The 56931-nt window shown below is 65.2% G+C and carries 54 protein-coding genes and 1 riboswitch (2 of these 55 only partly in view); of the genes, 21 read left to right on the top strand and 33 right to left on the bottom strand.

What is annotated here, in order from left to right:
- The 4 genes from metF to C8K18_RS23630 form a co-directional block, all read right to left on the bottom strand.
- Nucleotides 1-97, bottom strand: partial view of a methylenetetrahydrofolate reductase [NAD(P)H] gene (metF, locus tag C8K18_RS23645; protein ID WP_053858857.1) — the start only. Its footprint begins 734 nt before the window's first position; the window shows 97 of its 831 coding nt (coding positions 1-97); its start codon is at nt 95-97; its stop codon lies beyond the left edge, outside the window.
- 10 nt (nt 98-107) lie between these two features.
- Nucleotides 108-461, bottom strand: a complete 354-nt coding sequence (locus C8K18_RS23640) for a phage holin family protein (RefSeq protein WP_054040830.1) — start codon at nt 459-461, stop codon at nt 108-110.
- A gap of 133 nt (nt 462-594) precedes the next feature.
- Nucleotides 595-2016 carry an adenosylhomocysteinase gene (gene ahcY / locus C8K18_RS23635; RefSeq protein WP_006052548.1) on the bottom strand — a complete coding sequence of 474 codons (1422 nt, stop codon included), beginning with the start codon at nt 2014-2016 and terminating at the stop codon, nt 595-597.
- Nucleotides 2017-2048: 32 nt separating this feature from the next.
- Nucleotides 2049-2188: riboswitch (S-adenosyl-L-homocysteine riboswitch) on the bottom strand.
- Nucleotides 2189-2401: 213 nt separating this feature from the next.
- The gene (locus C8K18_RS23630; RefSeq protein WP_107709943.1) at nt 2402-3229 is read right to left on the bottom strand and encodes a glycosyltransferase family 2 protein; all 828 of its coding nucleotides are present in this window, start codon (nt 3227-3229) and stop codon (nt 2402-2404) included.
- Between the two features lie 157 nt (nt 3230-3386).
- Between C8K18_RS23630 and C8K18_RS23625 the strand changes: the two genes are divergently transcribed.
- Nucleotides 3387-4337, top strand: coding sequence for a LysR family transcriptional regulator (locus C8K18_RS23625; RefSeq protein ID WP_006052546.1), 951 nt, complete (start codon nt 3387-3389; stop codon nt 4335-4337).
- Between the two features lie 263 nt (nt 4338-4600).
- On the opposite strand, the gene C8K18_RS23620 is transcribed toward C8K18_RS23625, so the two are convergent.
- Nucleotides 4601-6541, bottom strand: a complete 1941-nt coding sequence (locus C8K18_RS23620; RefSeq protein ID WP_107709945.1) for an OmpA family protein — start codon at nt 6539-6541, stop codon at nt 4601-4603.
- 184 nt (nt 6542-6725) lie between these two features.
- Nucleotides 6726-8384 (bottom strand): GMC family oxidoreductase, encoded by a 1659-nt coding sequence (locus C8K18_RS23615; RefSeq protein WP_107709947.1) that lies wholly within the window; start codon nt 8382-8384, stop codon nt 6726-6728.
- 429 nt (nt 8385-8813) lie between these two features.
- On the opposite strand from C8K18_RS23615, the gene C8K18_RS23605 reads away from it, so the two are divergent.
- Nucleotides 8814-10523: an isovaleryl-CoA dehydrogenase gene (locus tag C8K18_RS23605; RefSeq protein ID WP_107709951.1), complete on the top strand. Its 1710-nt coding sequence runs from the start codon at nt 8814-8816 to the stop codon at nt 10521-10523.
- A gap of 79 nt (nt 10524-10602) precedes the next feature.
- Nucleotides 10603-12021: a coniferyl aldehyde dehydrogenase gene (locus C8K18_RS23600; protein ID WP_107709953.1), complete on the top strand. Its 1419-nt coding sequence runs from the start codon at nt 10603-10605 to the stop codon at nt 12019-12021.
- 46 nt (nt 12022-12067) lie between these two features.
- Here C8K18_RS23600 and C8K18_RS23595 read toward each other — a convergent pair whose 3' ends face one another.
- From C8K18_RS23595 to fliE, 5 genes are all read right to left on the bottom strand, one after another.
- Complete coding sequence (locus tag C8K18_RS23595) at nt 12068-12439, bottom strand: EscU/YscU/HrcU family type III secretion system export apparatus switch protein (RefSeq protein ID WP_006052541.1); 372 nt, start codon at nt 12437-12439, stop codon at nt 12068-12070.
- Nucleotides 12439-13905, bottom strand: coding sequence for a flagellar hook-length control protein FliK (locus C8K18_RS23590; protein ID WP_107709955.1), 1467 nt, complete (start codon nt 13903-13905; stop codon nt 12439-12441). The genes C8K18_RS23595 and C8K18_RS23590 overlap by 1 nt, the downstream gene beginning before the upstream one ends.
- Before the next feature lie 90 nt (nt 13906-13995).
- A complete protein-coding gene (locus C8K18_RS23585) occupies nt 13996-14322 on the bottom strand; it encodes a flagellar protein FliT (protein WP_006053248.1) in 327 nt (108 codons plus the stop codon).
- Complete coding sequence (gene fliS / locus C8K18_RS23580) at nt 14319-14753, bottom strand: flagellar export chaperone FliS (RefSeq protein WP_029970932.1); 435 nt, start codon at nt 14751-14753, stop codon at nt 14319-14321. Before fliS ends, C8K18_RS23585 begins: the two co-directional genes overlap by 4 nt.
- A gap of 243 nt (nt 14754-14996) precedes the next feature.
- Nucleotides 14997-15347 carry a flagellar hook-basal body complex protein FliE gene (fliE, locus tag C8K18_RS23575; RefSeq protein ID WP_053858865.1) on the bottom strand — a complete coding sequence of 117 codons (351 nt, stop codon included), beginning with the start codon at nt 15345-15347 and terminating at the stop codon, nt 14997-14999.
- 235 nt (nt 15348-15582) lie between these two features.
- On the opposite strand from fliE, the gene fliF reads away from it, so the two are divergent.
- From fliF to fliR, 13 genes are all read left to right on the top strand, one after another.
- Nucleotides 15583-17385: a flagellar basal-body MS-ring/collar protein FliF gene (gene fliF, locus C8K18_RS23570; protein WP_107709957.1), complete on the top strand. Its 1803-nt coding sequence runs from the start codon at nt 15583-15585 to the stop codon at nt 17383-17385.
- The gene (gene fliG, locus C8K18_RS23565) at nt 17375-18370 is read left to right on the top strand and encodes a flagellar motor switch protein FliG (RefSeq protein ID WP_006053244.1); all 996 of its coding nucleotides are present in this window, start codon (nt 17375-17377) and stop codon (nt 18368-18370) included. Before fliF ends, fliG begins: the two co-directional genes overlap by 11 nt.
- A complete protein-coding gene (gene fliH, locus C8K18_RS23560; protein WP_181324941.1) occupies nt 18357-19040 on the top strand; it encodes a flagellar assembly protein FliH in 684 nt (227 codons plus the stop codon). The genes fliG and fliH overlap by 14 nt, the downstream gene beginning before the upstream one ends.
- Nucleotides 19034-20701 carry a flagellar protein export ATPase FliI gene (fliI, locus tag C8K18_RS23555; RefSeq protein ID WP_006053242.1) on the top strand — a complete coding sequence of 556 codons (1668 nt, stop codon included), beginning with the start codon at nt 19034-19036 and terminating at the stop codon, nt 20699-20701. Before fliH ends, fliI begins: the two co-directional genes overlap by 7 nt.
- 2 nt (nt 20702-20703) lie before the next feature.
- Entirely contained in the window at nt 20704-21153 is a 450-nt protein-coding gene (gene fliJ / locus C8K18_RS23550; protein ID WP_006053241.1) for a flagellar export protein FliJ, read from the top strand.
- Between the two features lie 63 nt (nt 21154-21216).
- Nucleotides 21217-22728, top strand: a complete 1512-nt coding sequence (locus C8K18_RS23545; protein ID WP_006053240.1) for a flagellar hook-length control protein FliK — start codon at nt 21217-21219, stop codon at nt 22726-22728.
- 1203 nt (nt 22729-23931) lie between these two features.
- Nucleotides 23932-24429 carry a flagellar basal body-associated protein FliL gene (fliL, locus tag C8K18_RS23535; RefSeq protein WP_006050938.1) on the top strand — a complete coding sequence of 166 codons (498 nt, stop codon included), beginning with the start codon at nt 23932-23934 and terminating at the stop codon, nt 24427-24429.
- 53 nt (nt 24430-24482) lie between these two features.
- Entirely contained in the window at nt 24483-25481 is a 999-nt protein-coding gene (gene fliM, locus C8K18_RS23530; protein ID WP_006050937.1) for a flagellar motor switch protein FliM, read from the top strand.
- Nucleotides 25474-25941, top strand: coding sequence for a flagellar motor switch protein FliN (gene fliN, locus C8K18_RS23525; protein ID WP_006050936.1), 468 nt, complete (start codon nt 25474-25476; stop codon nt 25939-25941). Before fliM ends, fliN begins: the two co-directional genes overlap by 8 nt.
- Nucleotides 25938-26564, top strand: coding sequence for a flagellar biosynthetic protein FliO (gene fliO / locus C8K18_RS23520; protein WP_181324942.1), 627 nt, complete (start codon nt 25938-25940; stop codon nt 26562-26564). Before fliN ends, fliO begins: the two co-directional genes overlap by 4 nt.
- Before the next feature lie 59 nt (nt 26565-26623).
- Nucleotides 26624-27418: a flagellar type III secretion system pore protein FliP gene (gene fliP, locus C8K18_RS23515; RefSeq protein ID WP_374709670.1), complete on the top strand. Its 795-nt coding sequence runs from the start codon at nt 26624-26626 to the stop codon at nt 27416-27418.
- A gap of 79 nt (nt 27419-27497) precedes the next feature.
- Nucleotides 27498-27767 (top strand): flagellar biosynthesis protein FliQ, encoded by a 270-nt coding sequence (gene fliQ / locus C8K18_RS23510; protein ID WP_013340831.1) that lies wholly within the window; start codon nt 27498-27500, stop codon nt 27765-27767.
- A gap of 40 nt (nt 27768-27807) precedes the next feature.
- On the top strand, nt 27808-28590 hold the full coding sequence (fliR, locus tag C8K18_RS23505) for a flagellar biosynthetic protein FliR (protein WP_006050932.1): 783 nt from the start codon (nt 27808-27810) through the stop codon (nt 28588-28590).
- 127 nt (nt 28591-28717) lie between these two features.
- Here fliR and flgL read toward each other — a convergent pair whose 3' ends face one another.
- From flgL to flgB, 12 genes are all read right to left on the bottom strand, one after another.
- Nucleotides 28718-29941, bottom strand: a complete 1224-nt coding sequence (gene flgL, locus C8K18_RS23500) for a flagellar hook-associated protein FlgL (RefSeq protein WP_029970939.1) — start codon at nt 29939-29941, stop codon at nt 28718-28720.
- 10 nt (nt 29942-29951) lie between these two features.
- On the bottom strand, nt 29952-31925 hold the full coding sequence (flgK, locus tag C8K18_RS23495) for a flagellar hook-associated protein FlgK (protein WP_006050930.1): 1974 nt from the start codon (nt 31923-31925) through the stop codon (nt 29952-29954).
- Nucleotides 31926-32135: 210 nt separating this feature from the next.
- Nucleotides 32136-32909, bottom strand: a complete 774-nt coding sequence (locus C8K18_RS23490; RefSeq protein WP_029970940.1) for a flagellar brake protein — start codon at nt 32907-32909, stop codon at nt 32136-32138.
- A gap of 372 nt (nt 32910-33281) precedes the next feature.
- Entirely contained in the window at nt 33282-34286 is a 1005-nt protein-coding gene (flgJ, locus tag C8K18_RS23485) for a flagellar assembly peptidoglycan hydrolase FlgJ (RefSeq protein ID WP_107709963.1), read from the bottom strand.
- A 12-nt stretch (nt 34287-34298) separates the two neighbouring features.
- Entirely contained in the window at nt 34299-35480 is a 1182-nt protein-coding gene (locus C8K18_RS23480) for a flagellar basal body P-ring protein FlgI (RefSeq protein WP_029970942.1), read from the bottom strand.
- 2 nt (nt 35481-35482) lie between these two features.
- On the bottom strand, nt 35483-36181 hold the full coding sequence (gene flgH, locus C8K18_RS23475) for a flagellar basal body L-ring protein FlgH (protein WP_006050925.1): 699 nt from the start codon (nt 36179-36181) through the stop codon (nt 35483-35485).
- 37 nt (nt 36182-36218) lie between these two features.
- Complete coding sequence (flgG, locus tag C8K18_RS23470) at nt 36219-37007, bottom strand: flagellar basal-body rod protein FlgG (RefSeq protein ID WP_006050924.1); 789 nt, start codon at nt 37005-37007, stop codon at nt 36219-36221.
- 35 nt (nt 37008-37042) lie between these two features.
- Nucleotides 37043-37801, bottom strand: coding sequence for a flagellar basal-body rod protein FlgF (gene flgF / locus C8K18_RS23465; protein WP_006050923.1), 759 nt, complete (start codon nt 37799-37801; stop codon nt 37043-37045).
- Nucleotides 37802-37821: 20 nt separating this feature from the next.
- On the bottom strand, nt 37822-39330 hold the full coding sequence (locus C8K18_RS23460) for a flagellar hook protein FlgE (RefSeq protein ID WP_006050922.1): 1509 nt from the start codon (nt 39328-39330) through the stop codon (nt 37822-37824).
- Between the two features lie 49 nt (nt 39331-39379).
- On the bottom strand, nt 39380-40111 hold the full coding sequence (flgD, locus tag C8K18_RS23455) for a flagellar hook assembly protein FlgD (RefSeq protein WP_029970944.1): 732 nt from the start codon (nt 40109-40111) through the stop codon (nt 39380-39382).
- 10 nt (nt 40112-40121) lie between these two features.
- Entirely contained in the window at nt 40122-40547 is a 426-nt protein-coding gene (gene flgC, locus C8K18_RS23450) for a flagellar basal body rod protein FlgC (RefSeq protein ID WP_029970946.1), read from the bottom strand.
- Between the two features lie 139 nt (nt 40548-40686).
- On the bottom strand, nt 40687-41178 hold the full coding sequence (flgB, locus tag C8K18_RS23445) for a flagellar basal body rod protein FlgB (RefSeq protein ID WP_006050919.1): 492 nt from the start codon (nt 41176-41178) through the stop codon (nt 40687-40689).
- A gap of 216 nt (nt 41179-41394) precedes the next feature.
- On the opposite strand from flgB, the gene flgA reads away from it, so the two are divergent.
- From flgA to C8K18_RS23420, 5 genes are all read left to right on the top strand, one after another.
- Nucleotides 41395-42999, top strand: a complete 1605-nt coding sequence (flgA, locus tag C8K18_RS23440; protein WP_107709965.1) for a flagellar basal body P-ring formation chaperone FlgA — start codon at nt 41395-41397, stop codon at nt 42997-42999.
- A 153-nt stretch (nt 43000-43152) separates the two neighbouring features.
- Nucleotides 43153-43506 (top strand): flagellar biosynthesis anti-sigma factor FlgM, encoded by a 354-nt coding sequence (gene flgM, locus C8K18_RS23435; protein ID WP_107709967.1) that lies wholly within the window; start codon nt 43153-43155, stop codon nt 43504-43506.
- Between the two features lie 94 nt (nt 43507-43600).
- Entirely contained in the window at nt 43601-44050 is a 450-nt protein-coding gene (locus C8K18_RS23430; RefSeq protein ID WP_006050916.1) for a flagella synthesis protein FlgN, read from the top strand.
- 415 nt (nt 44051-44465) lie between these two features.
- Complete coding sequence (locus C8K18_RS23425) at nt 44466-44648, top strand: type II toxin-antitoxin system HicA family toxin (protein WP_006050915.1); 183 nt, start codon at nt 44466-44468, stop codon at nt 44646-44648.
- A complete protein-coding gene (locus C8K18_RS23420) occupies nt 44645-45055 on the top strand; it encodes a type II toxin-antitoxin system HicB family antitoxin (RefSeq protein ID WP_006050914.1) in 411 nt (136 codons plus the stop codon). The genes C8K18_RS23425 and C8K18_RS23420 overlap by 4 nt, the downstream gene beginning before the upstream one ends.
- Nucleotides 45056-45192: 137 nt before the next feature.
- Here C8K18_RS23420 and C8K18_RS23415 read toward each other — a convergent pair whose 3' ends face one another.
- From C8K18_RS23415 to C8K18_RS23370, 10 genes are all read right to left on the bottom strand, one after another.
- Nucleotides 45193-45927 carry an RNA polymerase sigma factor FliA gene (locus C8K18_RS23415; RefSeq protein WP_006050913.1) on the bottom strand — a complete coding sequence of 245 codons (735 nt, stop codon included), beginning with the start codon at nt 45925-45927 and terminating at the stop codon, nt 45193-45195.
- A 28-nt stretch (nt 45928-45955) separates the two neighbouring features.
- Nucleotides 45956-46825 (bottom strand): AAA family ATPase, encoded by an 870-nt coding sequence (locus C8K18_RS23410; RefSeq protein ID WP_107709969.1) that lies wholly within the window; start codon nt 46823-46825, stop codon nt 45956-45958.
- Nucleotides 46818-48836 carry a flagellar biosynthesis protein FlhF gene (gene flhF, locus C8K18_RS23405; RefSeq protein ID WP_107709971.1) on the bottom strand — a complete coding sequence of 673 codons (2019 nt, stop codon included), beginning with the start codon at nt 48834-48836 and terminating at the stop codon, nt 46818-46820. The genes C8K18_RS23410 and flhF overlap by 8 nt, the downstream gene beginning before the upstream one ends.
- A 316-nt stretch (nt 48837-49152) precedes the next feature.
- Nucleotides 49153-51255 carry a flagellar biosynthesis protein FlhA gene (flhA, locus tag C8K18_RS23400; RefSeq protein WP_006050910.1) on the bottom strand — a complete coding sequence of 701 codons (2103 nt, stop codon included), beginning with the start codon at nt 51253-51255 and terminating at the stop codon, nt 49153-49155.
- Nucleotides 51252-52457 carry a flagellar biosynthesis protein FlhB gene (gene flhB, locus C8K18_RS23395; protein ID WP_107709973.1) on the bottom strand — a complete coding sequence of 402 codons (1206 nt, stop codon included), beginning with the start codon at nt 52455-52457 and terminating at the stop codon, nt 51252-51254. Before flhB ends, flhA begins: the two co-directional genes overlap by 4 nt.
- A 216-nt stretch (nt 52458-52673) precedes the next feature.
- On the bottom strand, nt 52674-54017 hold the full coding sequence (locus C8K18_RS23390) for a DUF3443 domain-containing protein (protein WP_107709975.1): 1344 nt from the start codon (nt 54015-54017) through the stop codon (nt 52674-52676).
- Nucleotides 54018-54029: 12 nt separating this feature from the next.
- A complete protein-coding gene (locus C8K18_RS23385) occupies nt 54030-54554 on the bottom strand; it encodes a DUF2844 domain-containing protein (protein WP_006050907.1) in 525 nt (174 codons plus the stop codon).
- A 263-nt stretch (nt 54555-54817) separates the two neighbouring features.
- Nucleotides 54818-55528 carry a protein phosphatase CheZ gene (cheZ, locus tag C8K18_RS23380; protein WP_006050906.1) on the bottom strand — a complete coding sequence of 237 codons (711 nt, stop codon included), beginning with the start codon at nt 55526-55528 and terminating at the stop codon, nt 54818-54820.
- A 1-nt stretch (nt 55529) separates the two neighbouring features.
- Complete coding sequence (gene cheY, locus C8K18_RS23375) at nt 55530-55925, bottom strand: chemotaxis response regulator CheY (protein WP_006050905.1); 396 nt, start codon at nt 55923-55925, stop codon at nt 55530-55532.
- 59 nt (nt 55926-55984) lie between these two features.
- On the bottom strand, nt 55985-56931 hold the 3' portion of the coding sequence (locus C8K18_RS23370) for a chemotaxis response regulator protein-glutamate methylesterase (RefSeq protein WP_006050904.1). Its footprint extends 142 nt past the window's final position; only the last 947 of its 1089 coding nucleotides appear in the window; its start codon lies beyond the right edge, outside the window — the gene reads right to left on this strand; the stop codon is at nt 55985-55987.

Below are 56931 nucleotides of genomic sequence, written 5' to 3'. Positions count from 1 at the left end.
TGAGCGTCGCAAGCTGCGCACGCGTGGCGCGCAGCTTGTCGACGCCTTCCTGCGTCTTCGGGGGGAAGAATTCGAATGAAAGTTCGATCGGGTTCATGATCAGTATGTCAACCGAGACTGCGGTTGCCGAAAATAAGCGCGGACAGCAGCCATGAAACGATGCTGTACAGAATCGAGCCGAAGAACGCCGACCAGAATCCCGAGACCTCGAAACCCTTCAGCAGCGACGCGCACAGCCAGAAGCACAGCGCATTGACCACCAGAATGAAGAGCCCCAGCGTCACGATCGTGACGGGCAGCGTCAACAGGATCAGCACCGGGCGCAGGATCGTGTTGATCAGCCCAAGCACGACCGCGACGATCAGCGCGGTGCCGAAGCTGCGGATATGAATCGACGGAACGAGATAGGTGATGATCAGGAGCGCCAGCGCATTGATCAGCCAGGTCAGCAGCACGGTCATGTCAAGCTCCTTGCAGGCAGAATGTCCGTTAATCGATGGGAAGCGGGCATGGTGAACAAAGCGGCGCATGCGCGCCGCTCCGTCGTCATACCGTCATGTTTTGCAGCGCGAAGGCGCACCGCAACGCACGTGCTTAGTAGCGGTAGTGATTCGGCTTGAACGGACCGTTCTTGTCGACGCCGATGTAGCCAGCCTGATCGTCGGACAGCACGGTCAGCGTTGCGCCGATGCGCGCCAGATGCAGGCGTGCGACCTTCTCGTCCAGATGCTTCGGCAGCACGTACACGCGGTTCTCGTACTTGTCGCCTTGCGTGAACAGTTCGATCTGCGCGAGCGTCTGGTTCGTGAACGAGTTCGACATCACGAACGACGGGTGGCCCGTCGCGCAGCCCAGGTTCACGAGACGCCCTTCGGCCAGCAGGATCACGCGCTTGCCGTCCGGGAAAATGATGTGGTCGACTTGCGGCTTGATGTTGTCCCACTGGTACTGACGCGTCGATGCCACATCGATTTCCGAATCGAAGTGACCGATGTTGCAGACAATCGCGTTGTGGCGCATCGCCTTCATATGATCGTGGTTGATCACGTGATAGTTGCCGGTTGCCGTCACGAAGATGTCGGCCTTGTCGGCTGCGTATTCCATCGTCACGACGCGGTAGCCTTCCATCGCCGCTTGCAACGCGCAGATCGGATCGATTTCCGTGACCCACACGGTCGCGCCGAGACCGCGCAGCGATTGCGCACAGCCCTTGCCCACGTCGCCGTAACCGGCCACGACCGCGATCTTGCCCGCGATCATCACGTCGGTCGCGCGCTTGATGCCGTCGACCAGCGACTCACGGCAGCCATACAGATTGTCGAACTTCGACTTGGTGACCGAGTCGTTGACGTTGATCGCCGGGAACGGCAGGCGGCCTTCCTTTTCCATCTGATACAGACGATGCACGCCCGTCGTGGTTTCTTCCGTCACGCCCTTGATGTGCGCGAGGCGCGTGGAGTACCACGTCGGATCGGCGTCCAGATGACGTTCGATCGACTTGTACAGCGCGACTTCTTCCTCGTTGGTCGGCTTGGCGATCACCGAGCGGTCTTTCTCTGCCTTCGAGCCGAGGATCAGCAGCAACGTCGCGTCGCCGCCGTCGTCGAGAATCATGTTGGCGAACTCGCCGTTCGGCCATTCGAAGATGCGGTGCGAGAACTCCCAGTATTCGTCGAGCGACTCGCCCTTGAACGCGAACACCGGCGTGCCGGCCTTGGCGATGGCGGCGGCGGCGTGATCCTGCGTCGAGAAGATATTGCACGAGGCCCAGCGCACGTCCGCGCCGAGCGCCGTCAGCGTTTCGATGAGCACGCCGGTCTGGATGGTCATGTGCAGCGAACCGGCAATGCGCGCGCCCTTCAGCGGCTGCTGCGCCTTGTACTCGTCGCGCGTTTGCATGAGTCCGGGCATTTCCGTCTCTGCAATGGTGAGTTCCTTGCGGCCCCAGTCGGCGAGCGACAGGTCGGCAACGATGTAATCCTGGGAAGCCTGGGAATCGATAACTGCGGCGTTCATCACGCCCTCCTTTCTAAATAGTGACTAGAAATTTGACGTGAGCGCGGTTCGATGCGGTGGATAGGACAACGCAATTGCGCATCCGGGCCCTCCGATTGAAGCCTTCGAGCCTGGCGGGCGGCCGGCGAATATATGCTGATTCGCGGTACCCGTCGCAACGCTCCTCGAAGACGAACGGCGATTGTAGCAAATTGGGATGGGTGTGGGGCGTGGGGCGGAGGCGCTTGTGGGTCCGTGGATGAAGGCGGCGAAGCCGCGGCGGCTTGTGAATTGGGGCTCGGTGTTCGCCTTGGTTGCGGCGCCTTTGGGCCGCTGCTCAGGCTCCGGCCACACTTAGTTGCCGGCGCAGTTACAGACAGACGCCGCCCCACCTAACAGCGCAACTTCAGGACGGTTTTCCGTCCGCCGTGGCAGCCGCCTCGCCCGCCGCCGGCGTCGTGGCCTCGGCGGCAAGATCCGCGCCGCGCAACTGCGCGATGCCCGCTTGCGCCCTCTCGAGAAACCGAAGCGAAAAAGAGAACGCGTCGGTCACGTCGGCGGGCGACGGCGTCAACCAGCCAAACGCAATGCGGAAATACCGCTCGGCGTGGATGCCCGCGTGGTAATGCATGCGCACGCGCTTCGCGTCCGGCAGCCGCGGATTGCCGAACATCTCCCGCAGCGCCCACGAGAACGCGCCATCCTCGCCGCCGATACGGCGAAACGCGTCATCCATCGGAAAGCCGCCGAGCGCCGCGTACACCGCACGGCGCACCACGAGACTGCTCGGCACCGTGTTGCTGAGCGTCGCCGCGTGCTGCGCAAAATCGGGGTGGCCGGTGATGTCGGCGGGGAAATCGACGTACTCGACGTCGAGCCGCACCGACACCTGCTTCGGATAGTGCGCGAGAAACCCGCTTGCCGCAGTCAGCGCGCCGGGCAGATATTCGTCGTCGGCATCGAGAAAGGCGAGCAGATCGTGCGACGCGTGCAGCGCGCCCCAGTTGCGCGCCCGCGCCGCGCCGCCGTTGCCCGGCATGCGCAGCAGTTGCACGCGCGGGTCGATGTTTGCGTATTGCTCGACCAAGTCCGCGGACGCATCGGTCGAACCATCGTCCACCACGATGATCTGCGCGGTCTCCGGCTGAATGCGGCAGCTATCGAGCGCGCGGGCGAGCGTGGACGCGCCGTTGTAGCAGGGAATAACGATGCAGATAGCAGAAGCGGGCGTCATGGGGAAGCGGCGGCAGCCGGTCGCGTCAAAGGTGGCAATCGTAGCTCGCGGTTTGCACCGCACGTCTCAATATTAGGCGCGCGGATTGCCTCGCCGTCATAAATGCCATGACTTACAATCGCCCGATTCATTCCAATATGGAATCGGGAGCCCGATCGTGGAACTGCGTGCGCTGCGCTATTTCGTCGAAGTCGTTCGTCAGCAGAGCTTCACCGTCGCCGCCGAGCAGATGTTCGTCACCCAGCCCACCATCAGCAAGATGGTGAAGTCGCTCGAAGACGAGATCGGCTCGCCGCTGCTGCTGCGCGACGGCCGGCAGATGGTGCTCACCGACGCCGGCCGCATCGTCTATCAGCGCGGTCAGGAGGTGCTCGCCGCGCACGCGCAGTTGCAGGCCGAACTGAACGATCTCGGCACGCTCGGGCGCGGCGAACTCACCATCGGTATTCCGCCGATGGGCGGCTCGCTCTTCACGCCCGCGATTGCCACGTTCCGCCAGCGCTATCCGAAGATCGAGCTGAAGCTGTTTGAGCAGGGCTCGCGCGCCATCGAGACGGCGCTCATCAACGGCGAGCTGGAACTCGGCGGCGTGCTGCAGCCGGTCGACCCCGCCAATATCGACGTGCTGCCGATCACTCGTCAATTGCTCTGGCTCGTCGCGCGCACCGGCTCGCCCTGGGACGAATTGCGCGAAGTGCCGCTCGCACAGCTCGCGAACGAGCCGTTCGTGTTCTACGGCGAGAGCCTGGCGCTCAACGACGTCGTGCTAAACGCGTGCCGCGTCGCCGGATTCGCGCCGACTATCGTCGGACGCAGCGGACACTGGGATTTCATGGCGGCGCTGGTGCTTGCCGGCGTCGGCATCGCGTTGCTGCCCGCGCCTTATTGCCGGCGGCTCGATCCCGCGCAGTTCACCTGCCTGCCGGTGGTCGAGCCGGAGATTCCATGGGAAATGGCGATGGGCTGGCGCCGCGACGGCTATCTGTCGCACGCGGCGCGCGCCTGGCTGGAGGTGGCCCGCGAAACGCTGCCCGGCCGCGCCGGCGACGACCTGATGCTCGGCCTGACGGGCATCGCCGCGCCGCTTCAGGCGCCGCGCGCGGAATGACAAATGCCGCCCGGCGGGAGCCGGGCGGGCATGGTGGTTGGGATTGAGCGTCGCCCGCCTTGCTGCAACCGGTGACGCGCCACCGGCATTACTGCTCCGCGTGAAGCGCGACCGGCCTTCTTGCTGCGCATGAGGCGCCCTCCGGGCATGCTGCTGCGCGCCGAGCGCCAGCGGCCTTTACTGCTGCCCGTGATTCAGCGCCGCCATCGCTGCTGTGCGCCGGACGCCACCGCCTTACGGCTGCGGCTCAGGCGCCCTCGCCCTCACTGCTGCGCGCTGAACTCAATGCGGCGATTGGCGAAGCGTCCGCTAGCCGTGTTGTTGCCGGCGATCGGGTGCGCCTGGCCATAACCTTGGGCGCGAAGCGAGTCGCCCGGTACGCCGGCTTTGACCAGATACGAGCGAACCGCTTCCGCACGTTCCTTCGACAGTTGCAGATTGGCCTGCTCGCCGCCGACGTTGTCCGAATAGCCCGCCACTTCGAGCTTCGCGACGCGCCCGTTGCGCGCGCAGGCGTTCAGCACGCGCGCCGACTGGCCCAGGTCGTCGTTAGCTGTCGCCGGCACACGCGCACTCGAGCTTCCGAAGTTGATCACCTGCAGGTTGAGCACTTTGGCGATATCGGCCGCGACGCACGTCGGGTTGCCCGTCAACAGAGCCTTGACCGCGCTGCGAAAATTCGCCGTTGCCTGTTCGACGGCGTGTTCGGGGTCGAATGCGCCGACGTCGTACGAGGCGCCGAATAGCGACTTCAACGCGTTCTGCCAACCCAGTTTGGCGTTGGCAGCCGCGCCGCTCAGTTCGATTCGCGTGCCGTCCAGTTTCAGTTCCGCGCCGGGCACGCTCATCAGCGGCACGAGGCCGTCGAGGCGCGCGAGCCAGTCGGCCGGCTTGGTGGCCGGGTCGACTGTGATGTTCGCGCTGTAGTTGTTTTGGCCGAGGCGCTTGGTCAACTCGTCGATGAGCTGCGTCTTTTCGGCCTCGCTGCCGACCGTCGCGGTGAACGTCGGCTTGCCCGCTTCGTTCACGCTGAACGCGAACTGGCTGTTTTTGGCCGGCGCCGCGGCGACGCCCGGCTGATGCGCGTCGCTCGTGGCAATTGCGCGGGCCGCGCCGTTGGCGGCATTTGCGGCGCTCGGCCCGCTTGCGCCGTTCCCGGCGCTCGCGCCACTTGCCGCGCTCGCCCCTCCAGCAACACCCGCCCCGCTCGCCGCAACGACCGACGCCGACGCCGACGCAGCGGCAGACGCCGCATCCACAGCCGCCGACGCCGCGGCGTCCTGCACGGTGCCCGTCACCATCGACGCGTTTCCGTCGCTAGCCGCGACTGCCGCTGCAAGCTCACCGGACGCCCCGACCGCCGCCGAAGCCGGCTGCGCCGCTACAGGTTGCGCGCTCTCACCGACCGCATCGCCAGCACGGTGTTGCAGTTGCGCGAAGCTGTCCGGAAACAGATAAGCCAGCAACGCGGCGCCGAGCCCGAGCGCCAACAGCAGCCACCACAGCCACGCGTGCGAGCGGCGCTTTTCGCCGACCACCGCGTCCGCCGGCACATGAACCGCCGCGGTCACTTCGGGCGTGGGTTTCGCTGCCGGCATCGGATGCTCGATATGCGCCGACACCGCCTTCAACTGCCCGAGCACGCCGCCGGTAAAAGCGCCAACCGTGCCGAGCCCGAGCGCGCCGAGCAGCCGGTCGTTCAGATACGGCGCGATGAGCGGCATCTGATGGCTCAACAGCGCCGGCAGTTGACCGACGCTGCCCTGGCTTTTCAGCAGATGCTGTTTGAGCATGCCCAGCATGGTCGCGCCGACGATGCCCGTGATCGCATGCGTGGCGTGCGCCGGCACGCCGGTTTGCACGGCCACCTCGTCGCTGAGCGACTCCGCGCGGCGGTCGAGCGAACGTTCGAGCAACGCGCGCCCCGCGCCTTCGAGTTCGCTCACGCCGCGCGTACTGTCCGTCAGATGCGGCAACTGTTCGGCGATTCGCGCGTCGACATCGGGCGAGACGGCGGTGGCGAACAGCGAGCGCGCGCCCTCGAGCGTCGCGGCCTTGTGCATCAGCCCGGCCAGCAGCGCGGGCGCGGCGGTGGTCACCACGGCGCGCGTCGCTTGCGGCGGCAAGCCGATGCGCTCGCCCAGTTGCGCGACCACTTCGTCCGTCAACGCGGACTGGATCGCGTGAATCAAATTGATGCTCATGCCTTCGCTTCCTGGAGTTCCCGGACCCGCCACCTGACGCGCCCCTAATTGCGCGGCGATTATAGGTATCCGGAAGTCTCATAAAAGGAACGGCACAATTTATGACGATTTAGACGACGTTCGCACTGGTTCTCTCATAATTGGCGTCGGAAATGCGGCGGTTCGAGCGGGCGTACCGACACGTTCACGCCGCGCTGGCCGTCGGCGCGGCGCTTGCCACTGCGCCGGCCTGCTCCACCGTCTGCGGCCGGCGACGGCTCGCCGTCATCAGCTCGGCCGCGCGTTCGCCGATCATCACCGTGGGCGAGTTGGTGTTGCCGCCGATCAGCGTCGGCATCACCGATGCATCGACGATCCGCAGTCCCTCGACGCCTCGCACGCGCAATTGCGGATCGAGCACCGAGCGCGCGTCGCCGCCCATCCGGCAAGTGGCGACCGGGTGATAGATCGTGTCCGCGTGCTCGGCGATGATCTGGCGCAACTGTTCGTCGGATTGTCCGGGCCGCGTGTACAGTTCGCGGCCGCCGTGCAGCGCAAGCGACGGCGCGTCGAGAATGCGCCGCGCCATCTGCACGCCTTCGACCAGCAGATCGAGATCGCGCGAATCGCTGAAAAAACGCGGGTCGATCACGGGCGCCACGCGGGCATCGGCGCTCGCGAGCGTCACCGAGCCGCGGCTAAACGGCCGCAGCACGCACACATGCAGCGAATAGCCGTGGCCCCAATGCATGTGCCGGTTATGGTCGTCGACGAGCGCCGCGCAAAAATGCAGTTGCAGGTCGGGCCGCTCGAGCGTCGGCCTGCTCTTCAAAAAGCCGCCCGCCTCGGCGACGTTGCTCGACAGCATGCCGCGGCCGTGGCGCATGAAGGTGACGAACTGCGGCACCATCCGCGCGATGCCGCGCACCGAGAAACCGGTCGGCTCGATCGACGACACGCGCTTGTTGATCGTGAAATCGACGTGGTCGATCAGGTTCTGGCCGACTTCGGGCGCATCGTGCAAGACCTTGATGCCATGCGCTCGCAGATGCCCGGCCGGCCCGATGCCGGAGCACATCAGCAATTGCGGCGAATTGAACGCGCCCGCCGCGAGCACGACTTCGGCGCGCGCGGCGAGCGTCTCGCGACGGCCGCCGCGCACCACGTCCACGCCGCTCGCGCGCTTGCCGTCGAACACCACGCGCAGCACCGTGGCATCGGCGATCGTATGGAGATTGGCGCGCTCGCGATCGTAGATATAAGCGCGCGCGACGCTGCAACGCCGGCCATCGCGCTGCGTGACCTGATAGAAGCCGATGCCTTCCTGATCGGCGCCGTTGAAGTCGTCGTTCGGCTTGTAGCCGGCTTCCATCGCGGCCTGCACGAAGCGCTTCGAAAACGGATTCCGGTAGCGCAGGTCGGACACGGAGAGCGGGCCGCTGTCGCCGTGCCACGCATCGGCGCCGCGCTCGTTGCCCTCGGCGCGGCGGAAGTACGGCAGCACGTCCTGCCACGACCAGCCGTCGCAGCCCAGTTGCGCCCATTCGTCGTAATCGAGCGGATGGCCGCGCGTGTAGATCATCGCGTTGATCGCGCTCGATCCGCCGAAGCCGCGCCCGCGCGGCTGGTAGCCTCGCCGGCCGCCGAGTCCCGGTTGCGGCGTCGTCAGGTAGCCGTAGTTCGTCCTGAGTTTGTTCGGCACGACCGCCGCGACGCCCACCGGCATGTTGACCAACAGGTTGCGGTTCGTATGCGGGCCCGCTTCGATCAGCGCAATCGTCGCGTCGGGACAGTTGTCCGCGAGACGGCTCGCGAGCGCGCAGCCGCCCGAGCCGGCGCCGACGATGATGTAGTCGTATTCCATCGCTCCTCCTGATGGGCGCGTTGTCTGCGCACCCTGTCTCGTGCACACTTGTCTACGTGTGTTTCCCGGCATTGTAGGGACGGTTCGGAGGCCGCGGCGGCTTCGCGTCAGAGCGATTACTCTAAACCTAAGGGCCCCTGCGCCCCTATGATGAAAGACCCGCAGACGCCCGCCGCGCGGCGGCTTGCGGGATTCAAACAGGGTCCGTGAGCGATGTGCTTTTGGCGCACGGCAAGTCCGTCGCAATCAAACGGCGCCGCGCGGACGCATGCTAACGACCGCGCACGGATGGCGCGCCGATGCCGCAGCGAAAACGCATAGAGCGCGCACAGACAGCGCACGCAAAGCGCCCACTTGGCGCAAACGCCGCGCGATAAAAAACCCGTGCCGGCGCCCTTGCCGCGAACACGCGGCGAACGGAGACAGCAGATGCAACGCCATAGCTTCGGCCAGACTCACGAGGTCACCAATCAGGTGCCGCCGCTCGCGGACTACAACCTCTTTTCCACCGACGCCGCGCTATCCGCCGCGCTCGAACGGGACGGCGCCGCATGGCATCGCGACGCGCTGCTGCGGCACGGCGCGGCGCTCACCACGCCGGAGACGCTCGCGCTCGCCGAACTCGCCAACCGTCACACGCCCGAGCTTTCCACGCACAGCCCGCGCGGCGAACGTATCGACGCGCTCGAGTTTCATCCCGCGTGGCATGAGTTGCTTTCGCTGCTGCGTCGCGAGGGATTGCACGCGTTGCCGTTCTCCGACCCGCGGCCGGGCGCGATGGCCGCGCGCTGCGCCGGGTACTTCCTGCATGCGCAGATCGAGTCCGGCTCGCTGTGCCCGTTGACGATGACGTTCGCGAGCATTCCGGTATTGCAGCGCGAGCCTCAACTGTTCGAGACGTTGCGCGACAAGCTGTATGCGCGCGGGCACGATCCACGGGATGTTCCGCTCGCGCAAAAAGCGTCCGCGATGATCGGCATGGGCATGACCGAAAAACAGGGCGGCTCGGACGTGCGCAGCAATCAGACCCAGGCGCGCGCGATCGCTGCCGGCGGCCGCGGCGGCGCCTATGAACTGGTCGGCCACAAATGGTTTTTCTCGGCGCCGCAATGCGACGCTCATCTGGTGCTTGCGCGCACGCACGATCACGTCGGGGTGTCGTGCTTTTTCGTGCCGCGCTTCACGCCCGACGGCAGCAAGAACGCCGTGCAAATCCAGCGTCTGAAAGACAAGCTCGGGAACCGCTCGAACGCGAGCAGCGAAGTCGAATTCCTCGACGCGTTCGGCATCATGATCGGCGACGAAGGACGCGGCGTGCCGACCATCATCGAAATGGCGAACTACACGCGGCTCGATTGCGTGATCGGCAGCGCGGCGCTGATGCGCGCGGCGCTCGTGCAGGCGATTCATCATGCACGCCATCGCAGCGCGTTCGGCCGCAATCTCGTCGATCAGCCGTTGATGCGCAACGTGCTCGCCGACCTCGCGCTCGAATCGGAAGCGGCGACCGTGCTGTTCATGCGGCTCGCGCAGGCGTTCGAGCAATCCGCCGATGCAGGCACAGCGACGTCCGCCGCAGATTCAGCGGCTGCATCCGCCGAGCGCGCATGGCGGCGCATCGTGACGCCGGCGGCGAAATACTGGGTTTGCAAACGCGCGCTCGAATTCACCGGCGAAGCGATGGAAGTGTGGGGCGGCAACGGCTACGTCGAGACCGGTCCGATGGCGCGCTTCTATCGCGAGGCGCCTGTCAATTCGATCTGGGAAGGCTCCGGCAACGTGATGTGCCTCGACGTGCTGCGCGCACTGGAGCGCGAACCCGACGCGGCGCAGGCGCTCTTCGCGCAATGGCAGGCCGATGCCGCCGCGCATCCCGCGTTGAGCGCCGCGCTCGGCAAACTCGCCGCGACGCTCAACGGACCGGCCGAACATCGCGAGGCTTCGGCGCGGCGCATCGCGCAGCAGATCGTGCTGATCGCGCAGGCCACGCTGCTCGTGAGGCATTCGCCCGCCGTTGTCGCGGAGGCCTTCATCGCCACCCGTCTCGCGGATGGCTGCGGCGAAAGCGGCCGCGTCTATGGCACGCTGCCCGCCACGTTCGATCACGCGGCGATCGTCGAACGCGCTTTTCCGGTTTGAAACCGCAGCCAGCGGCACGCAACCAAGCAACGACGCAACAACACCGATAAGCGCATCTTTCATCAGGGAGTGGTGAACAATGAAGAACGACTTGCCCGAGGTCGCCGCGCTGCAAGCGCTGCTTGGCGATCAGCGTCATGCGTATTTGCGCGCGCCATATCCGTCGTGGGAAACGCGCGCGGCGCATCTGCAAGCGCTGCGCAAAGTGCTGCTCGATAATCGCGACGCGCTCGCCGACGCGATGAGCGCCGACTTCGGCAATCGTGCGAAACAGGAAGTGCTGCTTGCGGAATTCCTGCTGGTGAAAGAGGAAATCGACGCGGCCCTGCGCCACGGCAAACGGTGGATGAAAGCGCAGCGCCGCCGCACCAACAAATGGCTGCTGCCGGCCCGCGCGAAAGTGGTGCCGCAGCCGCTTGGCGTGGTCGGCATCATCGTGCCGTGGAATTATCCGGTGCTGCTTGCCGCCGGGCCGCTCATCAGCGCGCTCACCGCCGGCAATCGCGCGATCGTCAAGATGTCCGAACTAACGCCGCGCACGTCCGCGTTGTTCGAGCAGTTGATCGGCCAGACCTTTGCACGCGATCACGTCGCGGTCGTCAACGGCGATGCCGCGCTCGCCGCTGCGTTCAGCGCGCAGCCCTTCGATCATCTGCTGTTCACGGGATCGACGAAAATCGGCCACGAGGTCATGCGCGCCGCCGCCGAGCATCTGACGCCGGTCACCCTCGAACTCGGCGGCAAATCGCCGGCGATCATCGGCGCGCACGCGCGTTTCGAGAATGCCGTGGATAACCTGATCGCCGGTAAGACGCTCAACGCCGGGCAGACCTGCGTCGCGCCAGACTACGTGCTGGTGCCGCGCGGCAAGGAGCAGGCTTTCATCGACCGGGCGCGCGTGCGGATGGCGAAGATGTACCCCGGCTTCACGCACAACCCGGATTACACGTCGATTATTTCGCCGCGCCACTTCGAGCGGCTCGAGCGTCTCGCGGACGAAGCCGAGGCCGCTGGCGCGCAGTTGCATCCGCTCACCGACAGCGCGCCGGATGCGGCGAGCCGCCGCTTTCCGCCTGTCGCCGTGACGAATGCGCCCGCCGATTGCGAGTTGATGCGAGAGGAAATTTTCGGGCCGCTGCTGCCGATCGTCCCGTATGACACGCTCGACGACGCGATCGCGTGGATAAACGCACGGCCGCGCCCGCTCGCGCTTTATCTGTATGCGGACGACGATGCGACCATCGAGCGCGTCACGCACGAAACCATCGCGGGCGGCATGGCGATCAACGAAACGCTGATGCATCTGGCCTGCGAAAGCCTGCCGTTCGGCGGCGTGGGAGCCAGCGGAATGGGCGCTTATCACGGCTACGAAGGCTTCGTGACGTTTTCGAAGATGAAGCCAGTGTTGACGCAGGCGCGTCTGAACGCGCGCGGATGGATCGCGCCACCTTACGGCAAGCGCGTCAATGCGCTGTTGAGGTTGATGATGCGGTTTTGATTGCGGCTCGCTGCATGGTTGCGCAGTGGCGCGGTTACGCCGAAGCTCACCGCCCGTCACCCGCACCATCGATGTCGACCGCAACAACATCGGTGACATCCTCCACACCGCTCTTCGCGCTGCCCGACGCGGCCTGCGGCGGCTCGCGCTCCGCTCCGCTTTCCAGTCGATGCAGCCACGCCAGCAATTCGGCGACCGCCTGATAAAGCTGCGGCGGAATGCGCGCGTCGAGGTCCACCTGCATCAGCAGCGAGACCATTTCGGGCGCTTCATGCACGTACAGCCCGGCTTCCTTCGCGCGCTGCACGATCATGTCGGCGAGCATGCCGTAGCCCTTCGCGATCACGCGCGGCGCGGGATCGCCGCCATTGGCGTCGTAGACGAGCGCAGCCGCGCTGCGGCGATGTTTGCGGCTCATCACATGTCCCAGTCGAAATCGTCCGGCGGCGCGCGCCGGCCCTTTTCTGCCGCCGTGTTTGCCCCGCCATTCCCCGCCGCCGACGAAGCCCCAGCACCCGCGCCCGCCGAGGCCGATCGCGCATACGCCGACGCCGCTGCCTGAGCGGCCGCCGCAGCGCTCGCCGTCGCCGCGCCCGTCGCAGGCGCGCCGCCGCCGATCTCGCGAATCGTCAACCCGTGCAACTGGATGCCCGCCGCCGCGAGCCGCTGACGAAAGCCCTCGCCCTGCATCGCAAGCCGCGCCGCGCCGCCCGGACTTGCCTGCACGCGCGCGACGAGGCGCATGCCGGTCAAGGTCAATTCGGCGTCGACGGTGCCGAGCGTCGGCAGCGACAGCGTCAGCCGCGTGCGCCACGGCTGATCCTCTTCGCTCGCCGTGCCGCCGCCGCTGCGGTCCCACTCGTCGCCGTCCTGTTCGATGGTCCAGTCGAGTTTCGCGCCGGGCCACGCTTCGCCGGTCCAGCGAAACTGGCCGGTCGCAAGCAGATCGAGCTGCTGACGCACAAGCGGCACCGTCGCCGGATGAACCGCGGCGGCTTGCGCCGTCTGCTGCGAGCTGCCGTCCGCCGCTGCCGACGCGGCGTTGTGCAAACCGGCATGCGTCGATTGACCGTTCAGGTCGGACAGCGAACTCGCGAGCACTTCACCGGCGGCGAAACGCGCGGCGTGCGCCGTGTCGATCGACGGCATCGCGCGGCCGGCGCTCGTGCCGGCATTCGCATTGGCCGAGTTCGCGGAATTCGCGAAATTGCCCGCGTTCGGCGTCGCACCGTCAGCCGCCCCGTTCGGCGCCGCGCCCATGCCCGGCTTGGCGCCGGCACCGGCACCAGCAGCCGCAGACGACGCATCGCCGGCAGCGCTTCCCCAGTTCAACGGCAATTGCGCCGACGCCGCCACGAGCTTGTTCTGCGCCTCGCCGGCGAGCGTCTCCGGCGAGCGCTGGCCGCTCAGCCATTGGGCGAGATGCGCTTCGTAGAAGAGACCGCTGTCGCCGACCGTCTGCGCAAGCGCGGCCGCGAGCGCCGCAACGGGCACTTGCGCCGCCGCGACATTGGCAGTGGCCGCCGATGCAGCGGCGTTCGAAGCGAGATTGGGAGCAGCAGGCGCGTCGAAAACCGGCAAGGCGCCGACTTCGACGTCGAGTGCGGGAGCGGCGGGCCAGATCGGCGTCTGGCCGACAATCGCCGGAGTCGCCTCGCCGCCCGAACGCACGATCGCGTTGAGCGTGAGCGCGACAGCGGACAAGGCCGTTTGCGCCGAAGGCTGCGGCGGCGCGGGCGGGGCGAGCGGAGCCGAAGTGGTCGGCGCGGTCTCGACGTCCGGCGCGCCGGTTTGCGTGGTGGCGGCGCTGCCGGGACCAATGTTCAGCAGGCTGTCGACGCGGGTCGCGAGCAGCGATGCGAGGGCCGTGTCGATTCCGTTCATGCCGATTCCTTGGTCACATTGGCGGCAGCGCGCTCAAATTCGTTCAGTCAGGCGCCTCGCGGCTGCATCGCGGCTAGATCGCGGCCACCGTCAGCGCGCGCCGTAAAGCTCCTTCAGCACCCGCGACGGCCGTCCGCCGAACAGCGCCGACAGCTTCGCGAGGCTCGGATTGGCGAGGTCGCGGATCGCGGCGTCGTCGGCGAGAATCTGGCGGATCAGCGCGTACTTGCGCAGGCGCTCCGTCTCGTCGAGCTTGACGCCCGTCTCCGCCTCTTTCAGCGCGTCCACGAGTTGCCGGTATTCTTCCTGCAAGTGCACCAGGTCGTTCCACAGGGCGCGTCGGGCAGCCATCAGCATGCGGCAGGACAACGCTGCGATGGCCTCGTAGCGGGCAAAATATTCTGCGTTCGATGTCATCTCATGCTTTCCGCGGCCGGCTGGGCAGCCATCCGCGCTATCTCCGGGGCAATCCCGATCCATGCCTCTTCGAGCGTCGCCAGTAGACCGTCGACCTCGACCAGCATTGCCTCGCTCGCTTTTATATTGGCTTCCAGCAGCCGGCGCGACATATAGCTATATAGCGCGTTCAACCGCTGCGCAATCTCGCCGCCCACCTCAAGGTTGAGCGACTGCTGCAGCCCGCTTTCGACGATCTGAATCGCCTTGCCGATCGCCTCTCCACGACCGGCGACATTGCCCTGCTGCACGTGCATCCGTGCTTGCGCGATAGCCTGCCTGGCTCCCTGATACAGCATCACGATCAGACGATGCGGACTCGCGCCCATCACCCCTGTCTCGACGCCCACGCGTGCGTACGCATTGGCTCCAGAGTGTCCTGGGGAAAACATCGGCGCTCCTCCTCAATTGCAACTACGGTTGGTCGTGGCAGCCCATCGGGATGCGTCGCCGCGTCCCGGATTCATGCCTGTATCTGGTTATCGGATACGCAGCGAGAAAGCTTTAGGCCGGTGTAAGGAGGATTAAGGGGTCAGGCCGCGCGTGCTCGCGCATGCTCAGGCGAGCGGCGCGGCGCATGCAGCAGGTTGCGGCCGTGGCGGGCGGAACATTCTTGCCACCGCAGCCGCCAGCGTTCAGACCTGCATCTGCATGATGTCGTTGTAGGCGGACACCAGCTTGTTGCGCACCTGCAGGCCGAACTGGAAGCCGACGTTGGCCTTCTGCATGTCGACCATCACGTCGTTTAGCGACACGTTCGACGCGCCGAGCTCGAACGCCTGCGATTCGCCGATCGCCTTGGTCTGATCGCCGCTGATCTTGTCCAGCGAGGCCTTGAGCGCCGACGCAAAGCCGCCGGCCGTGGCCGCGCCGGACTCCCCTGCGGCCGAAGCGCCGGCCGCCGCGGTGCTGCCGCCGGTCGCCTGCGCAGCCATCGAATGCAACTGTTGCAGCGCCGACGAAATCGCGTTCACGGGCAAAGTCATGTTCTCTCCAGTAATGACGAGCGGCACGACCAAACCGTACCGATCTGGACGAAAGCATAGCAGCGGGCTTTACGGGAAAGCCCCGAAACTAGGGGGGAAACCCGGCTCTATTCAAGCAATCGGGCGCGTCTGCCGTGCGGATAATTTCAGTCGTGAAAGTCTCTGTCCATACTCCCGTCGGCTCTCGGCGCGACATAGCGGCAGAACGCAAAGGCATCCCGGAGAAACCCGACGCATGGATTCGTCAGCCAACTCTTTGATCAACCCCGACGCCCGCATGGGCCTCGCCGGCGCGCAGCCCGGCGCGGCGGCGGCGGGCGCCGGCCAGCCCGGCGGCAATGCAGACCTGGGCGGCCTCGGTGGCGGCCTCGGCGGCAATTTTGGTCAGCGCCTGTCCGGTCTCGCGCAGATGCGCGGCAACCCGCGCGCGCCGCTCATCTTCGCGGTCGCGCTGCTCGTCGCCGTGGTCGCGGGCCTGTTCCTCTGGTCGCGCGCGCCGGACTACAAGGTGCTCTACAGCAACCTGTCCGACCGCGACGGCGGCGCCATCATCACGGCGCTCCAGCAGGCGAACATTCCGTACAAGTTCTCCGAGGCCGGCGGCGCGATCCTCGTGCCGTCCGAGCAGGTGCATGAGATGCGCCTGCGCCTTGCATCGCAGGGATTGCCGAAGAGCGGCTCGGTCGGCTTTGAACTGATGGACAACCAGAAGTTCGGCATCAGCCAGTTCGCCGAGCAGATCAACTATCAGCGCGCGCTCGAAGGCGAGCTGGAACGCACGATCGAATCGGTTTCGTCGGTGAAGTCGGCGCGCGTCCATCTGGCGATTCCGAAGCCCTCCGTGTTCGTGCGCGACAAGGAAGCGCCGTCGGCGTCGGTGCTCGTCAATCTGTATCCGGGCCGCGCGCTCGACGAAGGCCAGGTGCTTGCGATCACGCATATGGTGTCGTCGGCGGTGCCGGAAATGCCGGTCAAGGGCGTGACCATTCTCGACCAGGACGGCAATCTGCTGACGCAGCCGTCGGTGGGCGGCGGGCTCGACGCGTCGCAACTGAAGTATCGCCAGCAGATCGAGCGCAGCACGCAGCAGCGCATCGACGCGATCCTCGCGCCGCTGTTCGGCTCCGGCAATGCGCATTCGCAGGTGAGCGCCGACATCGACTTCTCGCGCAGCGAACAGACGTCGGAAAACTACGGCCCGAACGGCAATCCGCAACAGGCCGCGATTCGCAGCCAGCAATCGAGCACCGCAACCGAAATGTCGCAAGGCGGCGCCTCGGGCGTGCCGGGCGCGCTGTCGAACCAGCCGCCGCAGCCGGCATCCGCGCCGATCAATGCGCCCGCCGGCGCAAGCGGCGGCGTGACGACGACCCCGGTCAGCGACCGCAAGGACATGACGACCAACTACGAGCTCGACAAAACCGTGCGTCATCTGGAGCAGCCGATGGGCGGCATCAAGCGTCTGTCGGTGGCGGTGGTGGTCAACTATCTGCGCGTGGTCGACGCCAAGGGTCACGCGACGATGCAGCCGGTCACCGCCGACAAGCTCGCGCAAGTGAACCAGCTCGTGAAGGACGCGATGGGCTTCGACGCGCAGCGCGGCGACTCGGTCAACGTGGTCAACAGCCCGTTCACCACCGCGCTCGACCCGAACGCCGACCTGCCGTGGTGGCGCACGCCGGACATGCTGGCGCTCTACAAGCAGATCGCGACGTATCTCGGCATCGGCGCAGTGGCCCTGTTCCTGTACTTCGTGATGGTGAAGCCGGCGCTGCGCCGCGCGTTCCCGCCGCCGGAGCCGGTCGTCGCCGCAGCTCTGCCGTCGCCCGACGAGCCGATTCTGCTCGACGGCATTCCGGCCGCCGAGCGGGCCGGCAACGCCGCGCTCGAAATGGACAACGGCGACGCAGAGCTGCAGGCGCTGGAAAACGCGAAACACAAATATGAGCGGAACCTGGAGTTCGCGCGCAGCATCGCGCGCCAGGATCCGAAGATCGTTGCAACTGTCGTCAAGAATTGGGTGACCGATGAGCGCTGAAGGCGTAATGAAGAGCGCGCTTCTGCTGATGTCGATCGGCGAAGAAGAAGCCGCGCAGGTATTCAAGTTTCTCGGACCGCGCGAAGTCCAGAAGATCGGCGTCGCGATGGCCGCCATGAAGGCCGTGACCCGCGAGGAGATCGACGTCGTGCTGCACGAGTTCGTGCGCGAGGCGGAGAAGCACACCGGCATGTCGCTCGATTCGAACGAGTACATCCGTTCGGTGCTGACGAAGGCGCTCGGCGACGACAAGGCCGGCGCGATCATCGACCGCATTCTGCAAGGCAGCGATACCAGCGGTATCGAGGGCCTGAAGTGGATGGATTCGCCGGCGGTCGCGGAGCTGATCAAGAACGAGCATCCGCAGATCATCGCGACAATCCTCGTTCACCTGGACCGCGATCAGGCGTCGGAAATCGTCGCGTGCTTCACGGAGCGTCTGCGTAACGACGTGCTGTTGCGAATCGCGACGCTCGACGGCATTCAGCCGGCCGCGCTGCGCGAACTCGACGACGTGCTCACGCACCTGCTGTCGGGCAGCGACAACCTCAAGCGCAGCCCGATGGGCGGCATTCGCACGGCGGCGGAAATCCTCAACTTCATGTCGAGCAATCACGAGGAAGGCGTCATCGAGAACGTCCGCCAGTACGACGCGGAACTCGCGCAGAAGATCGTCGATCAGATGTTCGTGTTCGAGAACCTGCTCGACCTGGAAGACCGCGCGATCCAGTTGCTGCTGAAGGAAGTCGAGTCCGAAGCGCTGATCATCTCGCTGAAGGGCGCGGCGCCCGCGCTGCGTCAGAAGTTCCTGTCGAACATGTCGCAGCGCGCAGCCGAACTGCTCGCCGAAGACCTCGACGCGCGCGGCCCGGTCCGCGTCTCCGAAGTCGAGACGCAACAGCGCCGCATCCTGCAAATCGTGCGCAATCTGGCGGAAAGCGGTCAGATTGTGATTGGCGGCAAGGCGGAAGATGCATATGTCTAATCGCAACTCCGCGGCGAAGGCGAGCCTCTCGGCCTACCAGCGCTGGGAGATGGCCTCGTTCGATCCGGTGCCGCCCGCGCCGCCGAATTCCGAGGCCGACGAAGCCGCGTTCGAAGCCGAACTCGAGCGCCTGCGCGAAGCCGCGCACGCGCAGGGCATCGCGTCCGGCCACGTCGCCGGTCAGGCGCTCGGCTACCAGGCGGGTTACGAGCAAGGCCACGCGCAGGGCTTCGAGCAAGGCCGAAGCGAAGCGCGCGAGGAAGCCGCGCGGCTTGCGGCGCTTGCCGAAACGTTCAAGGCCGCGCTCGACGGCGCACAAGGCGCGATCTCGGAGACGCTCGTCTCGCTCGCGCTCGACATCGCGCAACAGGTGGTGCGCCAGCATGTGCAGCACGACCCGACCGCGCTGATCGCCGCCGCGCGCGAAGTGCTCGCCGCCGAACCGGCGTTGACGGGCGCGCCCGCGCTGATCGTGAGTCCCGCCGATCTGCCCGTGGTCGAAGCGTATCTGATGGAAGAACTGCAAACGCGCGGCTGGACCGTGCGCACCGACCCGGCCGTGGAGCGCGGCGGCTGCCGCGCGCAGGCCGCGAGCGGCGAGGTCGATGCCGGCATCGATACACGCTGGGAACGCGTCGCCGCGGCGCTCGGCAAAGTGAGTACATGGTGAAGCCGACGCTCGAGGAAATCCGCGCAAGCGACCTGACGCCGCTCGAACGTGAGCTGGCGCTGGCGTCGTTCGGCGCGGAGGCGCTTGCCGAAACGTCGTTTGCGGACGCGGCTCCTGACGCCGCGGTGTTCGCTCAAGCGACTGAAGACGTGGCTGCTGCCAATCACGCCCATCCGCTGACGGGCGCCGCCGCGAGCCGCGAGTCGGCACCGGACGCAGCAGGTCTCGCGCGCGCCGCCTCGAAAGCAACGGCTGCCGCGCCCTACGATCCCGCGCTCGACAGCAATCCGCACATGCAAGCGTGGCGCGGCCGGCTCGACGCGCTGCGCGCGCGCAACGCGATCGCCAAGCCGATGCGCGCATGCGGGCGCCTCACGCGCGCCGCGGGTCTCGTGCTTGAAGCAGTCGGCCTACGCCTCTCGGTGGGCGCGGAAGTGATGATCGAACTGCCACTCGGCAGTTCGCTGCCGATGGCCGAAGCCGAAGTGGTCGGCTTCTCCGGCGACAAACTCTTTCTGATGCCGACCACCGAAGTGATCGGCCTGTTGCCCGGCGCGCGTGTCTATCCGCTGGAGAGCGCGCCGATTGCCGACCCGATGGCGGGCGCGAAGCGTCTGCCGGTCGGCTGGGAATTGCTCGGCCGCGTGCTCGATGCGTCGGGCCGTCCGCTCGACGGACTCGGCCCGCTCGGCGCGCATGCCGATGCGCCGCTGTCCGCGCCGGTCATCAATCCGTTGAATCGTGAGCCGATTCACAAGGTGCTCGACGTCGGCGTGCGCGCGATCAATGCGCTGCTGACCGTCGGACGCGGGCAGCGCATGGGCCTCTTCGCGGGTTCGGGCGTCGGTAAATCGGTGCTGCTCGGCACGATGGCGCGCTATACCAGCGCCGAAGTGATCGTGATCGGCCTGATCGGCGAACGCGGCCGCGAAGTGAAGGAATTCATCGAACAGATTCTCGGCGAGGAAGGTCTCGCGCGCTCCGTCGTGATCGCCGCGCCCGCCGACGTTTCGCCGCTCCTGCGGATGCAGGCCGCCGCGTATTCGACGTCGCTCGCCGAGTATTTCCGCGATCAGGGCAAGCACGTGCTGCTGCTGATGGATTCGCTGACCCGTTACGCGATGGCGCAGCGCGAGATCGCGCTCGCCGTGGGCGAGCCGCCCGCCACCAAGGGCTATCCGCCTTCGGTGTTCGCGAAGCTGCCGGCGCTCGTCGAACGAACCGGCAACGGGCCGGCGGGCGGCGGCTCGATCACCGCGTTCTATACCGTGCTGACCGAAGGCGACGACCAGCAGGACCCGATCGCCGATTCCGCGCGCGCGATTCTCGACGGCCATATCGTGCTGTCGCGCTCGCTCGCGGAAGCCGGCCACTATCCGGCGATCGACATCGAAGCGTCGATTAGCCGGGCAATGACCGCGCTGATCGACGATAACCATCTGGACAAAACGCGTATGTTCAAGCAGATGCTGTCGCGCTATCAGCGCAACCGCGATCTGATCAACGTCGGCGCTTATTCGAGCGGGCGCGACGCGCTGCTCGACCGCGCGATCGCGCTGTATCCGCGGATGGAAGCCTTCCTGCAACAGGGCTTTCGCGAGTGCGCGAACTTTGAACCGAGTATCGAGATGCTGGACGCGCTGTTTGCCCAAGGAGCCTGACGATGGCGAAACACTTTCCGATCAAGACGCTGATTGGCCTCGCGCAGGACGATGTCGACGCCGCCGCTCAACGTCTTGGCCGCGCGCAGCGCGAGCGCAACGACGTCGAGGCGCAGCTGAACGCCCTCGTGCAGTACCGCGACGAATACCACGCGCGTTTCACCGCGACCGCGCAAGCGGGCATGCCCGCCGGCAACATGCGCAATTTCCAGGCGTTCATCGACACACTCGACGCGGCCATCGAGCAGCAGCGTAACCTGCTCGTGACCGCGAACGCGCGAGTCGAGGCAGCCAAGCCCGACTGGCAGCGTCAGAAGCAGAAGCTCGGCTCGTACGAAGTGCTGCAGGCGCGCGGCGAAGCCGCCGAGGCGAAGGTCGTGGCGCGGCGCGATCAGCGCGACGCCGACGAACACGCGGCACGAATCCTGAGGATGCGCGCGGAAGGCGCCTGACGCCCGCGCCGCCTCGACACACTGACTCGACACCGTACCCTTTGACGGATTGACAGGACACTTATGTCGTTTCTTTCACAGATCGGCTCGCTGCTCGGCTCGACCGGCAGCAGCTCCACCAGTAAGTCCAGCAATGCGGCGGCGCTTGCCGCTGCTAGCGCGAAGCCGTTTTCGCAAACGCTGCAGCAGAACATTGATTTGCAGAACAGTGCGGCTTCAAGTGCGGCCGCACATAGCGCTGCAAGCGTGAAGGCCGCCGTGCCGCAGCCCTCTTCCGCGGACATCTCGCAGGGCTCGAGCGTGCACGACGCGCCGCCGCCGGACGATTCCACGACGAAGAGCGCCGACGACGCGAAGAGCGACAGCAAGGACAGCAGCGCGACCGACGCGGCATCGTCCGCGGCGCCGGCGGACAAGCCGCAGCAGGCATCGACGGACAAGAACGGCGACACGCCGCCGAAGCCGGCCAATGCCGCGAGCGCAAACGACGCCGGCGCCGCAGCCGCTGCCGCTGCCGCTCAGGCGCAGGCGCAAGCCCAGGCCGACGCGAGCGCCGCCGATCCGGCCGGCGTCAATCTGGCGGCATCGACGAACGCGGACCCGACCGCAACCGGCGCGGCCACCGACACCGCACCTGCCGGCACGCCCGGCAAGAAGACGCCGACCGATCCGAAATCGCTGCAGGACTCGTTGCAGGCCGCGCTCGCGGCGCTGGCGAACGGCCAGGCTGTGGCTCCGTCGCAGGCTCTCGCGAGCGGCGCGGCAGCCGCCGCGGCGGCGAACGGTCTGGCGAGCGCGAACGCTTCGCTGAACGACGCGACGAGCAAGACGCTGGAGGCCGGGTCGTCCGGCGGCGGCAAGGGCTCGGCCGGGGCGCGCGGCGCATTGGGGACGGCGGCGAACGGTACGACCGTTGCCGATCCGACGGCGGCGGCATCGGCCGCTGTGGCGGGCGCGTTGACATCGACGGGAGCGGCGGGCGCGCAGACAGACGACCTGGCATCGTTCAAGAATGCCGCCGACGCGGCGACGGCCGCGCTGGCCGCGAGCCAGGCGGCCGCGAGCGCCGCAAACACCACGGCGGCCGTGCAAACGACGGGCACCGCGAGCGCGGCGGCCGCGGCGAATGCACTGGGACCGCAGGTCGGCACGACCGACTGGGAGGAGGCGTTGAGCCAGAAGGTGGTGTTCCTGTCGAATGCGCATTCGCAGAGCGCCGAGCTGACGTTGAATCCGAAGGATCTTGGGCCGTTGCAGGTTGTATTGCAGGTCGCCGATAACCATGCGCATGCGTTGTTTGTTTCGCAGCATCAGCAGGTGCGGGAGGCCGTGGAGGCCGCTTTGCCGAAGCTGCGCGAGGCTATGGAGGCGAATGGGATTGGGCTCGGCAGCGCGAGTGTCAGTGATGGGTTTGGGCGGCAGGGTGGGCAGCAGCAGCAAAGTGCCAGTTCTGGCGGGGGGCGCTCCGCGCGGGGTTTTGGGGGTGAGGCTGGGGCCGCCGGGGCCGGGGTGGTTGTGGCTGCTGGTGATGCCGGTGGGCGGCGTAGTGTTGGGCTTGTGGATACGTTTGCCTGAGCTTTTGCTTTGCCGGGGGCGCTGTTTTTTACCCCTTTGGCCTTTCCTTGATTTCGCGGTGGTCTATTGGCGTTGCCCCTGTGCGGGGCAGCACTCACTTTCTTTGCCGCCGCAAAGCACCGGTGGCTTATAAGTGGGCCCCACTGGCTCGCTTTGGCCTTTCCTTGATTTCATGGTGGTCTATTGGCGTTGCCCCTGTGCGGGGCGGCACTCACTTTCTTTGCCGCCGCAAAGAAAGTAAGCAAAGAAAGCGGGCTCACACCGCCAGCTTGTAGATGGGTTCCCCGGTTCGGAGACGGCAGTGGCGCGTTTGACATCCGTGCTCTCGCACATTCGGCGCTCGTGACAAGGCAGTCATTCTTCCGGCGACGCTTCGCGCGCCGCAGCGGTCGTTCCCAAAACCATCGCGCATTCGGCCGTGTCGCGGGCCGCGAGTCGTCGCGAGGACTCTGCGGTTCCCCGCGACGCGAACCGTCGCGGCGCTTCGCGCTCTTCTGGCTCCGCCGCCGCGTTCTTCAAAAGCGCGAGCGGAACGCACGCATTTAGCTTCCCGCCAAGCAAAGTGATCGCCCCGCCGGCGCCTCGCCGAGGCGAAGCCGATGGCCCTCACCGCGCAAAAACGCAAGCGGGCGGTATAAGCGAACCCTTCCGGCGAGCACGCAGTGCGAGGCGGGAAGCATGACTGCCTTGTCACGAGCGCCGAATGCGCGAGGGCACGGATGTCAAACGCACCACCGCCCTCTCCCAACCAAGGGACCCACCTATAAGCTGGCGGTGTGAGCCCGCTTTCTTTGCTTACTTTCTTTGCGGCGGCAAAGAAAGTGAGTGCCGCCCCGCACAGGGGCAACGCGAAATAGACCACCGCGAAATCAAGGAAAGGCCAAAGAAAGCCAGTGGGACCCACTTATAAGCCACCGGTGTGAGCCCGCTTTCTTTGCTTACTTTCTTTGCGGCGGCAAAGAAAGTGAGTGCCGCCCCGCACAGGGGCAACACCAATAGACCACCATGAAATCACGGAAAGGCCAACGGGGTTAACCCCCCCCCCCCCCAACCCCCATCCAGACCAACAAAAAACCAAAGCCGGCCCGCAGGGCCCAAAAACCAGAGATAGCCCGCATTAACCCTTCTGTTCGACCCATCGCGCCGCAGGCAAATCAACAACAATCACTATCACCAGCACTAACGGCAAGCACAGCAAACCTCATGGCTACCACTCCCGCAAATCAGCAAGTCGCGCCCGCTTCCCCGGGCCCCATGAAACGCATCATCCTGATCGCCCTCATCGCTGTCGTCGCCGCGGGCGCGACCGGCGCAGGCGTGTGGTTCTTCATGTCGAAGCGCGCTCCGGCCGCCGCCACGGCTGCCGCGCCGGCGCCCGCTCCGGCACCCACGTTTTTCCCGCTCGAATCGATGACGGTCAACCTCCAGTCGGACGACGGCCAGCAGCACTTCCTGCGCATCGGCCTCACGCTCAAGCTCACCGATCCGAAGACGACGCCGGAGCTCACCGAACACATGCCGGAAATCCGCAGCCGCATTCTGCTCGCGCTGTCGAACCATCATCCCGATGAACTGGCGCCGCTCGAAGGCAAGCACGCGCTCGCCACCGAACTGCGCACGCTGATCGAGCAGCCGACCGACAAGGGCGCGGCGCCGATCCACGTCCAGGACGTGCTGTTCACCGAATTCGTCGTGCAGTGACGCGCTTGCGCACTGCCATCATCCAACGTCACGGTATGCACGAGGAATAAGGAATGGGCCACGAAGAATTCATGTCCCAGGAGGAGGTCGATGCCCTCCTCAAAGGCGTAACCGGCGAGTCCGACTCTGAAGCCGAGCAAAGCGAGCGTGTAGGCGTACGTCCCTACAACATCGCGACGCAGGAACGGATCGTCCGCGGCCGGATGCCCGGCCTCGAAATCATTAACGACCGCTTCGCGCGACTCTTGCGCGTCGGCATCTTCAACTTCATGCGGCGTTCGGCGGAAATCTCCGTCGGTCCGGTGAAGGTGCAGAAGTACAGCGAGTTCACCCGCAACCTGCCGATCCCGACCAACCTGAACCTGGTCCACATCAAGCCGTTGCGCGGCACGTCGCTGTTCGTGTTCGACCCGAACCTGGTGTTCTTCGTGGTCGACAATCTGTTCGGCGGCGACGGGCGTTTCCACACTCGAGTGGAAGGCCGCGATTTCACGCAGACCGAGCAGCGCATCATCATGAAGCTGCTGAACCTGACGTTCGAACACTACGCGGCGTCGTGGAAAAGCGTGCGTCCGCTGCAGTTCGAATACATGCGCTCGGAAATGCACACGCAGTTCGCGAACGTCGCGACGCCGAACGAAATCGTCATCGTCACGCAGTTCTCGATCGAGTTCGGCACGACGGGCGGCACGCTGCACATCTGCATGCCGTACTCGATGATCGAACCGATCCGCGACATCCTGTCGTCGCCGATCCAGGGCGAGGCGCTCGAAGTCGACCGCCGCTGGGTCCGCGTGCTGTCGCAGCAGGTGCAGGCGGCGGAAGTCGAACTGACCGCCGACCTCGCGCAGGTGCCGATCACGTTCGAACAGATCCTGAACATGCGCAAAGGCGATGTTCTGCCGATCAACATCCCCGAGCACATCACGGCGAAAGTCGACGGCGTGCCGGTGATGGAATGCGGCTACGGAATTTTCAATGGTCAATACGCGTTGCGCGTGCAGAAGATGATCAGCGCAGCCGACACGATGAAGGAAGGTGGATATGAGTGATCTGAACGCAAAGCCCGAGGAAGCGCTGAGCGCCGCCGCGGCGCAGGTTGCCGCCGACGCGGCGAGCGCCGAGGACGAAGCGGCGCTCGCCGACTGGGCAAGCGCGCTCGCCGAGCAGAACGACAACACTAGCGAAATCAGCGCGACCACGGCCGGCGTGTTCCAGCCGCTGTCGAAAGTGGCGCCGACCACGACGCGCAACGACATCGACATGATTCTGGATATTCCCGTCCAGATGACCGTCGAACTCGGCCGCACCAAGCTCGCGATCCGCAACCTGCTGCAACTCGCGCAAGGTTCGGTCGTGGAACTGGACGGCATGGCCGGCGAGCCGATGGACGTGCTCGTCAACGGCTGCCTGATCGCGCAAGGTGAAGTCGTGGTGGTGAACGACAAGTTCGGTATTCGCCTGACCGACATCATCACGCCGTCAGAACGTATCCGGAAGTTGAATCGATGAAACCGGCAGTCGTTTGCGCCGTGTTGCCTGCGTCGCGTCGCGTATCCAGCCTGGCAATGCGCGCGCTGCTGTCGGCAACGGCCTGCTTCGGCGCGCTCTGCGCTCCGCTCGCCGCGCACGCGGCCGACATGAACGCGGTCAACAACGCAGCGAAGATGGCGTCGACGGTCGGCGTGGGCACTGCGGTTCCGGCGCTCGGCGTCGGCGCGGTATTGCAAACGATCGTCGGCCTCGTGGTCGTGATCGGTCTGGTGTTCGGCTGCGCGTGGCTCGCACGCCGCTTCGGCTTGCAGCCGGGCAGCCGCAGCGGTCTCGTGAAAACGGTCGGCGGCGCATCGCTCGGCGGCAAGGAGCGCGTCGCGGTCGTCGAGATCGGCGATACGTGGCTCGTACTCGGCGCGGCGCCGGGCAACGTGCGTCTGCTTCATACGATGCCGGCCGGCTCGGTCGCGATCGATACGGTCGGCAACGCGCAAGCGGGCACGCCGGGCGGAACAGGCAGCACCGGCAGCACGGGCGCGAGCGGCACCACATTGTCTGGCAGCTTCGGCCAGCGCTTTCGCGACGCCTTGAAAGGCGAAGTGAGCAAACGTTTCAACGGGCAAGGCAACGGGGTTCGGTAATGCAGTTCAGTCTTCAATCGGCGCAGTGCGCGTCATCCTCGAGCAACTCATACACGTCGATGACCTCCCGCGCCGCCCGCGCAGCAGTTCGCGGCTTGCGCCGCGCGACACCCGTCGCGTTGCCCGTGGTGTTGCCCGCGATAATGCTCGCGCTGCCCACGCTTTCGTTCGCGCAAACCGCCGGCTTGCCGGCCTTCAACACGAGCCCTGGTCCGAACGGCGGCACCACGTATTCGCTGAGCGTGCAGACGATGCTGCTGCTCACGATGCTGTCGTTCCTGCCCGCGATGGTGCTGATGATGACAAGCTTCACGCGAATCATCATCGTGCTCTCGCTGCTGCGCCAGGCGCTCGGCACGACGACCACGCCGCCTAACCAGGTGCTCGTCGGCCTCGCGCTCTTTCTCACGCTGTTCGTGATGTCGCCGGTGCTCGACAAGGCTTATACCGACGGCTACAAGCCCTTCTCCGAAGGCACCGTGCCGATGGAAACGGCCGTGAGCCGCGGCCTCGCGCCGTTCAAGACGTTCATGCTGCGTCAGACGCGCGAAAGCGATCTCGCACTGTTCGCACGCATCTCGCACGCCGCGCCGATGCAAGGTCCGGAAGATGTGCCGCTGTCGCTGCTGGTGCCGTCGTTCGTCACGAGCGAACTGAAGACCGGCTTCCAGATCGGCTTCACGATCTTCATTCCGTTTCTCATCATCGACATGGTGGTGGCGAGCGTGCTGATGTCGATGGGCATGATGATGGTGTCGCCCGCGACGATTTCGCTGCCGTTCAAGCTGATGCTGTTCGTGCTTGTCGACGGCTGGCAATTGCTGCTCGGCTCGCTCGCGCAAAGTTTTGTTTGAGCGTGACGCCGCGCCGCGCGCTCACGTTGTTGTTGTTGTTCACGTCCCTTACGTTGTCGATGCTTCCGGTTGAATCGCCATGAATTCTGAATCCGTCATGACACTCGCGCACCAGGCCATGTATGTCGGCCTGCTGCTCGCCGCGCCGCTTCTGCTCGTCGCGCTGGTGGTCGGTCTCGTGGTGAGCCTGTTCCAGGCCGCCACGCAGATCAATGAATCGACGCTGTCGTTCATTCCGAAGCTGCTCGCGATCGCGGTCACGATGGTGATCGCCGGTCCGTGGATGCTCACCACGATGCTCGACTATCTGCGCCAGACTCTTACCAACATTCCGACGCTCGTCAACTGAGCGCCGCGTTGTCCTTCCTGCATCGAGCTACGACGCCGCCATGTTTTCCGTCACCTACGCGCAACTGAACGCCTGGCTCACCGCGTTTCTGTGGCCGTTCGTGCGCATTCTCGCGCTGGTCGCGACCGCGCCGGTGCTGGGCAACCGCTCGCTGCCGCTGCGCGTGAAGATCGGCCTGGCGGCTTTCGTCACGATCATCGTCGCGCCGACGCTCGGCGCGTTGCCGCAAGTCACGGTGTTTTCCGCCGAGGGCGTGTGGATCATCGTCAACCAGTTCCTGATCGGCATCGCGCTCGGCATGACGATGCAGATCGTGTTTCAGGCGATCAGCGCAACGGGCGATTTCGTCGGCCTCGGCATGGGGCTCGGCTTCGCCACCTTCTTCGATGCGCAAGCGAGCAGTTCGAGCCAGGTGCTGTCGACCTACATGTACACGATCGCGATGCTGGTGTTTCTCGTGATCGACGGTCATCTGCAGATGATCAGCGCGCTGCTGGCTACTTTCAATACGCTGCCCGTGTCGGCGAATATTCTCGGCTCGCCTGGCTGGCGCACGCTCGCCAACTTCGGCAGCACGATTTTCTCGGCGGGACTTCTGCTGTCGTTGCCGGTGGTCGCCGCACTGCTCATCACCAACCTCGCGCTCGGCATTCTGAACCGCGCGGCGCCGCAAATCGGCGTATTCCAGATCGGCTTTCCGCTCACCATGCTGATCGGTATGCTGCTTCTGCAACTGATGACCCCGAACATGATTCCGTTCTTTGCGCGCCTCTTCACGGTGGGCATCGACCAGATGGGACGCGTCGCGCTCGGTTTCCGATAAGCCGGGCTTTTCGCGGCAACGCAGCGTAAAAGCAGCACGTCAAAACAACGCGCCAAAAACAGAAAGGGCGGAACCGGCTCACACCGGTTCCGCCCTTCTTCATTTGAGCGGCTCGCCGCTCGCGCGATCAGTTCAGGTACTGGAACAACGACAAGTTCTGAATCTTCACGAACGCCTGCTGTGCCGCTTGCAACGCGTTCTGCGCCAGCGTGTATTTGCCGACGGTCTTGATCATGTCCGTCTGCGTCAGATCCGACAGGTTGCTCGCCGTTTGCAGCGTATTGTTTTGCGTCACCTTCTGCAGCGCCTGCACTTCCTGCGAGCGTCCGCCCACGGTCGCCGTCGCGGTCACGACGTTGTTGATCGTGTTCTCGAGCTGCGTCATGCTGGTGACGAGCGCGCTCTGGTAGCTCGCCGTCGACGCGCCGCCCGAGATCGGCGATTGCAGCGTGCTGATCAACTGGCTCAGGTTCGCGAACACGTCCATGCTGCCTTGCGTGGCCGGCGTGACGGAGAAGCTGTCGCCCGCATTCGGCGCGCCGCTGATCGTCACCGACTGGCCGCCGAGCGTGATCGCCGAGCCTGCGGTGAAGGCTTGCGGGCCGCTCGTCGTGACCGCGCCGGTCGCCGGATCGGTCTGGCTGACGGTGTAAGTCGTCGACGACGAGAAGTTGATCGAGTACGTGTTGTTGTTCGTCGGATCGGTCGGGTTATTGAGGCTCACCGTGCCGATGACGCCCGTGCCCGTGTTAGCCGCGGCCCCCGCCGGAACCGAGCTCGTGCCGATGGGCGCGACGCTGCTGAAGATCGAAATGCCGTTGTCCGAGGTCTGCACGAGGTGCGAGTCGGTGATCTGCACGGCCGGGATGCCGGTGTCGCCCGAATAGGTGACCACGCCGGCCGAATTCGTGTTGTACGGCTGCGCGCTGCTTTGATAACCGGCGAACAGGTAGTTGCCCTGCGGATCGGTTGCGTTGGCGAGCGTCATCAACTGGCTGCGCAAGCTTTGCAGTTCCGTTGCGATGGAGCCGCGGTCGCCGTTGTTCAGCGCACCGTCGCCGGCGTTCAGCACGAGCGTGTGGACTTTTTGCAGCACGTCGGTCACGCTGCCGAGCGTCGTGGACTCGAGTTGCAGCGACGCGAGGGCCGTGTTCTGGTTGCTCGTGTACTGCGCGAGAGTCGTCGCCGTCGAGCTCAATTGCACGGCCTGCGCCGCGCCGAGCGGATTGTCCGACGGCGTGGAAAGGCTCACGCCGCTCGAGATCTGCGCGTAAAGCTGCGACAACTGAGCTTGCTGATCGCTCATCGTCGCGACGTTCATAGTGAAGTACTGCGTGCTGGAGATGCGCATGTTCAACGCCTCACTGGAAGATGCCGAGCAGCGTCTGGAACAGGGTCTGCGCGGTCTGAATGACTTTGCTGTTCGCCTGATAGAGCTGCTGATACTGAAGCAGATTGGCTGCTTCTTCGTTGATGTTGACGCCCGACACCGACTGCTGCGCGGTGGTGATCTGCGTCACGAGCGAAGCCTGCGCCGTGCTCGAAGTCTGGATCTGGTTCGTCTGGTTGCCGATGTCGTTGACGTAGTTTGCATACGCGCCCGTCAGCGTGACCGTGCCGCCGTTCATCGATTTCGCCGTGGACAGGTTCGACAGCGCAAGCGCGTTGCGGCCGTCGTTGTTCGCGCCGCTGTTCGGGCCGATGGTGAACTTGTCGCCGGCAGAAGGCACGCCGCTGATCGTCACCGACACCTTGTCCATCTGGCCGGCCGTCGTGTTGTTGATCGTGAGACTCGCGCCGGTCGCCGACGAATACGGCACGACGGTCGTCGCGCTCGTGATCGGATAGGTTGTTGCCGGTGAACCGGCCACCGTCACCGTCGAGCCGACCGGGAAGCCGGTGAGGCCCGTGCCGTTGTAGGTGAGCGTGGTGGTCGAACTCGGCATCGTGTAGCCGGCCGTGACCGTGCCTTGCGAGATCGCGCCGGTGCCGGTGTTGGTCGACGCGGCCGAGCCGAGTACCGGCGATGCTGCTGCGATTGCGGAGCCGTCCGTGGTCACGGTCGCGAAGCTGTTCAACGCGCCGCGGGTCGGTTCGACCGTGAACGAGTCGCCGGGATTCATGGTGCCGGTGGTCGAAAAGTTCAGGCCGTTGATCGGCTGGCTCAGGTTGGCCGCGGAACCGACCACGGTGCCCGTCGAATTGTCGGTCAGCGTGTAGCCGGTGCCGTTGTAGGCGAGCGTGTAGTCGCCGGTGGTCGGCTGCGCGGGGTTCGCGAACGACACGTTGAGCGACGCATTGCCGGTGTTCTGCGTGTTCGCGTAGACGGTCGGGCCGCCGACGGAGAACAGCGCGCCGCCTTGCACGCCCGCAAGCGTGATGCCGAGCGCGTTCTGCGCGTTGACCTGCGACGCGAAGCTGACGGCGATCGCGCCGAGTTGCGCTTCCGCCGGATCGAGCGTCTGGCTGCGGAACGCGAGGAGACCGCCGAGCGTGCCGCCGTCAATCTTGCTGTCCGGCAGAATTTGCGGCGCCGCGGCCGGATTCGCGCCCGCCTGGCCGAGGTACTGCACGGACAGTTCGCTCGAATCGCCCGTCGAAGGCGCTGTACCCAGGTTGAAGCTGTTGCCGCCCGACACGAGCGGCTGGCCGTTGCTCATGAACACGCCGTAGCTGCCGTTGCTGTTGACGACCTGCACGCCGATCAGTTGCGACAGATTCGACACGGCGAGGTCGCGCTGATCCAGCAACTGGTTCGGCGGCTGGCCTTGCGTGCTGGCAGCGGAAATCTGGCCGTTCAACTGCGCGATCTGCTGCGTGTAGCTATTGATCTGCGAAACCGTGTTGCTCAACTGCGTGTTGACGCTTTCGCGCAGCGCATCGTATTGCTGGCCGGCGGCGTTGATCTGGTTCGCGAGCGTCTGCGCGCCGCTCATCGCCGTCTGGCGCGTGGCGAGGCTCGAAGCATTGTTCGAGACGTTCTGCATGCCCGTGAAATAACCCGTGATCGCACTGGCAAGGCCGGCAGTCGGGCTGCCGACGAGGTTGTTCAGTTGCGAGATCAACGAGTTGTAGGTGGCCAGCGAGCTGCTCGACGACTGCGCGTTGTTGAGCTGCGTCGTCAGATACTGGCTGTATTGACGCGTGACGGTGACGGTCGAGACGCCCTGCGGCAGGAAGCCCGAACCCGTGTACTGGCCGCCCGTTTCCGCGAAGACCGGCGTTTCAATGGTGTAGCCCGGCGTCGACGCATTGCTGATGTTCTGGCCGGTCGTCGTGAGTCCCCACTGGGCTGCGTTCAGTCCACTGAGGCCGAGATTGATGAGATTGGACATGCGTCATCCTGAAGGGCGACACCGTACACATGCCGCCGCGTTACTTGAACAGACTGTTTAACGGCTTTTGCGACGGAAAATTGAGGCCATTCACGACGCTTGTGAGACTTTGGTTCAACGTTGATGCAACGTTTGCGAGGCCGATGCGGCGCGGGCCTGCATACACCCCGCGCGCTTCGCTTCTGCTTCGCCTCTGCTCCCGCCCGTCCGTTAGCGAACGAGCGAGCGGCGCTTCATTTCGAGTTGCGTGATGAGACGCTGCAGCGTGTTTTCCGCGCTGCCCGGCAGCGTCAGAAAACGGAAGCCGAGCTGGTAACGCTGCGTGCCGTTAGGCAGCGCGAGCGACCGATGCGACACGAGCTGCAGATCGAGCGACAGACGCCCCAATGAGCCGAGCACCAGTTCGCAGTCGTCCAGACGCGTGCCCATGGGCAATTCCGCCACACGTTCGTCGGCGGTGCGCATGCCGACGCCGCCGAGCGACAGGTCGTGCACTTCGAAGCGGAACGAATCGCCTTCCGGCAGACGGCCGGTGCATACATACGGATCGAGAATCGGTGCGTCGACGCGGAAATACTCGCGGCGTTGCACATAGAACAGCACTTCCGGAAAGTCGGCTTCGAATGCCGGCAATCCTTCGAAGCGCGTTTCGCGCGGCGTGCCTGTGCCGAACTCCATGCGCACGCCCTCGGGCGCCGCGTGAAACTGGCAGCTCGCGGCGGCGAGCAGGCCGCGGTTCTGATCCGACAACGCGCCCCAGTCGAACGTGAAGGTGCGCCCGCGCACATCGACGTCGAGCAGGCGTGTGACCAGTTGGCCGCCCGCGTATTGCACGGTGAGGAAGTCGCCCCGATTGACGAGATTGCGCAATTGAACGCCGATTTCCAGCGGATTACGACGGCCGAAATCGTGGGCGCTGTCGTCTAACGGAACGTGCGGCTGCATCTGCGTGTCGGTTTGGCCGTTCGACTGATTGGTTTCCATGGGCTTGCCGGTATGCATGTTCTTGCGGGCACGTGCCAGAGCTCCTGCCGGGGCTTTCGGGCGGTCTTTTTTCTGCGGACCGCGGCACGCGCATTCAACCGGACATTGACGCTTCCGGTATGGGCTCTAACGGATTAGCGGCAGTATCCCGCTAAAATTTAGGGGCGCCCAATGAATTATTTAGAGTCGCTTCGCGCAAACGTTAAAGCTCGGGTAACTCGCCGATAACGCGTCGGTAAATCGTCGGCCGTTTTTTAACCACGTTTATTGGCCGCGCCGGTTTTCACACCCGGTTTCGCGGGTAGACCGGCTGCCCTCCGGCAGCCGGCCTCTTCCGTCTTGTCACGCGCGTGGCCCCGTCGCATGCTCTCTTCAACCCATCTTGTCCATAATCGACATCAGTTTTTTCGCGTAATGCGGATCGGTTGCATAACCGGCGCGCTGCATGCCGTTGGCAAAACCCTTTACGTCATGCGCGGAATTGATGACCTGCGCGTAACGCGGATTACCCTTGAGCAGGCTCGCGTAATCGGTCATGGCTTCCTGATACGAGTCATACGCGCGGAATTTCTCGACCACGCGCTGCGGCTTGCCGTGCACATACTCGGTGGTGAGCGTGGAAACCGTCTTGCCGGTCCAGTCCTTCGTCGCCTTGATGCCGAACACGTTGTGGCTCGTCGTGCCGTCCGCCTTCTTGATCTCGCTCTTGCCCCAGCCGGATTCGAGCGCGGCCTGGCCGATGATGAAGCGCGCCGGAATGCCGGTCGCGGCGCTCGCGGCCTGCGCCGGACCCGCGAGCTTGTCGACGAAAGCGTCGACCTTCGGCGAGCTGCCGTCGCCCTTTAACGGCGGCGTGAGCGCGCTGTTGGCCGAGTAGCCCTTGCCCATCGCGAGCTGACCGTTCGCCTGCGCATTGCCGTATGCCTTGGCGAGCGCGTTGAGCGCCGCGGTCTGGCCTTCGTCGCCGCCGCTGCCGCCGCCGAGCGCATTGGCCATGCCGGCAAGGCCGCCTGCGCCATTGGCTCCATTGGCGCCGCTTACCTGCATGCCCTGGTTGCGCATCAACTGCTTGAGCATCGCGTCGGCCACGCCGATTCCCTTCTGCGACAGATGCTGCGACAACTGCTGGTCCATCATCGACGTGAAGGTGGCCGTGTCATGCGAGTCGAACGGGCCGTCCTGCGGCGTCGCATCGCGCATGCTCTTGAGCATCATCTGCGTGAAGACCGCGTCGAACTGCTGCGCGGCCACTTTCATGCCGGCTTGCGGCGATGCCTTCGCCTGCGCGCTCAGCTTCGCGAAACCCTGCACGTCGAGCGCGAAGCGCTGGCTGAGATCGTTCGCCGCCGCGGCGGAATTGGTCGTATCCGAATTCATCTGCTGTCTTCCTTAGATGATTTCCAGGTCGGCGCGCAGAGCGCCCGCCGCTTTCATCGCCTGCAGGATCGACATGAGATCCGCGGGCGTCGCACCCAATGCGTTGAGCCCCTTCACGACTTCGGCGAGGTTCGCGCCGGCCGTCACCATCTTGAGTGCGCCGTTGTCCTGCTTCATCTGAATCTGCGACTGCTTTGCGACGACCGTCTGGCCGTTCGAGAACGCGCCGGGCTGGCTCACCACCGGCTGCGTGTTGATCACGACCGACAGATTGCCGTGCGCGACCGCGCAGCTCTGCAGCGTGACCATCTGGTTCATCACGATGGAGCCGGTGCGCGCGTTGAGAATCACCTTCGCGGCTGCTTGCGCCGGTTTCACATCCAGGTTCTGCAACTGCGCCATGAAGGCGACCTGCTGCTCGGGATCGCTCGGCGCGCGCAGTTGGATCGTGCGGCCGTCGAGCGCCGTCGCCGTGCCGCCGCCGAATGCGTTGTTCACCGCGGCCACCACGCGCTGCGTCGTGTCGTAGTCCATTTCGTTCAGGTCGAGCTGCATCGTGCCCGCTTGCGACACCGAGGTCGGCACCGCGCGTTCGACGATCGCGCCGCCCGCAATGCGGCCCGCCGCCAGCGTATTGACCTGCACCTTGCTGCCGTTCGCGCTTGCGCCCGCGCCGCCGACCGCGAGATTGCCCTGGCCGAGCGCGTACACCTGGCCGTCGGCGCCCTTGAGCGGCGTGAGCAAAAGCGTGCCGCCGCGCAGGCTCTTCGCATTGCCGAGCGACGACACCGTGATGTCGATCTGTTCGCCCGGACGCGCGAACGGCGGCAGCACCGCCGTCACCATCACCGCGGCGACGTTCTTCAACTGGATGTTCGACAGCGACGATTGCTGGTTGCTCGAACCGGCCGCCTGGTTGTTGATCGAGATGCCGAGGTTCGCCAGCATGTTGGCGAGCGTCTGCGTGGTGAACGGCGTTTGCGTGGTCTGGTCGCCCGTGCCGTCGAGACCGACGACGAGGCCGTAGCCGATCAGCGGATTGTCGCGCACGCCCTGGATCTGCACGAGGTCTTTCAGACGCTCCGCATGAGCGGGCGTCGCCGCCGGCAGCGCCGCACACGCGAGCGCGACGAAGGCGAGCGTCCGGCCGATCCTGCCGGCAAGCGCTGAGAAGCGGAATGAAACAGTACCCATGATCACCACGGCGACACGTTAAGGAAGAAGCGTTGCAGCCAGCCCATGTTCTCCGCTTCGTCGACATAGCCCTTCGCGGAGTATTCGATTTTGGCGTCGGCCACCTGCGTGGAGTACACGGCGTTCAGGTTCGAGATCGTGTTCGGATTGACGACGCCCGAGAAGCGCACAAACTCGTTGCCCTGGTTGATCAGCATCTGCTTTTCGCCGCTGACCATCAGGTTGCCGTTCGGCAGCACACCGGTCACCGTCACGGTGATCGTGCCGTTGAACGTGTTCGACGCGTTAGCGCCGCCTGTCGAGGTGAACTTGTTGGCGCCGCTCGCGCTCAGGTTCGCCTTGCCGAACAGGCCGCCGAGGAAGCCCGCCGTCGGCACGTCGAAGCTCGTCGTGCCGTTGCGGTTCACGCCCGCGCCGGAAGACTTCGTCGCGTTGACGTTTTCCTGAATCACGATCGTCAGGATGTCGCCGACATTGCGCGGCCGCTGGTCTTCGAACAACGGCCGGCCCGCGTAACCCGGGTTGTAGATCGAGCCGGGCGACTGCGCTTGCGGCGGCATCGGCGGCATGGCCGTCATCGGCTGCTGCGTGATCGGCTGCTTCGGCACGAGGCCGCAACCGCCGAGCGCGGCGAGCAGCGTGAGCTGCACGAGCGCCGCGGCCATGCGCGAACGAACCGGATTACGAGTGAAGTACGACATCTTGATTACCGCCTGTTAATTCCTGCTGGCTACCGCGTTAAATCTGCATCTGGCTAAGCGTCTGCAACATCTGGTCGGACGTCGTCACGGCCTTGCTGTTGATTTCGTAAGCGCGCTGCGTCTGGATCATGTTCACCAGTTCCTGCACCACGTTCACGTTCGATGCTTCCACGTAGCCCTGATTCAACGTGCCCGCGCCGTTCAGGCCAGGCTGCGCGACGTTCGGCGCACCCGACGATGCCGTTTCCGCGAACAGGTTTTCACCCTTGGCGTCGAGACCGGCCGGGTTGATGAAGGTCGCGATCTGCATTGAGCCGAGCTGCTGGCTGTTGGTCGAGCCCGCAACCGTGATCGACACCACGCCGTCGCTGCCGATGGTCAGCGACGTCGCGTTGGTCGGCACCGTGATCGCTGGGATCACCTGGTAGCCGCTCGACGTGACGAGCTGGCCTTGCGCGTTGGTCTGAAACGAGCCGTCGCGCGTATAGGCCGTGGTGCCGTCGGGCATCTGCACCTGGAAAAAGCCCTGGCCGTTGATGGCGACGTCTTTCGAGTTGCCCGTTTGCTGCAGATTGCCCTGCGTGTACAGACGCTCGGTGGCGACCTGCTGCACACCCGTGCCGAGCTGGATGCCGGACGGCAGTTCGGTGTTCTGCGTCGAGTTCGCGCCAGGCTGGCGGACGGTCTGATACAGCAGATCCTCGAACACCGCGCGCGAGCCCTTGAAGCCGTTGGTGCTGACGTTCGCGAGGTTGTTAGAGATCACGTCCATCTGCGACTGTTGCGCATTCATGCCGGTAGCGGCGATGTAAAGTGAGCGATTCATATTCCTTCTCTCTCCAGGGGCGCGTGAGCGGCCCGTTAGCTAAAGCTCAGCAACTGGTTAGCCGACTGATCGTTCTTGTCGGCGCTTTCCAGCAGCTTGGTCTGCATCTGGAACTGGCGCGCGTTGGTGATCATCGAGACCATCGCGCTAACCGGATTCACGTTGCTTCCTTCAAGCGATGCCGGCGCGACCGCCACGGCCGGATCGGCGTCGGCGGGATTGCCGTCGGCGGTGCGAAACAGGCCGTCGTCGCCGCGCGTCAGCGTTTGCGGATCGGGATTGACCAGCTTGAGCTGATCGATCGTCACCACAGCGGTCGGCGGATCGCCCGGCGTGAGCGCGGTCACCGTGCCGTCGTGGCCGATGGTGATCTGCGCACCCGGCGGCACCGAGATCGGCCCGCCGTTGCCGAGCACCACCTGATTCGTGGCGTTCACGAGCTGGCCGTTCTGGTCGACGTGAAGATTGCCGGCGCGCGTGTAGGCCTCGTTGCCGTCGGCGGTTTGCACGGCGAGCCAACCCGGCCCTTCGATGGCGACGTCGAGTGGATTGCCCGTCTGCTGGATCGGGCCGGGCGTGTAGTCCGCGCCCGGCGTCGACGACAGCACGAAGGTACGCGTGGTGTTGTCGTTGATCGAACTGCCGTCGCCGAACGACATCGGCACGGCGCGAAAAGTCGCCAGCTGCGCGCGAAAACCGGTGGTCGACGCGTTCGCCAGATTGTTCGCAACGATGGCCTGCTGTTCGAGCGCTTGTGTGCTGCCCGACATCGCGGTGTAGATCAGCCGATCCATGATGGGTCCGTCCTGCTCGCTTACAGGTTGATGAGCGTCTGGTCGACGGTCTGCTGCGTCTTGATCGTCTGCGCGTTCGCCTGATAGTTGCGTTGCGCGGTGATCAGGTCCACCAGTTCGCTCGTCAGATCCACGTTCGAGTTCTCGACCGCGCCGCCTTGCAGCACGCCGTGATTGGTCGAACCCGGCGCCGAAATCTGCGCGACGCCCGATTGCGACGTCTGCTGGAATTCGTTGTTGCCGAGGTTCACGAGACCGTTCTGGTTCGAGAAGTTGGCGAGCACGATCTGGCCGAGCGCCGCGGTCTGCTGGTTCGAGTAGTTGCCGGTCAGCGTGCCGTCGGCGCCGATCGTAAAGCTCGTCAGCGTACCGGCCGCGTAGCCGTCGGGCTGCAGCGAGTTCACGCCGTCCTTGCCGCCATACTGCGTGGTGCCGGCAATGTTGAGCGTCAGCGCCTGGGGCGTTGCCGAGCCGTCGGTGGTCGGCACCGAGAAGTTGAACACGTACGGCGTGGTGGTCGCCGTGCCGGAAGCGTCGGTCGTGCCGAGCAGCGTGCCCGACGAATTGAAGTTCGCGTGGCCCACGAGCGACGCCGTGCCCGTCGACACGCCGGCGTACACGTCCCACGTGCCGGCCGCGGTCTTGGCGAAATACATGTTGACCGTCTGCGAACCGCCGAGCGTGTCGTAGACCGTCGTGCTGGTCGAGTAGTTATACGTCGACGAGCTGTTCTGGTTGAAGGCCACCGGCGTCGGCGCGATCGCGTAGCTGTCGCCGGTCGCGGGCACGCCGTTGAACGTGACCGTCTGGCCGTTGCCGAGCGAGATCGGCGAGCCGGCCGTGTAGGTGCCGGTCGTCGAGGTGCCGAGCGTCGTGTCGGTCACCGTGTAGGCCGTCGCGCTGGTGAACGTGACGGTGTAGTTGTCCTTGTTCGTGCCCGACGCCGTGTTGGTGATCGTCGCGCCAGGCGTGGTCAGCGTGCCCGCGTTCGTCGTGGCCGCGGTGACGCTCGGCGTGCCGAGCATCAGCGGGTCTTGCGCATTCAGGTTCAGGCCGGCGGCAATGTTAGTGGTCGCCTTCGGCGCGATGTTCGCGGTCGGCACGCTCAGCGGCACGGTCTGCGCAGTGTTGATGACGCCCGTGCTGTTCGCCGCATAGCCCATCAGTTGCAGGCCCTGCGCGTTCGTGATGAAGCCGTTCTTGTCGAGCTGGAACACGCCGTTGCGCGAATACACGAGCGAGCCGTTGTTCGACAACTGGAAGAAGCCGTTGCCGTTGATGGCGACGTCGAGCGCCTGGTTCGTGCTCGTGATCGTGCCTTGCGAAAACTGCTGCTGCACTTCCGAGAGCTTCGTGCCGATGCCGATCTGGTTGCCCACGGCCGTCGCCACCGAATTCGCGTACATGTCGGCGAATTGCGCCGCGCCGCTCTTGAAGCCAACGGTATTCGCGTTGGCGATGTTGTTGCCGATCACGTCGAGATCGCTCGACGATGCGGACAAACCACTCAAACCTTGTTGGTAACCCATGACGGTCTCCGTGTCTGGAAAGTCGTAACTGACTGAATCTGAATCTGGATCAGAGGATGGCGGCCACGTTGGTCAGCCCGACCGTCGTGCCGTTCGACAGCACGAGGCCCGGCGTACCGTTGCTCTGCATGACGACGCTTTGCACCGTCGAGCTTGCGAGCGTGGTAGCCGTGGCCTGCTGGCCGTTGATCGTGCCGACCGCGCTGATCGTGTAGTTGCCGTCGGGCAGCGCGTTGCCGGCCGAGTCGGTCGGCGTCCAGCCAACCGGAATCGTGCCCGCGGACTGCTTGCCGAGATCGATCGTCTTGACGATCTGGCCCGCCGAGTTCTTCACGACGACTTGCAGGTCGTTCACCGAATTGGCGAGCTGCACGCCGAACGCGCCGGCCTTGCCACTCGCGACCGACACCGAGCTTCCCGGCGCGAGCACGGTCGAGCCGATCAGCAGCGCGGCTTGCGACTGCTGGCCTGCCGACATCTGCGTCGCGAGCGAGCTCAACGTCGTGTTCAACTGGCTGATGCCGGACACCGTGTTGATCTGCGCGAGCTGCGAGGTCATCTGCGAGCTGTCCATCGGATTGGTCGGGTCCTGGTTCTTCAACTGCGCGACGAGCAGGCTCAGGAAGGTGTTCTGCAGATCGGTCGCCGAGGTGCCGGACGTGCCGCTCGTCGAGCTGCTCGAGCTGCTTGAACTGGCCGTGCTGTTCGTGCCGTTCATCGTATCGAGCAGCGTTTGCGACACGGTCGTGCCGTTGTTGCCGATGGTGGTGCTGGTGGTCAAGGGGCTCTCCTCAGGTTCCGATCGTGAGCGTTTTCAGCATCAGGGTCTTGGCGGTGTTCAGCGTCTCGACGTTGGCCTGATACGAGCGCGACGCCGAAATCATGTTCACCATTTCCTGCACCGGATCGACGTTCGGCAGCGTGACGTAGCCATCCGCGTTGGCCGCCGGATTGCCGGGGTCGTAGGCGGTCTTCATCGGCGTCGGGTCGTCGACCACGCCGGTGACCTGCACGCCGCCGACCTGCTGGCCGGAGCCGGTGCGCGCGCCGCCGATCGGCGCAACCCCGAACACGACCTGCTTGGCCTTGTACGGCTGACCGTCCGGGCCGGTCGTGCTGTCGGCGTTGGCGAGGTTCGACGCCGTCACGTTGAGCCGTTGCGACTGCGCCGACATCGCGGAGCCTGCAACACCAAATATGTTCATCAAAGAAGGCATGTTTGCTGACCTTTCCTGCCGGTTAGAGCCGGCTTCAAATGAGTTCCCGTAGCGATTGTTCTTGCGTACTGCGTGTTGCTTTGCGTGCGGACCTTGCGTGCGGACCTTGCGTGCGGACCGTTATCCGGCCGTTAGCCGCTTACGAGCCCGACTGGATCGCCGACAGCATCGTCTTGATCTGGCTCGACAGCACCGTCATGCCCGATTCGAAGTGCAACGTGTTGTCCGCGAACTGCACGCGCTCGGTGTCCAGGTCGACGGTATTGCCGTCGAGCGCCGGTTGCGTCGGCACGCGGTATTGCAGATTGCGGTAGTCGTCGGGCGAGCCGCCTGCGGGGCTCAACGTCGACTTGCCGGACATGTGGCCCTGCGCGGTCGCCGCCATCGACATTCCGCTCGTCACGCCGGCCGGTTGCGCGAGCGGCAGCGTCGCGGTGTTGGACGCGGTGTGCCCGGCCGCGCCGGTCTTTTTCAGCGCGCCCGCAAGCGACGAAGCGAAGTCGACGTCGCGCGCCTTGTAGCCGGGCGTGTCGGCATTGGCGATATTCGACGACAGGAGCTCCTGACGGTAAGCGCGCACATCGAGCGCTTCACGTCCAAAGGCGAATTCGGCATCGAGTTTGTCCAGCATAAGAATCTCCGGAGAACGGTCCCGAGGCTTCCCGTGCACCTCGCGTGAGGGCTGCATCGAGCGGGAAAGCCTTTTTGCATGAGGTGCATCTTATGGGCGGCACGCAAGCAGCAATCGGACGAATAACCGGGAAAGGGGGCTTCTATTCAACGTTTGCGCAAAGGGCACGCTCAATAGAATGCAAGGCGTACCGAATGCATTCGATGGAGAACCGCGATGGACCAGCCCACTTTCGATCCGACGCCCCGCGCAAGAAGCGCGGCGGGGCATCGTATGAGTGCGGCCGTGTTGCGCGCGGTGGCAAGACTTGTGGTGGGGTCGTCGCTGTCGGTGTCTGTGGCTGGCGGCGTCGCGCTGTTCGCCAATGCTGCGCATGCTGGCGAGGCGGACGGCCCGATCGTGATTGCCGGTCCCAACGAACAGAACCCGGCGGCGCTCGCCGCGCTTGCCGAACATATGCAGGCGACGCCCGCGAAACGCACGGGCTCGGCGGCCACGCTCGCCGCGGCCACCGCGCAATCGCTGGGCCGTGGCCCGTCGACGCGCGACGCCGATCCATTCGCGCGCGCCGCTAATGCGAGCGGCTCTATTGTCATTGCGGGCGCCGGCGAAACGCCTGCCGCGCCGCAGATGATTCGCACGAGTTTCAAGCCGGATGCGAACGGCGTCGTTACTATTCCCGCGCCGGGCCGTGGCGGTTCGGCGAACCTTGGCGATACGGCAAGTCCGGCCGACGCGCCCGCGCGCGCCAACGTCAGTATTAATGCCATGCAGGCTTCGCGCCGCGTCGTGCCGGTTGTCGTCACGCCAGCGCCGCCGGCAAATAGCGCGAGAGACGCCGCGGGCGTTCAGCCGGTCGCGGTCAATGCGCCGTCGAGCGCGATGAGCCGCGCAGCGGTCGGTGTTTCGGGAACTGCGGCATCGGCGGACTCCTCGGCGAGCGACGGCTTCGAAACGCTCGCATCGCGCGGCGAGCCGCCGCAGTTCGGCGCGGACGGCAAACCGGTCGCGCAGCGCTCTAAAGCGTCGGCGAATTCCACGAATACTGCGGCTGCTCGCGTGTCGGCGACGCGGGCCGTTGCATCAGCGGTTGCGCCAGCGCCAGCGGCAACGGTCGCATCCGCGCCCGCGCAGCAGAATCCGCGCACGGCTGCGACTACGACAGCGGCTGCCGCTGCGCAGCCCACGCCGCTCCCGGGCCAGCAAGACCCCGAAGCGATCCGGGCCGTCGCGCTTGCGTTCCTGCAACAGCAATCGGCGGGATTGCCGGGCAAGGTGGACATCACGGTCGCCCCCGCGTTTCCGCGCGGTCTCGCGGCTTGCATGATGCTCGAGCCGTTCATGCCGAGCGGCGCGCGCCTGTGGGGCCGCGTGACCGTCGGTGTGCGCTGCGCGGGCCAGCGTCCGTGGACGATTTATCTGCAGGCGCGCGTTTCGCTGCACGCCACGTATTACCTCGCGAGCCGCGCGATGTCGGCCGGCGAAGTGCTCACCGCCGCCGATCTCGTCGCGCGCGAGGGCGATCTGACGGGCTTGCCGCAGGCCATCGTCACCGACCCGTCGCAGGCGCTCGGCTCGGTCACTTTGACGCGCGTTTCCGCCGGCATGCCGCTGCGCCGCGACATGCTGAAAAGCGCGTCGGCGGTATCGATCGGACAAACCGTGCGCGTCGTCGCGGCCGGCGACGGTTTTGCGATTTCGGCGGAAGGCAGCGCGATGAACAACGCGTCGCCCGGTCAGCAGGTTCGCGTGAAGACCGCCAACGGCCAGGTCATCTCGGGCATCGTCAAGGACGGTTCGACGGTGGAGATTCAACTGTGAAACACAACGATCCGCGCGTGGCGAGCGTTTGCGCCGCGCCGCCCGTATCAGGGCCGGATCGTCTTGATAGACAAGGAAAAAGCTGGAGCGATTGCGCTAAAGTTTTGATCGACGCTTGCCGTTATCAGAATCAAATCGTAGAGGAAGCCAATCGTGAAAGTCGATTCCCAAACCAAGTCGAATCTGCCGACGTTGAAAGATGCCGTGTCCCGCCCGCAGCAAGGCGACGCGGCGCCCGCGAACAGCGGCGCGCAGACCGCGAGCACTGCCTCGCAAACCAGTTCCAGCGGCTCGGGCGACGCCAGCGTCAGCCTGTCGGGTCTGTCGCAGCATTTGCGCAGCCTCGCGGCGTCCGGCTCGGCCGACATCGACACGGCGCACGTCGCGTCGATCAAGCAGGCCATCAAGGACGGCACGCTCCAGATCGACTCCGGCAAGATCGCCGACGGCGTGCTGAGCACCGCGCGCGAACTGTTGCAGAACAAATCCTCGTCGACCGGCAATTAATCGACGCATCGAAGTACGGTGAATGGCCGGGCGGCGTTCGACAAACCCGGCTCGCAAATCCAGCGCGAGCCGCCGTTTTCAGCGAGTTGTTGAGATGAAAGACGCCCTGCTTGCCACCCTCATCGAAGAGTATTCCGCCGTCGAGGCGTTCGCCTCGGTTCTGACGCTGGAGACGAAGGCGCTTACTGCCTTGTCGCCGGTCGAACTGCTGCCCTCGGTCATCGAGAAAAAGACCGCGCTGATCGGCGAGCTCGCGCAGCTCGAGGCCCGCCGCGACGAACTGCTCGCCGGCATGGGTTTTCCGGGCGGCTGGGCCGGCATGGAACTCGCCGCCAGCACGGACGAGCGGCTCGCCGCGCAATGGTCGCTGCTGCAAAAAGCCGCCGAACGCGCGCGCCGCGCCAATACGAACAACGGTGAGCTGATTCGCGTGCGCATGGACTACAACCAGCGGGCGCTGGAAGCATTGCAGGTGGTGGTGCCGAAGAAGGCCGGCTTCTATGGCCCGGATGGTCGTATTCCGGCGCGGGCAGCGGCGGTTTAGATCCCGCCCGGCTTCAGGCCTCTGCGTTTTCCGGCGACGCTGTCGGCGCGCGGGAGCGCGGTGCAGCCTCAGCGTGACCAACGCTAGCCACGGCTAGGGTGAGGCAGGCCACGTCACGCCAACGCCAACCGCGTCACGCCACATTAGCAAATCATCAAAAAGGGCTCGTCGCCACGACGAGCCCTTTCGTTTTTCAATCCCCTCGCGCACTCGCGCTCGCCTTCTCCTTGCACGTTGGCCATCCGGCCAGGTGGCATTAGTCCGCCGCAAGCGATCAAATCTTCCTTTTCCCCAACGAGGTTTTTGCTCCAGCAGCGGTGCCGTTTGCGCCCGTTTCCCAGGCGCCGTCACCCACGGCAGCAAATTCCACTCTAGCGAGGTTGTGTAATCGTGTGTATGATACGAGGAGTGCAGTATGAACAGCGGCGAGGTAGTCAAACTGATTCACGCGGCCGGTTGGCGGCTAATCCGAATATCGGGCAGCCATCACCATTTCCGGCACGCATTCAAAGCCGGGCTCGTGACCATCCCTCATCCAAAAAGGGATCTTCCGCCCGGCACGCTGAACAGCATCTTGAAACAGGCAGGGCTGAAATGAAAAACTTGATCTTTCCGGTCGGCATCGAGGCGGGCGACGCACAGCACGCGTTCGGCGTCGTCGTGCCGGATATTCCGGGCTGTCATTCGGCGGGAGACACGCTGGAAGAGGCTTACGCGAACGCGAAAGAAGCGATCGAGGCGCATCTGGATACGCTGCTCGACGAAGGCTTGCCGATTCCCGAAAGACTGACGCTGGACGAGCATCGGCGTAATCCTGACTACGCGGGTTTCACGTGGGGCTTCGTGACCACCCGGAACATTCCCGCGCTCAAGAAGGCGGTGCGCATCAACATCTCGTTACCCGAGGCGTTGGTGCATGAGATCGACAAATACGCGCAGGCGCACGGCATGTCGCGTTCCGCTTTTCTCGCGCTCGCGGCCGAGCACGAAATGGCGGACGCTTGAGAAGGTGCATGCAACGGGCGCGTGCAACGGCGTGTGCAACGCCCTCGCTTTGCAAATGCTCCGGCACACAACCGGTAACGCTATTGCCTCGCTATTGCGTTGTTACGCCTCGTTATACATCGGCGCGAGGCGGCCGCTCACGTCGCCTCGGCGTTGGCCCAGGCCATTTCACGCAGGCGCGTGCGCAAACGCGCCACTGCCTGGCTGTGTAGCTGACATACGCGCGACTCGCTGACTTCCATCACCGCGCCGATTTCGCGAAGGTTCATGCCGCGCTCATAATAGAGCGACATCAGGAGCTTCTCGCGTTCCGGCAAGCGGTCAATCGCCTCGACGAGCGCCGAGCGCAGGCTGTCGTCGAGCAAGGCCGAAAGCGGGTCCGAGTGATCGACGCAATAGCGGTCGAGAAACGGTTCGTCGTCGGCGGAACGGTCGAAGTCTTCGTAGTAGATCAGCTGGCTGCCGTGCAGGTCCTGCAGCATCGACTGATACTCGTCGAGCGGCATTTGCAGGTGTTCGGCAACCTCCGTTTCGCTCGCCGAGCGGCCCAGATTCTGCTCGACCTTGTGCACGGCCGTTTCCACTTCTCGCGAAGTGCGCCGCAAGCTGCGCGGCAACCAGTCGTTGCTGCGCAATTCGTCGAGCATCGCGCCGCGAATCCGCTGGCTCGCGTAGGTCTCGAACTGCGCGCCCTGATCTTCTTTATAGCGGCTCGCGGCATCGAGCAAGCCGATCATGCCGGCCTGGATCAGATCGTCCAGATCGACACTGGCCGGCATCTTGGCCACGAGCTGCAAGCCGAGCCGACGCACGAGCGGTGCGTACTTCGTCAAAACATCGGCTTGGGAAATCTTTCCCTGAGCGTTATACATCGTGCTCCCCTTGTCCTTGTGCCGCCACTCAGGCGTGCTGCGCAGACGGTTGGTCGGCGTGTTGCGCCGCTGAAACTGTCGCAGGCGCCATCCACGGCGTTTGCGACGACATCGCTGGCCGCATCGGCCAGTACTGCAATTCGGCTGCGAGGTGCCGGAAATCGCGCGCAGCCGGTGTCGACGGAAATGCGTCGACGACACAACGCGACAACTCTTCGGCTCGCGCCATCCGCGCATCGGCGGCAATGCAACCGGCGTCTTCGAGCGCCACCGCGAGGTAGCGGCTGGCCACGCCGGCCAGGTTTGCAAAAGCGGTGTGAGCGTCTTCCACGCTCTGCACGTGATTCACCAGCACGCGAAACTGCGCGATCGCGTGCGCGTAGTGCAGGCGCTTCATGCACGCGTACGCGTCGGTGATCGCCTGAGCGGCCATGCGCGTGACGATCATCACGTCGTGCGCCTGCATCGCGAGCGCCGACAGGTGCCCTTGCTGATCCAGTTGCGCATCGATCAGCACGACGTCGGCCGAGCCATGCAGCAGCACGCCGAACTGCGCCGCGCTATAACTCTCGCGATGCGCACGCGCGGCGGCCAGCACCGAGAAGCCGAGTGGATGCCGCGTGGCGGCGTCGTCGAGCGTCATCTCGCCGCGCATCACGGCGACAAAATTGCCCGCGCCGCGCACGCTGCTGGCGAGCGCGCTCACCGATTTTTCGCCCGTGCGCTCGTCGAGCACGAGCACGTCCTTGCCTTGCTGCGCGAGCGCCGCGGCGAGATTGATCACCGTGGTCGTGCAGCCCGCGCCCATCGACCCGCCGGTCACCGCAATCACGCGCGAGCCGCTGCGCGCGAGGAGGCGCCGCAGTCCTTCTGCCTGATCGGGGACGAGCTTATCCAAAGCGAACCTCATGCAGTTCGGCGGTCGAACGCGCGGAAAGCGCGGAGAGCAACGCGGGCACGTCGTCGTCATGCGGGACGAACGGCGAGTGATCGCGCGGAATGCAGAACGCGCTCTTGAGCAGGAAGCGTTTGGTCGCGACGTACAGGTTTTCCGGCACCTTCTGACCGGTCGACACGTAGTGCACCGGCAGCTTGTAGCGGATCACCGTATCGAGCACGCCGCCCAGGTTGGTGGCTTCGTCGAGCTTGGTCAGAATGCAGCCGGCGAGCGGCTGTTGATCCGGCCCGCGCTGATACGCCTGCACGACTTCGTTGAGCGTGTCGCCGTGGCTCGTTGCGTTGAGCAGCAACAGGCGCTGCACCGGCTGACCGGCGCGGCTCAGCATCGCGATCTGGTCGGAGACGAGGCGATCGCGCTGGCTCATGCCGATCGTGTCGATCAGCACGATGTGCTTGTTGCGCAGTTCGGAGAGCGCGAGTTGCAGGTCGGCGCTGTCTTTCACCGCGTGAACCGACACGCCGAGAATCTTGCCGAAAATGCGCAGTTGTTCGTGGCCGCCGATCCGGTAGCTGTCGGTGGTGAGCAATGCAACCTTGCTGGCGCCGAAGCGCATCACGCAGCGCGCGGCGAGCTTGGCGGTGGTCGTGGTCTTGCCGACGCCCGTCGGGCCCATCAGCGCGAAGACGCCGCCGCGTTCCATCAGCGTGTCTTCGTCTTCCATCACGGGCAGGTTCGAGGCGAGCACCGAGCGCACCCAGTCCATGCCGTCGTCCATGTTGTCGACGTCTTCGGGCAGGTTGTCGACCATCATCTGCACGAGTTGCGCCGAGAAACCGGCGGCGAACAGATGCTTGGTGAGCGCGCCGTGCGACGGATTGCGGCGCTGGCGGTCGCCCCACATGAGGCCCGCGAACTGTTCTTCCATCATGCCGCGCAGCGACGAAAGCTCGCTCATCACGGTTTCCTTGACGACCTGCTCCATGCGCGCCTTGATCGCTTCGGCGACGCCAGCGGGCGTGCGCGCGTCGTCGGCGGAAGAGGAGGACGGCGATGAAGACGAAGACGGCGACGGCGCGAATTTCTGCGCAGCGCGGCGCGCGGCCACTTGCGCAGCTTCGCGAGCCCAATCGGGCGTGTTGTCCGCTTGCTGTGCAGTGGCGCGGCCGGGTTCGACGGCAGCGCCGAGGCCCCTGGCCATCGCGGCAGCCGGCGTGATCGCTGCCGGACGCGCGGCGTATTCACCGTGCGATTCGTGCTCGCCGGCGATGCGGCGTGCGTGATCGATCAGCCACGGATTCGACTCGGCCATCGTGCGCGGCCCGTCGACATCGGAGGCGGATGCAGCGGACGTCGACGGCACGCCGGCGGCCTTCAGCAGATCGGCGCGCATGTCGTCGTTCAGACGCGCGGCTGCGGCGCGCGCGCTCGGCTGGCCGACGTGGATCTGTTGCGATTGCGGCGCCGGCGAATGCTTCGCGGCCGCCGCTGTCGTGTTCATCGTATTCGCCGCGGCCGTGGCCGCGGATGCACCTTTGCGCGCGTCGACCTGTGCGGCGGACGGCTTGGCGGCATTCATCGCTGCATTCATCGCAGCGCTCGGAACGATCCTAGCGGCAGGCTGCGCATCGTGGCCGCCTGCGAGCGCCGGGTCGGCGAAGCCGCCCGCCGTCTCGGTCCCGGCTTCCGGGCTCGCGCCGAACACCGAAGAGAAAACGTCCGGCATGCCGCTCGCGTACGGATTGGCCTGCATCGGCTGAGCCGCGGACATCGCGCGCGGAGCGGCTTGCGCGGCCACCATATTCGTCGATGCGGAGTGCGCTGCGCTCACATCGGCGCGCGGAGCCTTCGGCGTGATCGCCGCGAGGTCGCTGTCGGCCAATGCGACGATCTCGACACTGCCGTCGTCCATGGTTCGATTGGACAGCACGACCGCGTCGGCGCCCAGTGCTTCGCGCACGAGACGCAGTGCGTCGCGACTGGTGGCACCGATAAATTTACGAATGTTCAAGCTGGACCCCCGATGAGGTAAACGGACTGACGGACCGGCAACACACCGCTTCCCATTGAGATCATTATTGCGAAAGCCCTCGACCGACGATCGGTGGATAAAGGCCGTTAAACGTGGGTAATTCGGACGATGGACGCACGCCGCGATTAACGCGCTTGCATCGGCACAAGATGCCGCCCCGTGTGCGAGCGAACGGGCCTTACGAGCGAAGCATGGACGCCCCAGTGCATGAGCGGTGCGAAAAGTCAGGCGCGGAAATGAAAACCGGCGCCCACAGGCGCCGGCCGATAACTGGAACGTGAAGCCGGATCGCGCGTTAACCGTGCGCGCCGATCAGATTCACGACCTTGATGTTGCGCGTATCGGGCACTTCCGCATACGACAGCACCTTCAACTGCGGCAGGCTGCGGCGCAGGAAGCGCGCGAGCATCGGCCGCAATGCGTGCTGCACGAGCAGCACCGGCGCGAGTCCCATGTTCTGCTGACGGCTCATCGCCTTCTGCGTTTCGGTCATCAGCGTATGCGCGAGGCCGGGCTCGAGGCCAGGGTTGGAACCCGTCGACAGTGCCTGCGACAGCACACGTTCGAGATTCGAGTCGAGGCCCATCACCTGCATGTCGCCGGTGCCGGGGAACCACTGCTGCGTGATCGCGCGGCCCAGCGCAAGACGCACGGCGGCGGTGAGATCGTGCGCGTCGGTGATCTTCGGCGTGTGTTCGGACAGCGCTTCGAGAATCGTGCGCAGATCGCGAATCGGCACGCCTTCTTCGAGCAGGTTTTGCAGCACCTTTTGCAGCGTGGTGAGCGGCAGCGTCTTCGGCACCAGATCGTCGACGAGCGACGGCGTGTCCTTCTGCATCCGCTCGAGCAGCGCCTGCACTTCGCGGCGGCCGAGCAGTTCGGACGCATGCGTGACCACGAGGTGATTCAGGTGCGTCGCGACCACCGTGCTCGAATCGACCACCGTGTAGCCGTACACCTGCGCCTGTTCGCGCAGATTCGTGTCGATCCAGATAGCCGGCAAGCCGAACGCCGGGTCTTGTGTCGGCGTGCCCGGCAGCGCGGCGGACACCTGGCCCGGATTGATCGCGAGCCACTGGCCCGGATACGCCTCGCCGACGCCCACTTCCACGCCCTTGAGCGCGATCCGATAACCGTTCGGCCGCAACTCCAGGTTGTCGCGAATATGAATGACGGGCGGCAAGAAGCCGATTTCCTGCGCGAACTTCTTGCGGATGCTCTTGATCCGCTTGAGCAACTCGCCGTCCGAATTCTTGTCAACGAGCGGAATCAGCCGGTAACCCACTTCGAGGCCGAGCGTGTCGATCATCGTCACGTCGTCCCAGCTTGCTTCGGCGTTCTCGACCGGCGTGACCGCGGCCGGCGCGACGTCGACGAGCGCCGTTGTGTTCTTGCGCTCTTCGGCGCGCTTCTTCATCGTGCGGCCGAGCTGGATCAGGCCGCCGCCGAGAATCAGAAACGCGAAGTGCGGCATGCCCGGAATCAAGCCCATCAGTACGAGAATGCAGCCGGTGATCATCAGCACGCGCGGGTTCGTGAAAAGCTGCCCGGTAAGCTGCGTGCCGATGTCTTCATTCGTTGCCACACGCGACACGATCACGCCCGCGGCCGTCGAAATCACGAGCGACGGAATCTGCGCGACGAGGCCGTCGCCGATGGTGAGCAGCGTGTAGTTCTTGCCCGCCGACGCGAAGTCCATGCCGTGCTGGACCATCCCGACGATCAACCCGCCGAAGATGTTGATCACCATGATCAGCAAGCCGGCAATCGCATCGCCGCGCACGAACTTGCTCGCGCCGTCCATCGAGCCGTAGAACTCGGCTTCCTGTGACACTTCCGCGCGACGCTTGCGCGCCTGCTCTTCGTTGATGAGACCGGCGTTCAGGTCGGCGTCGATCGCCATCTGCTTGCCGGGCATCGCGTCGAGCGTGAAGCGCGCGGACACTTCCGCGATCCGCCCCGCGCCCTTGGTGATCACCATGAAGTTGATGACCATCAGGATGATAAAGACGACGATACCGACCGCGAAGTTGCCGCCCACGAGGAAGTGACCGAACGACTCGATCACCTGGCCCGCGGCGTCAGGACCGGTATGGCCTTCGAGCAGCACGACGCGCGTCGATGCGACGTTCAGCGAGAGCCGCAGCAACGTAGAGAACAGCAGCACGCTCGGGAAAGCGGCGAAGTCGAGCGGCTTCATCGTGTACATGCTGACGAGCAGCACCATCACGGAAAGCGCGATGTTGAAGGTGAACAGCAGATCCAGCAGGAACGGCGGCAACGGCAAAATCATCATGCCGAGGATCATGCAGATCAGCACCGGGCCCGCGAGGGCGCGTAAATTGGTGCCGCTCAAGGCATCGGGCCGTCGAGCGAGGAAACCGGCGCGAGCGTTCATGCGGAGGCTCCGTCTTCGTTAGCAGGGTTAAGCGTGTCGGCGGCTTCCTGATCGGCGTCTTCATCCGATACACCGCCCTTGTCGAGTTCCGCGGGCACTTCGAGCTCGGTCGGTGCGACCGGCACGTCGCCGCCTTCGGTCTTGAAGCGCCGCAACTGGTACACCCACGCGAGCACTTCCGCGACCGCGCCATACAACTGGCCGGGAATCTCGCGATTGAGTTCGACGTTGTGATACAGCGCGCGCGCGAGCGGCGGCGCTTCCAGCAGCGGCACGTTGTTTTCGGCAGCGAGTTCGCGAATGCGCGCGGCCACGAGGTTCACGCCCTTCGCGACGACCTTCGGCGCGCGCATCTCGCCGTCCGTGTATTGCAGCGCGACCGCGAAATGCGTCGGGTTCGTGACCACGACGTCGGCCTTCGGCACCTGCGTCATCATGCGGCGGCGGGCAATCGCGCGCTGCTGCTGGCGAATCCGGCCTTTCACATGCGGGTCGCCTTCGCTTTCGCGATGCTCGCGCTTCACTTCTTCCTTGCTCATGCGCAGTTTCTTGTGGAACTGCCACAGTTGATACGGCACATCCAGCGCGGCGACGACGAACATGCCCGCGACCGTCATCCCGCAGCACACGGCGATCAGATGCACGGTGTTGGCGAGCGCGAGATGCAGCGGCTGCGTGGCGAGCGCGAGGATCTCCTCGCGCCGGTTCCAGATTGCCGTGCCGCCGATAATGCCCACCACCAGCGTCTTCGCGAGCGACATGGCGAGCTGGATCGGTCCGTTGATCGAAAAAATCTTGCCGAGGCCGGCGATCGGATTCAGGCGTTCGAACTTGGGCTCGAGGCCTTTCGTCGACAGTTGCCAGCCGCCCAGCGCCATCGGCGCGAGCAAGGCGGCCGCGCCAGTGACGGCGAGAATCGGCAGCAAGGCGTAGAGCCCTTCGCGGCTCGCCGCGCCGGCGCCGATCATCATGCGGTGCGTTTCGAAAGCGCCGGCGTGGTCGAACGTGAACGCCGCGCGCAGCATCGCCTGCAAATGCTCGCCGATGCTGTCCGACATGCCCCACGCGCCGAAAAAGCCGGCGGCGAGCAGCGCGAACGTCGAAAGCTCCCGCGAACGCGCGATCTGCCCCTCCTCGCGCGCTTTCTGCAAGCGCCGAGGGGTGGCTGATTCGGTTTTTTCGAGGTCGCTTTCCTCTGCCACAAAGCTCTCCGGTTGGGCGAGGCACTGCGCCTCTTTCCAGTGAGAGCGATTATTCCCGCTCGGCGCAAGCACCGATCGGCGGATAAGGAAGGAGAAACCGGGGCTTTTCGGCGGATGGACAAGCGGCGCGCGAAACCGCGCGCCGCCGCAAAAAACAACGCCCGCGCTGTTGAGCGCGGGCGCCGTGGAGAGCCTTCAGGCGTTGCGTTGCCCAGACTAGCTTGCGTAGGCCACGAACGGCGCCTGGGTGCCGCCGGTCGGCCGCAGGTCGAAGCCGTGATAAACGTGGCGTCCGTAGAAGAACGGCAAACCGAGGTCGAACGCGGCGAGCCCGCCGATCTGACCGGCCAGGTCGTTGAACGCATAGTTGGTGCCGTTACGGAATAGCGTCGACGCACTCTGGATGCCGATGTTCGCCACCGCCTGCACGCTGTTCTGGCCGACCAGCGTGATGGAGCGGGTCTGCGCGCCGGACGGGCAATAGAAGCCCGAGAAGTTGCTGCCGCACAGCGTGAGCGAGCTGTCGTTGAAGAAATAGCCGTTTGAGCCCGAATCCAGGAACGCCGTGACCGTGTTGCCGTTGAACACGCTGTTGGTCAGGTCGCCTGCGCCGTCGGTGGTGAAGGTCTGCGCGGAGCCGAGCGCATTGTTCGACTGCGTGCCGATGCCGAATACCAGCGTGCCGGTGGCCGAAGCCGCGCCGTTGTCGCCGATGGGCGGCATTTGTACGATCACGCCGTTGTTGTCGAGGGGGAATTTAGCGACCGGATTGGCGACCTGGCTCGCGAGCGGAACCGCGGTGCGCGTGCACGACGTGCCGCCTGGGCACGAGAAGTAATTGCTGTACGTCCCAGCCGTGGACGCGTTCGCGCAGGTCGAGCCGCAATCGTAAAGCGCGGTGCCGATGCCGATGATGCCGTTCGCGCCGAGATCGTTCGCCGTGTTCTCCGCCGAGCCGCTGCCGCAACCCGCCGACGGCGTCGTGCTCGCGGCCTTGTCGCCGATGATCTGCAACGGAACAGCCGCAGTCGTCGTTTCGCCGCCGATGGTCACGGTCGCGGTGCGCACACTGCCCCACGTGTAGCCGTCGGCGAAAGTCGCGCATTCGGCGAGCTGGCCGCCGCTTGTCGACGTGCTGATCGGCAAGCCGGCCTGCATCGTCGAATTCAGCGCCGAATTGACGATGCGCAGACCGAACGAGCCCGTGTCGACCTGAATGTTGTCAATCTTCTGACACGTCCCGGTGCCGGGCACGCAGACCGTCACGCTGATCGTGGGAATGTTGATGACGCCGGTAACGCCGTGGGCCACCGTGATCGCCACGGTGTTCGCGGCAGTCGCGGCGATCGGCTGCTGCGTCGGGCTGGGCGGCAAGCCGCTCGACGAACTGCCGCCCGCGGAGCCGCCTGTCGAACCGCCGGTTGAACCGGTCGAGCCGCTGCTGGAACTGGAGCCGCTATCGCCGCCGCCACCGCACGCGGCGAGCGCCGACACCAGCACGACGGTTGCCACAACCTGAGTCCAGTCCTTGAGTTTCTTCGCAATGTGCATGGTTCGCATCGTTCGTCCTCGTTACTGGATGTCGGAGCCGCTGACGCCGGCAGGCAGCGCGGGCGGCAGCCACGCGCGGCCGCTGAACGCGCCCATGTGGCCGCCGGACTGGACAACGAGGCTGCTCTGATCGACCGCAACGGGGCCGCGTGCGCCGCCGCGCGCGGCGCGCACTGCCTTCACGCCGGCCACGTACTGCGGAAAGTAACTGCCGAGCAGTTCGTTCAGATCGGGCATTTGCGGGCCGCGCCAGGTGATGGCGAAGACGGTGCCGTCAGTGGTGAGATATTCGCGGACCACCGTGCCGTTGCCGAGCGTGGTTTCACGCACGGTGTACGACGCCGTAGCCGAAGCGGAAGAAGCCGCGCCCGACGCGGAGCGAATCACGGCGCTCGAGGGCTGCAAGGTGCGGGCCGATACCGACGCGTCCGCCGGAGGCGTCATTGGGGCGCCGCCGAGCGCCGCGTGAGCGGACGGCACGGCCGACAACGAACAGGACAACATAAGCGCCGTAACCAGACCGGCGCGGCGTACACGACTGCGCATGACGAGACTCCTCCCTGACTGCTGGCCGGCTTGCGCGTGCTGCGAACCGGCTGCGTTTTAGGCAAACCATAGGGCGCGGAGGGGCCGCATTCTCGAGGAAAACCTCACGATGCAAGCCTCCGGTGACAGCGTTCACCGTCACGCCGCGCCGCTCATTGACCCCATAGTATGCCTGCGGTTTGTGTCCAGAGACAGCACGCGCGCGCAGGAGCGCGGCTTGCTATTCATACTGTTCGGCCGCGCGCCGCGAGGGCGCGGGCCGCTCAGAAACCGAGGCTGGCGAGCAGGTCGTCGACCTGCGATTGATCCTGCACCACGTCAGTTTTGCCTTCCGGATTGATCTGCGGCCCATTCAGCAGATGCTCGGGGCTGCCGGTCGGCGAGACTTCCGCGACGAGGGCCGCGGCATGCGCGGCGAACTGTTCGCGCCGCTCGAGCGCGATGTTTTCGACGAGCACGCCGAGCAACTGCTGCTCGATCAGATACACGACGTCCGTGATCTTCTTGATCACCTGGCCGGTCAGATCCTGGAAGTCCTGCGCGAGCATGATCTCCATGAGCTGCGAGTTGGTCGCGGTGGTCGCCGTGGGCACGCCGCGCAAAAACTCGCGCGTGTCGTTCATGAGCGCGCGCACTTCGGCGCGTTCGATCGGCGCCGAATACCATTGCTCCCAACGCGCGTCGAGTTCGCCGGCGTCTTTTTGCAACTGCTCCTGAATCGGTTTCGCGATGTCGATCGAGGACAGCACGCGCTCGGCGGCCTGCTCGGTCATGTTCGCGATGTACTTCAGACGGTCGCGGGCATCGGGTACGGCTTCCGCCGCGCGCTCGACGTGTTTGTCGAGCCCGAGCTCGCGCATCGAATCACGCAGCGTACGTGTCAGTTGTCCAATGCGGGCGAGGATGCGGTCTGACGCGAAGTCGCCGCTCTCGTTGACCGCTTCGGCGCCAGGCGCATTGGTCGGCAGGTTCACATCAGCTCCCAGTCTTGGCCATCTTCTCGAGAATCTTGTTGAGCTTCTCGTCCAGCGTTGCAGCCGTGAACGGCTTCACGACATAACCGCTCGCGCCTGCCTGAGCCGCGGCGATAATGTTTTCCTTCTTCGACTCGGCCGTCACCATCAGCACCGGCAGATGCTTGAGGTTGGCGTCGGCGCGGATTTCCTTGAGCATCGCGAGACCGTCGAGGTTCGGCATGTTCCAGTCGGAAATCACGAAGTCGTAGGTGCCGCCGCGCAGACGCGCGAGACCGGCCTGGCCGTCTTCGGCTTCGTCGACGTTGCCGTAGCCCAGCTCTTTCAGGAGGTTGCGAACGATCCGGCGCATCGTCGGAAAGTCGTCCACTACCAGAAACTTCATTGCCTTATCCATTTGATTCCCTTTACTTGATTCACGGTGCGGCGTGTGACCGCCTCAATTCGAACGGCGCATCAAACCCGCTGAACGCGATCGCCCATCGACGCAAGACGCGCCATCACGCGCCGGCTCATGTCCGGCAGCGACGCGATTTCGTCGGCCGCGCCAAGCGCAATCGCTTCACGCGGCATGCCGAACACGATGCAGCTCGCCTCGTCCTGCGCAAGGGTGTAGGCCCCTGCCTTTTTCATCTCCAGCAAACCCGCAGCGCCGTCACGCCCCATCCCGGTCAGGATCACTCCGACCGCATTCTTGCCCGCATGCTGCGCGGCCGAACGAAACAGCACATCCACCGAAGGACGATGCCGGTTCACTGGCGGATCGTCCGACAGATGCGCGATGTAGTTCGCGCCGCTGCGGGCAAGCAGCAGGTGAGCGTGGCCGGGTGCGATATACGCATGTCCCGGCAGCACGCGTTCGCCGTGCTCAGCTTCTTTAACGGTAATCCGGCACAAACCATTGAGGCGTTGCGCAAAAGATTTTGTGAAACCGGGCGGCATGTGCTGCGCGATCAGCACCGCGGGCGCATCCGGCGGCAACGGCACGAGCACTTCGCGGATGGCTTCCGTGCCGCCCGTCGACGCGCCCACGATGATCAGCTTCTCCGTACTCAGCAGCGGATTGTTGAAGAGCGGCGCGGCGGTAACAGGCGCATGCGCGCCGGCAGCGGGCGCGTGATGCGCGGGCGCCGCCTGACGCACACGCGCGCGCGCCGCGGCGCGAATCTTGTCGGCGAGCTTTTCCGAATAGTCGAGCATGCCGTCGCGAATGCCCACCTTCGGCTTGGTCACGAAATCCACCGCGCCGAGTTCCAGCGCGCGCAGCGTGATTTCATTGCCGCGCTCGGTCAGCGACGACACCATCACGACCGGCATCGGCCGCAAGCGCATGAGCTTCTCGAGAAAGTCGAGGCCGTCCATGCGCGGCATTTCGACGTCGAGCGTCAACACGTCCGGGTTGT

This window comes from Paraburkholderia sp. GV068 (assembly GCF_003058125.1).
Lineage (GTDB): Bacteria > Pseudomonadota > Gammaproteobacteria > Burkholderiales > Burkholderiaceae > Paraburkholderia > Paraburkholderia graminis.
The sequence above is the reverse complement of the archived record's forward strand: the minus strand, read 5'-3'. Positions and strand labels throughout refer to the sequence as shown.

Excerpts from the sequence above, each read along its gene's own strand:
- C8K18_RS23640 (WP_054040830.1), bottom strand. The coding sequence starts at position 461 with ATGACCGTGCTGCTGACCTGGCTGATCAATGCGCTGGCGCTCCTGATC.
- ahcY (WP_006052548.1), bottom strand. The coding sequence starts at position 2,016 with ATGAACGCCGCAGTTATCGATTCCCAGGCTTCCCAGGATTACATCGTT.
- C8K18_RS23630 (WP_107709943.1), bottom strand. The coding sequence starts at position 3,229 with ATGACGCCCGCTTCTGCTATCTGCATCGTTATTCCCTGCTACAACGGC.
- C8K18_RS23620 (WP_107709945.1), bottom strand. The coding sequence starts at position 6,541 with ATGAGCATCAATTTGATTCACGCGATCCAGTCCGCGTTGACGGACGAA.
- C8K18_RS23615 (WP_107709947.1), bottom strand. The coding sequence starts at position 8,384 with ATGGAATACGACTACATCATCGTCGGCGCCGGCTCGGGCGGCTGCGCG.
- C8K18_RS23605 (WP_107709951.1), top strand. The coding sequence starts at position 8,814 with ATGCAACGCCATAGCTTCGGCCAGACTCACGAGGTCACCAATCAGGTG.
- C8K18_RS23600 (WP_107709953.1), top strand. The coding sequence starts at position 10,603 with ATGAAGAACGACTTGCCCGAGGTCGCCGCGCTGCAAGCGCTGCTTGGC.
- C8K18_RS23595 (WP_006052541.1), bottom strand. The coding sequence starts at position 12,439 with ATGAGCCGCAAACATCGCCGCAGCGCGGCTGCGCTCGTCTACGACGCC.
- C8K18_RS23590 (WP_107709955.1), bottom strand. The coding sequence starts at position 13,905 with ATGAACGGAATCGACACGGCCCTCGCATCGCTGCTCGCGACCCGCGTC.
- C8K18_RS23585 (WP_006053248.1), bottom strand. The coding sequence starts at position 14,322 with ATGACATCGAACGCAGAATATTTTGCCCGCTACGAGGCCATCGCAGCG.
- fliS (WP_029970932.1), bottom strand. The coding sequence starts at position 14,753 with ATGTTTTCCCCAGGACACTCTGGAGCCAATGCGTACGCACGCGTGGGC.
- fliE (WP_053858865.1), bottom strand. The coding sequence starts at position 15,347 with ATGACTTTGCCCGTGAACGCGATTTCGTCGGCGCTGCAACAGTTGCAT.
- fliF (WP_107709957.1), top strand. The coding sequence starts at position 15,583 with ATGGATTCGTCAGCCAACTCTTTGATCAACCCCGACGCCCGCATGGGC.
- fliG (WP_006053244.1), top strand. The coding sequence starts at position 17,375 with ATGAGCGCTGAAGGCGTAATGAAGAGCGCGCTTCTGCTGATGTCGATC.
- fliH (WP_181324941.1), top strand. The coding sequence starts at position 18,357 with ATGCATATGTCTAATCGCAACTCCGCGGCGAAGGCGAGCCTCTCGGCC.
- fliI (WP_006053242.1), top strand. The coding sequence starts at position 19,034 with ATGGTGAAGCCGACGCTCGAGGAAATCCGCGCAAGCGACCTGACGCCG.
- fliJ (WP_006053241.1), top strand. The coding sequence starts at position 20,704 with ATGGCGAAACACTTTCCGATCAAGACGCTGATTGGCCTCGCGCAGGAC.
- C8K18_RS23545 (WP_006053240.1), top strand. The coding sequence starts at position 21,217 with ATGTCGTTTCTTTCACAGATCGGCTCGCTGCTCGGCTCGACCGGCAGC.
- fliL (WP_006050938.1), top strand. The coding sequence starts at position 23,932 with ATGGCTACCACTCCCGCAAATCAGCAAGTCGCGCCCGCTTCCCCGGGC.
- fliM (WP_006050937.1), top strand. The coding sequence starts at position 24,483 with ATGGGCCACGAAGAATTCATGTCCCAGGAGGAGGTCGATGCCCTCCTC.
- fliN (WP_006050936.1), top strand. The coding sequence starts at position 25,474 with ATGAGTGATCTGAACGCAAAGCCCGAGGAAGCGCTGAGCGCCGCCGCG.
- fliO (WP_181324942.1), top strand. The coding sequence starts at position 25,938 with ATGAAACCGGCAGTCGTTTGCGCCGTGTTGCCTGCGTCGCGTCGCGTA.
- fliP (WP_374709670.1), top strand. The coding sequence starts at position 26,624 with ATGACCTCCCGCGCCGCCCGCGCAGCAGTTCGCGGCTTGCGCCGCGCG.
- fliQ (WP_013340831.1), top strand. The coding sequence starts at position 27,498 with ATGAATTCTGAATCCGTCATGACACTCGCGCACCAGGCCATGTATGTC.
- fliR (WP_006050932.1), top strand. The coding sequence starts at position 27,808 with ATGTTTTCCGTCACCTACGCGCAACTGAACGCCTGGCTCACCGCGTTT.
- flgL (WP_029970939.1), bottom strand. The coding sequence starts at position 29,941 with ATGCGCATCTCCAGCACGCAGTACTTCACTATGAACGTCGCGACGATG.
- flgK (WP_006050930.1), bottom strand. The coding sequence starts at position 31,925 with ATGTCCAATCTCATCAATCTCGGCCTCAGTGGACTGAACGCAGCCCAG.
- C8K18_RS23490 (WP_029970940.1), bottom strand. The coding sequence starts at position 32,909 with ATGGAAACCAATCAGTCGAACGGCCAAACCGACACGCAGATGCAGCCG.
- flgJ (WP_107709963.1), bottom strand. The coding sequence starts at position 34,286 with ATGAATTCGGATACGACCAATTCCGCCGCGGCGGCGAACGATCTCAGC.
- C8K18_RS23480 (WP_029970942.1), bottom strand. The coding sequence starts at position 35,480 with ATGGGTACTGTTTCATTCCGCTTCTCAGCGCTTGCCGGCAGGATCGGC.
- flgH (WP_006050925.1), bottom strand. The coding sequence starts at position 36,181 with ATGTCGTACTTCACTCGTAATCCGGTTCGTTCGCGCATGGCCGCGGCG.
- flgG (WP_006050924.1), bottom strand. The coding sequence starts at position 37,007 with ATGAATCGCTCACTTTACATCGCCGCTACCGGCATGAATGCGCAACAG.
- flgF (WP_006050923.1), bottom strand. The coding sequence starts at position 37,801 with ATGGATCGGCTGATCTACACCGCGATGTCGGGCAGCACACAAGCGCTC.
- C8K18_RS23460 (WP_006050922.1), bottom strand. The coding sequence starts at position 39,330 with ATGGGTTACCAACAAGGTTTGAGTGGTTTGTCCGCATCGTCGAGCGAT.
- flgC (WP_029970946.1), bottom strand. The coding sequence starts at position 40,547 with ATGCCTTCTTTGATGAACATATTTGGTGTTGCAGGCTCCGCGATGTCG.
- flgB (WP_006050919.1), bottom strand. The coding sequence starts at position 41,178 with ATGCTGGACAAACTCGATGCCGAATTCGCCTTTGGACGTGAAGCGCTC.
- flgA (WP_107709965.1), top strand. The coding sequence starts at position 41,395 with ATGGACCAGCCCACTTTCGATCCGACGCCCCGCGCAAGAAGCGCGGCG.
- C8K18_RS23430 (WP_006050916.1), top strand. The coding sequence starts at position 43,601 with ATGAAAGACGCCCTGCTTGCCACCCTCATCGAAGAGTATTCCGCCGTC.
- C8K18_RS23425 (WP_006050915.1), top strand. The coding sequence starts at position 44,466 with ATGAACAGCGGCGAGGTAGTCAAACTGATTCACGCGGCCGGTTGGCGG.
- C8K18_RS23420 (WP_006050914.1), top strand. The coding sequence starts at position 44,645 with ATGAAAAACTTGATCTTTCCGGTCGGCATCGAGGCGGGCGACGCACAG.
- C8K18_RS23415 (WP_006050913.1), bottom strand. The coding sequence starts at position 45,927 with ATGTATAACGCTCAGGGAAAGATTTCCCAAGCCGATGTTTTGACGAAG.
- flhA (WP_006050910.1), bottom strand. The coding sequence starts at position 51,255 with ATGAACGCTCGCGCCGGTTTCCTCGCTCGACGGCCCGATGCCTTGAGC.
- C8K18_RS23390 (WP_107709975.1), bottom strand. The coding sequence starts at position 54,017 with ATGCGAACCATGCACATTGCGAAGAAACTCAAGGACTGGACTCAGGTT.
- C8K18_RS23385 (WP_006050907.1), bottom strand. The coding sequence starts at position 54,554 with ATGCGCAGTCGTGTACGCCGCGCCGGTCTGGTTACGGCGCTTATGTTG.
- cheY (WP_006050905.1), bottom strand. The coding sequence starts at position 55,925 with ATGGATAAGGCAATGAAGTTTCTGGTAGTGGACGACTTTCCGACGATG.